Below are 57,671 nucleotides of genomic sequence, written 5' to 3' on the forward strand. Positions count from 1 at the left end.
CCCCGGGAGCGGTGTGCAGTACGGCTGGATTTCCCGGAGGCGATGCTACGCATCTGTCCGGGCTACCGGCCCGTAGACAACGCTGAACCCGTAGCCCGGGCAAGGCGCTTTGCGCCGCCCCCGGGAGCGGTGTGCAGTACGGCAGCATTTCCCGGAGGCGATGCTGCGCATCTGTCCGGGCTACCGGCCCGTAGACAACGCTGAACCCGTAGCCCGGGCAAGGCGCTTTGCGCCGCCCCCGGGAGCGGTGTGCAGTACGGCTGGATTTCCCGGAGGCGATGCTGCGTATCTGTCCGGGCTACCGGCCCGCAGACAACGCTGACCCCGTAGCCCGGGCAAGGCGCTTTGCGCCGCCCCCGGGAGCGGTGTGCAGTACGGCTGGATTTCCCGGAAACGATGCTGCATATCAGTAAGGACGACAGAAACAAAAAAGCCTGCTCGTTGAGCAGGCTTTTCGAATTTGGTCGGTGATAGAGGATAACTCGCCACTACGTGACTCGCCCTGCGGGCCGTTGCTGTCGCAACGTTCTCTCGCTCCGCTCGAGTCGAACCTCTACCCCCGGAGGTTCTCATCCTCACAAACCTCAGATGCAAAAAAGCCTGCTCGTTGAGCAGGCTTTTCGAATTTGGTCGGTGATAGAGGATTCGAACCTCCGACCCCTTCGTCCCGAACGAAGTGCGCTACCAGGCTGCGCCAATCACCGAATGCGGGCGCATCTTACTGCTGCGATACACACCCGTCAATGCCTTATTATGAAAAAGTCGCTCAAGCGGCGAGAAACTCGCCACTCTGCTACTCCTTCTTCGCCGCAGCGTCAGGAACGTGGCACCAGTTGTTATATTGGTTAATCCCGCCGTCCGGCGAAGTATAGCCAAGACAGCCCATAATGGTGTCATACAGCTCTACGTGACGACGCGGTACCTTCATGGCCGCCTGCTGCTTCAGGTGCGCAAAAGAAGCTGCGTGGTCGGGCGACGCCAGATACTTATCCGACATCCACACCAGCATCGGCACGCGGAACTGCTCCGGCGGCGCCATCTTGCGCGGCGTACCGTGCAGGTGTTCGCGCTCGTTGATAGACTCGCCGTGGTCGGCCGCATAGAAAACAATCGCCTTCTTGTCCCGCAGCTGATCCAGCACGCTGACGATAAAGTGATCGACGTAGGTCACGCTGTTATCGTACGAGTTAATCAGCTCAGCCTTCGAGCATTTATTATCGACGCCGACGCACTCCGGCTTCCACTGCGCAAAGCTGCGCGGATAGCGCTGGGTATAGTTAAAGTGCGATCCTTTGGTATGCAGAATAATCAGGTGCTTACCATTGGGATTCTTCGCCAGACCGCGCTTCATTTCATCCACCAGCAGCATGTCGTCAACGCTCTTGCCGCGGTTACTCGGCTCAGCGCCAATCTGCTCGCGATAGGCGATATTGTTCGCCATCGTGTTGCTGTAGAACCACATCTCGCTCTGCATGGCGTACAGGTTGCCGCTAAAGCCGAGCTGGTGCAGGACGGCAAAGACGTTCTGTTCTTTCAGCGTCCGCTGCGGGTTATCATCCGCCCCGCCCTGACGAACGAACATACAGCGCAGCGACAGCTTCGTGGCGGTATCGCAGGAGTATCCGCGGAAAGCGACCAGGTTTTTCTCCTGCGCCAGCTTAGGCGTGGTATTGCGGCTATAGCCCAGGATGCCCATATGGTCCCAGCGGGTGGTTTCGCCGATGATAAACACCACGTAAGTATCATCCAGCCCTTGCGGCTCAACGTAGGTGAATTTTTTCGCCGGATTGATCAGGGATTTATTATCGGAAGACTCGTCCACCTGCGCCCACGCGTAAAGCCCCAGCGCTGATAGCCAGTTAGACGGCAGATAGGAGTTAGCCACCACCCCGCCATAGCTTGGCAGATCGACTTCGGAACTGCGCTCAAAGTTCTTCTGACGAACCTCCAGCAAGCGAATAGGGCCCCAGACCATCAGGCCAGCCAGCAGCACGATAGTAATATTCTTCATCCGCTGGCCGGGCGTACGAATTTGACGCAGCAGGGTGAAGCGACAGCGGTTGCTCCAGATAAGCACCAGCGGCAGCGCGCTCATCAGCACCAGCCAGAGAATCAGGTGCCAGCCGATAACCTCTCTGGACAAGTCGATGTCAGTGGTCATCACCGAGGCAATAATCCCGTAGCCGATCACCACGTTCAGGAAGGTCATGTAATAGCTGGCGGCGGCGGAGAAGAGTACGACGATGGTCGCGAGAATACGCCAGACCCGGCGGCCAAACAGCGACAAAATACGCAGCAGAAAGAAGGTGACCAGAAAGGTCCCTATCAGCTCAACTGCACCTGAGAGTCCTTTCCAGATGGTAAACTCCTGAGCGTACCCCTCGAAGCGGCGGAAGAATACGGCGGCGTTCATAAACCAGCCGATGTACAGCGCCAGCCAGATACTGAGCTTCAGCTGCGTCATCGTTTTAATGTATTTCATGCAAAAAACCTGGAAAACGAAGAGATAAAACCGCCCGACTTAAGCGATATAAGTAAGCAGGTTAATAAAGTGCGTTTAGCTTGGTTATAAGAAACCTCTACAAAGCGCGATAAGTAGACCACAGCGGAAGGAAAAAGTATCAGGAGGGAATGTGATCCAACCAAACATTTACAAAACATTTGGTTGGATTGGCACTATTAGCTTAGGGAATTAATCATCGGGGCCGGGATAACACCCGGTTTCAGGCGTGAGCCTGGTGGTAAATTTCACTTTTCGGCTGACGAATCGTTGTCGAAAGCGCCAGAGAGAGAATCAGCAGCGCAAAGATGACGCAGAAGGTCACGTAGAAACCGCCGAACAGGGAAGCAATCAGCGAACCGCAGATGCTGCCGATACCAAAGCCGAGATAAATCACGCCGTAGTTTTTCGCCAGGTTATTGAGACCAAAGAACTCGCTGACCAGCGACGGGAAGACGGTAATCGTACCGCCGAAGTTAAAGGCCACGCAGGCGATAGCGGCGAAGAACGTCATGGCGTTCAGCGGAGCGAACAACAGCGCCGCCATACCGATAAGCGAGACAACCTGTCCGATGGTAATCACCCGGATGCGGGACATTTTATCGGACAGAATGCCCAGAACCAGGCGCCCGCTCAGGTTAGCGATAGAGATCACCGTCACCGCGTTGGCGGCCGTCGCAACATCGAGGTGCACCATCCCCTGGGCGATATCTTTCGCCACGCCAATCACGTACAGGCCGCTCATGCAGGCGGTCAGGAACATCACCGCCAGCATCCAGTACTGAGGTTTACGCATCGATTCGGCGAGGGTGAAGTCATTTTCGACGACGCCGTTGTTGGCGGTAGCGGTGTGGTTCGGCGCGTCTGTCATCAGCGTCGCGCCAAAAACGATCATCACCAGCACAATAGCGCCCCAGATAATAAAGGTTTTTTCCAGGCCGACCGTCGCCAGCAGATGGGAGTCAATAAATTTAAAACCCAGGCTGCCAAGCCCGTAAGCACCGATGGAAAAAGCCGAAATCAGTCCCTTACGTTCCGGGAACCATTTGACGCAGTTCGACAGCGTCAGCAAATAGCCGGCACCGTCGGCCAGCCCAACCAGCAGACCCGCGCTCAGCCACAGCATCATCAGGCTGTTTGAATGCGCGGTAAGCAAGAATCCGAGGCCCAGCAGGACGCCGGAAGCCATGGTGACGCGTTTAACGCCGAAACGTTCCTGTAATTTACCTGCCACGGATGAAGAGAGCGCCAGGCCGAGGCTTAACAGGCCGAATGAAAACGCCACCTGGCTTACCGGTTCGTCCAGCTTGGCGGAAAGCGAACTATTGAACAAACTCCATGTATAAACCGATCCCAGCGCAAATTGCGTAATGATAGTGCCGAGCAGCGTAAGCCAGCGGGTGTATTGACGGTTTGCAGCGTTCATAGCAGTTGTCCTGAATAATTAACTGCCGCCACCATAACGAAGTCCCCTGTAAGTCTGGGGAAAAAAGGCATGAGCTGCCGCTACCGCGGAATGAAATGCATTAAAGGCGGAATGAATGACATTGCAAAACATTCACGCCTTAACGATTTATCGAAAAGTTAGTGCCCGCTACCGCTGGAAGATGCGTCATTACTGTAATGATAAAGTAAATTAAACGTATCAACTATGCTACATATTTAGCCTGAATAACTCGAGTGGCAAATGGCGGCATGCCGCAGCCCCATCCGGGTGAGGCTCAGGGATGAGCCGAATCACAAGCGCCGCCAGCGTATCCGCAATAAATTAAAAATTGGCGCTCACGCCCATTAAATAGAGATAGTTTGCCCCGGTGGGTAAATTGTCCGCCTGGGATAGCGCCGCCCAGGCGGCAAGATGAGAGTTGAGCGACATATCTGCGCCCAGCGTCACGTCCCGCCAGGCACCGTCCTGCGCGCGGTTCGCCCCGCCGAAATCCGTCGTCAACTCCTGGTTATAGCTCACCTGAGCCCACGGATGTACGCCCCATAGCTTCTGATAATCGACCCGCCAGCCCAGCGTATTCACATAGCCGGTTCCGGCCGCATTGCGGGTAAGCGGCGGCGACGTCAGATCGGAATGTAAACTGGCGACCGGGCCGGACGTCATCCCCTCGGTCAGAGAGAAATTCCAGCCGACGCTCATACCGCGTGCGCTATCCACCGGAGAGACCGCCTGATTAAACGCCAGTCCGGAAGGATCGTCGGACGCATTTATCCGCTCCGCGAGAATATCTTCATAGCGCGGTTGGTGATCGCTGTCCCATGTATAGCGTTCCGCAGTATTACTTTTTGTATCGATAGCGATATATTCCTGTTGCCAGGCATTCGCCCCGGCAACACACGACGCCCAGACGGATACGCACGCCGGGACCAGGAATACCCGGAGGCCATTGCATTTCTTTATTATCATTAATGCGACTCCAAAAAGAGCCGAAACGGCAAGGTTGCTGTGTTTTTTTTATGGGTGTCCTATCCCTGCTTGGGGAATAATAACCCTGTATTAACTATTATCTTTATCTTTCAGCCGTCAAGTTGAACGACTGAGTTTTTATCACAAAAGGGAGAGACAGATGCAACGTTGCGGATGGGTCAGTCAGGATCCTTTATACATTGAGTACCACGATAAGGAGTGGGGCGTTGCTGAAAAGAATCCCCGCAAGCTGTTTGAGATGATTTGTCTCGAAGGCCAGCAGGCCGGACTGTCGTGGATCACCGTGCTGAAAAAGCGTGAAAACTACCGCCGCGCTTTTCACCAGTTTGATCCGGTTCGCGTCGCGGCAATGGACGAAGAAGACATTGAACGTCTGGTTCTCGACGCCGGTATTATTCGCCATCGCGGTAAAATTCAGGCCATCATCGGCAACGCCCGCGCCTTCCTGGCGATGGAAAAAAATGGCGAACCTTTCGCAGATTTCGTCTGGTCATTCGTCGATAATCACCCCCAGGTGACGGCCGCCGCCACGCTGGCGGAGATCCCGACAACCACCCCGGCTTCTGACGCATTGTCGAAAGCGCTGAAAAAACGGGGCTTTAAGTTTGTCGGCTCCACTATCTGCTACTCCTTTATGCAGGCCTGCGGTCTGGTCAACGACCACGTCATCGACTGTTTCTGTCGCTCAGGAGGCCAGGATGATTCGTAACTGGGACGCTAACGAAACCGGCCCGCTGCTCGAGCTGTGGCTTGAGAGTACGATCCACGCGCATCCGTTTATCGCCGAAAGCTACTGGCATGACAGCCTGGCGATAGTGCGCGACGTTTATCTGCCCTCCGCGCAAACCTGGGTATGGGAGCAGGACGGCGTGCTGAAGGGTTTTATCAGCGTGATGGATTCCCGCTTCATCGGCGCGCTGTTCGTCGCGCCGGATGCCGCCAGGCAGGGTATCGGCAGCGCGCTGATCGGCGAAGTCAAAAAACACTACGGTTGGCTAACCCTTGAGGTATACCAGAAAAACGTTCAGGCGGTGAATTTCTACCATGCGCAGGGCTTCCGCATTGAAGACTGCGCATGGCAGGATGAAACCCAGCATCCGACCTGGATTATGCATTGGTCGGCGGATCAAATGCCGTCAGCGTAAGCTCGGGCCCGGTATACTTTTCCAGCCAGGCCAGCGCCGTATTTCCGGCGCAGCCGTTACCCAGCCGCGATGTCGGAATATCTTTGGTCAGCACGTTCACCGCACCGTTTTTGCAGATCCCCGCCTGAGGGTCGAGATCGGGCCACGCCCCTTCATGCAAGCAGATAACCCCGGGACGAATGCCGTCGGTCACTACCGCGCCGGCCAGCACCTGGCCGCGTGAATTCCATACCCGCACCAGATCGCCATCGGCGATATTGCGCGCCTGCGCATCGCGCGGATGAAGGGTTAACGGTTCACGGCCCGCCACCGCGTACTGTTCGCGCAGCGACGTATGGTTGAGCTGGCTGTGGAGGCGGTGCGCCGGATGCGCTGACAGCACCTGGAGCTGGCCTTCCTGCGCATTGCCGTGCCATTCGTCCGGCTCCAGCCACATCGGGTGCGGCGGGCAATCCGGATAAGCAAACCCGGCGATGGTCGGCGAGTGAATTTCAATTTTACCGCTGGCGGTTTTCAGCGGATTCGCCTGCGGATCGGCCCTGAAGGCGGCAAAGCGGGCGAAGCGCGCGTTTTCAGGGTTCTCCGGCATTTCAATCAGCTGATTATCCTGCCAGAACCGGGCGAACGGCGGCAGCGTAACCTGCTGCGCCGCCCCGCGCTGGGCGGCAATCTGGTAAAACGTCTCCAGCCACTGCAGATCGTTTTTACCCTCGGTGAAGCGCTCCCGCCCGCCCGCTTCCCAGCGCTCGCTGAGGTCGGCGAAGACCTCGAAATCATCGCGCGCTTCATCGCGCGGCGCGACCACCCGCTTCATCGGCACCAGATGCTGGTTGCTGTAGTCGCCGGTCATGGTCATATCGTTGCGTTCAAATGAGGTCGTCGCGGGCAGCACGATATCGGCATGGCGCGCCGCGGCGGTCCAGAAGCATTCGGAAATGACGATAAGCTCCGGTTTTTGCCAGGCGCGGATCAGCCGGTTGGTATCCTGATGGTGGGTAAAGTTGGCGCCGCCCGCCCACCAGATAAAGCGGATATCCGGGAAGCGGCGTTCCATACCGTTATGTTGATAAGACGCTCCGGGATTTTCCAGCGCTTCAACGATACGCGCGACCGGGATTTTTTCCACTGCATCGGTCCCGCCCGCCACGCTGCCCTGCATTGAGGCCAGCACCGCCGCGCGGCGCGTAGGGTTGCCGCCGTTGGCAAAGTGATAGGAAAGGCCAAAGCCCCCGCCCTGGGTGCCTATCTGGCCGAGCATGGCGGCAAGGGTCACCAGCATCCAGTGTTTTTGTTCGCCAAACTGCTGGCGCTGCATTCCCCAGCCGGACATCAACATGGTGGTGTTTTCGTGGAAAAGTTGTGCCAGTTCGCGAATTTTCTCCGCGCTAATGCCGCAGATCGCCGCCGCCCATTCCGCCGTTTTTGCCGTTCCGTCGCTCTCCCCGGTCAGATAGCGGGCGAAAACGTCATAGCCGCTGGTGCAGCGGGCCAAAAACGCGTCATCCTGCCAGCCGTTTTCCACCAGCGTATGGGCGATACCGAGCATCAGCGCCACGTCGGTGCCCATATGCGGGGCGATCCACTCCGCCGCGTCGCCAAAGAATTCCGCCGTTTCCGATCGCATGGGATCGATGCAGATCACCCGCTTCCCACTCTGACGCAGACGATCGAACCACGGGATGCCCTGCTCATCGGAAGCGTTCCAGGCAATTTTTAGCGTATTTAATGGGTTAGCGCTCCACAGCACCACGACATCGCTATGTTCCAACACCATTGGCCAGCTGGTCTGCTGCTGATAAACCTCATTACCGCCAACCACGTACGGCATGATCGCCTGGGCCGCGCCGGTAGAATAATCGCCCAGATGCCCGGTATAGCCGCCCGCCAGGCTCATATAGCGCTGGAGCAGCGTCGCCGCTTTGTGCAACACGCCATTTGAGCGCCAGCCGTAGGAGCCCGCAAAAATCGACGCCGGGCCGTAGCTTTCGCGAATGCGCCGGTGCTGGGCGTGAATCAGATCCAGCGCCTGCTCCCAGCTCACCCGCACAAACTCATCCTGCCCGCGCACGCCTTGTGGGCTTTCTGGCGAGGCGAGAAATCCCTTACGCACCATCGGATAACGTACGCGGGTTTTGCTATGCACCTGATCGCGCACTGCGGTTTGCAGCGAGTTGGGGAAAGGGGTATCAAGCGCCCCGCGCGAAGAGATGACGTTCTCGCCATCGGTTTCGACCAGCATTGGCCCCCAATGGGCTGCGGTCAGGATAGTTTTGGTAGCAGATGAGGTTGGCAATGCGGGCTCCTGGTCAGCGATAGCAGGTGTGGTGACGGCACGTTATTCAGCCGTTCAATGTTATTTACAAATTGAGATGCTCCCTGCGGAATTTTCTCCGGTTTCGGGCGTCATAATCAACCGTCACGGTCGCTGTGGCAAAGAATAAAAAGGATTAAGGAAATAAGATGAAAAAACGCGTACTCATGATTGCGGCTGTCGTTAGCGGCGCACTGGCCATTTCTGGCTGTACCACCAATCCCTATACCGGGGAGCGCGAAGCGGGTAAATCCGGGATCGGCGCGGGCATTGGTTCGTTAGTCGGCGCAGGCGTTGGGGCGCTCTCCTCTTCCAAACATGACCGCGGCAAAGGCGCGCTGATCGGCGCGGCGGCCGGCGCGGCGCTGGGCGGCGGCATCGGTTACTATATGGACGTGCAGGAAGCGAAGCTGCGCGAGAAAATGCAGGGAACCGGCGTAAGCGTGACGCGAAACGGCGACAATATCGTGCTGAACATGCCGAACAATGTGACCTTCGACAGCAGCAGCGCCAACCTGAAACCCGCGGGCGCCAATACCCTCACCGGCGTGGCGATGGTGCTGAAAGAGTATGAGAAAACCGCCGTTAACGTAGTGGGTTATACCGACAGCACCGGCAGCCAGGATCTGAACATGCGCCTCTCTCAGCAGCGCGCGGAAAGCGTCGCCAGCGCGCTTATTACCCAGGGCGTGGCGGCTAATCGCATCCGCACAACCGGTATGGGCCCGGCGAACCCGATCGCCAGCAACAGCACGGCGGAAGGCAAAGCGCAGAACCGCCGCGTTGAAATTACCCTCAGCCCGCTGCAGTAATGCCCTCTTTGCCCGGCGACTCGCCGGGCAAAATGCTTGATATAGCGAATTTTCGCGCTAAGGTGTGTGCAGATTTCAGCAAAGGAAGCCACCATGGCGAAAGCGGCGCGAGCAACCATTAGCGATGTGGCGAAAGCCGCAAAGACCGGCAAAACCAGCATTTCACGCTATCTGAACGGCGAGAAGCATCTGCTTTCCGACGATCTGCTGGGGCGCATTGAAAAAGCCATTGCCGAGCTCGACTATCGTCCCAGCCTGATGGCCCGCGGCCTGAAGCATGGCCGCACCCGGCTGATCGGCCTGATCATCGCCGATATCACCAACCCCTACTCCGTCAACGTGCTCAGCGGCATTGAAGCCGCCTGTCGCGAAAAAGGATTTACCCTGCTGGTATGTAATACCAACAATGAGCTGGACCAGGAGCTGCACTATCTCGACCTGCTGCGCAGCTATCAGGTGGAGGGGATCGTGGTCAACGCGGTCGGGATGCGCGAGGACGGCCTCAACCGCCTGCAGCAGTCGGCGCTGCCGATGGTGCTTATCGACCGCAAAATTCCGGAATTCGCCTGCGATGTCGTCGGCCTCGATAATACCCAGGCCGCCACCACCGCCACCGAACACCTGGTGGAAAAGGGCTTCGAAGCCCTGCTGTTCCTTAGCGAACCCCTCGGCTCGGTCAATACCCGCCGCGAGCGCCTGAGCGCGTTTCGCCAGACCCTCCTGCGCCATACCGGTATTGTCGCGGAAAACGCCGAAGTACCGTTGAACGATGGCGCGATGCTGGATAACGTCCTGCGTCACTTCCACTCCCACCATCGCGGCATGCGCAAGGCGGTGATTTCCGCCAACGGCGCGCTGACCCTGCAAGTGGCACGCTCCCTTAAACGCGTTGGCCTGATTTGGGGCAGCGATATCGGCCTGCTGGGCTTCGATGAACTGGAGTGGGCCGAGCTGGCGGGCGTGGGGATCACCACGCTCAAACAGCCGACCTGGCAGATTGGCTTCGCCGCCGTCGAGCAGGTGGTGCGTCGGATTGAAGGCAGCAACGACCCGGTCTGCGAACGGGTGTTTTCCGGCGAGCTGATCGTCAGAGGCTCCACCTCCCGCTAACGATCCTTCGTGATGGCGATCATAAATTAGACATCCTGGCCTTTGCTTTGGAACCGATACCATCTAGCGTAATAAACAACGCATCAGATTATCGTCGGGAGTATTGGGATGGCCAGAAAGATTATTGTCGTTACCGCCGCGTACGGGAATGACCATGTTAAAGCGCTGGGCGGGCAGTCCGCCGTCCTGCCATTTATCGCCGGCTCCGGCGCCGACGGCGTAGAGATCCGCCGGGAACTGTTCAGCGCGGATGAGCTGAACCACCTGCCGGAACTGGCCGCCGATATTGAGCGCCGCGGCCTGCTGGTTTGCTATTCCGCGCCGGAAGCCCTGTTTACCGCAGACGGCTCGCTCAACCCGCGCCTCGCCGACTTTTTGCAGGAAGCGCAAACCCTTAACGCGCTGTGGCTGAAGCTCTCGCTGGGCCGCTTTACCCACCAAAACGATCTGGACACCCTGCGCGATATCCTGCGCGAGAGCGGCATGGCGCTGGTGGTGGAAAACGATCAAACCGACTGCGGCCAGCTGGCGCCGATGCAGCGCTTCAAGGCCGCCTGTCGGGTTAACCAGCTGCCGATCACCCTCACCTTTGATATGGGCAACTGGCTGTGGGTTGGCGACTCGCCGGAAGAGGCCGCGCGCCACCTGGCGCCTGCCGTCAGCTATATTCATGTAAAGGCGGCTGAGCCGCACCATTCGCAGTTTCGCGCCGTGCCGCCGGATGAAGCGTCCGGGCGCTGGCTGGCGCTGCTCGACAATCTGCCCGCAGACGCCCCGCGCGGGATCGAATTTCCGCTGACTGGCCATGACCTGACGGCCGTGACCCGCCGCTACGTCAACCTGTTACGCGAGGATTAAGTTATGCAAAAAGCGTTAGATGTCATCACGATAGGCGAAGCCATGGCGATGTTTGTCGCCACCGAAACCGGCGAACTGGCTGAAGTAGAACATTTTATGAAGCGCGTGGCGGGCGCGGAACTGAACGTCGCGACCGGGCTGGCCCGCCTCGGCTTAAGCGTCGGCTGGGTAAGCCGCGTCGGCGCGGACAGCTTTGGCCGCTTCGTCCTCACGGCGCTGGCGAAAGAGGGGATCGACGCCCGCGGCGTGAGCACCGATGGCCGCTACGCTACCGGCTTTCAGCTGAAATCTAAAGTCGAAAATGGAACCGATCCCATCGTAGAATATTTTCGCAAAGGCTCTGCCGCCAGCCATCTGTCGCCGGATGATTTTAACGAATCATACTTCGCCAGCGCCCGTCACCTGCACTTAAGCGGCGTGGCCGCCGCGCTGTCGGAAAGCTCATACGCCCTGCTGGACCGCGCGGCGCGCACCATGAAAGCGCAGGGAAAAACGATTTCGTTCGACCCCAACCTGCGGCCCACGCTGTGGAAAAGCGAAGCCGAGATGGTCGAGAAGCTTAACCGCCTTGCGTTTCAGGCCGACTGGGTTCTGCCGGGGTTGAAAGAAGGCATGATTCTGACCGGCCAGCAAACGCCGGAAGCCATTGCGGACTTTTATCTCAGCCACGGCGTTCGCGCGGTCATCATAAAAACCGGCTCCGACGGCGCCTGGTATAAAACCGCCGACGGCGAACAGGGGGCCGTTGCGGCGATAAAAGTGGATAACGTCGTCGATACCGTTGGCGCCGGCGATGGCTTTGCCGTCGGGGTGATTAGCGCCCTGCTGGAAGGAAAACCGCTGCCGCAGGCGGTGAAACGCGGAAACAAAATCGGCTCACTGGCCATTCAGGTCCAGGGCGATAGCGAAGGCTTACCCACGCGTGAGGCGCTGGGCGAGTAAGCAGATTCAGCACAACGTCAGGCCGTTCTGTACCCTACATGCAGCGCGGCGTAACGGATCTTTTCTATGATGAGCGTCACCTCACTCACAGAGGCAAACCTATGAATAGTTCGACGAATGCAACAAAACGCTGGTGGTACATCATGCCTATCGTGTTTATCACGTATAGCCTGGCATATCTCGACCGCGCTAACTTCAGCTTCGCTTCGGCGGCCGGTATTACTGAAGATCTGGGGATCACCAAAGGTATCTCCTCCCTGCTGGGGGCGCTGTTCTTCCTCGGCTACTTCTTCTTTCAGATCCCCGGCGCGATTTACGCCGAACGCCGCAGCGTACGCAAACTCATTTTTATCTGCCTGATCCTGTGGGGCGCCTGCGCCTCGCTGACCGGGATGGTGCACAATATTCCCGCGCTGGCGGCGATTCGCTTTATTCTCGGCGTCGTCGAGGCCGCGGTCATGCCGGCGATGCTGATTTACATCAGCAACTGGTTTACTAAATCTGAACGCTCTCGCGCCAATACCTTCCTGATCCTCGGCAACCCGGTGACGGTGCTGTGGATGTCGGTGGTGTCCGGTTACCTGATTCAGGCCTTCGGCTGGCGGGAAATGTTTATTATCGAAGGCGTTCCGGCGGTGATTTGGGCCTTCTGCTGGTGGGTGCTGGTAAAAGACAAACCTTCGCAGGTCAACTGGCTGGCGGAAAGCGAAAAAGCCGCGTTGCAGGAGCAGCTGGAGCGTGAACAGCAGGGAATCAAACCGGTGCGCAACTACGGCGAAGCCTTCCGCTCGCGCAACGTTGTCCTGCTGTGCATGCAGTATTTCGCCTGGAGCATCGGGGTTTATGGTTTCGTTCTGTGGCTGCCGTCAATTATCCGCAGCGGCGGCGAGAATATGGGCATGGTCGAGGTCGGCTGGCTCTCATCCGTCCCCTATCTGGCGGCGACCATCGCGATGATCGTGGTCTCCTGGGCCTCCGATAAAATGCAGAACCGCAAGCTGTTTGTCTGGCCGCTGCTGCTGATTGCCGCCTTCGCCTTTATTGGTTCCTGGGCCGTTGGCGCCAACCATTTCTGGGTCTCTTATACCCTGCTGGTGATTGCCGGCGCGGCGATGTACGCCCCCTACGGACCGTTCTTCGCCATCATTCCTGAGATGCTGCCGCGCAACGTCGCCGGAGGCGCCATGGCCCTGATTAACAGCATGGGCGCGCTGGGTTCGTTCTTCGGCTCATGGTTTGTCGGTTACCTGAACGGCACCACCGGCAGCCCCGCAGCCTCGTACATTTTCATGGGAGTGGCGCTTTTCGTCTCGGTATGGCTTACTTTGATTGTTAAGCCTGCTAATAATCAAAAACTTCCGCTCGGCGCACGTCACGCCTGAAACCTTAACGCAACGGAGAACCGCATGAAGCCGTCAGTCATTCTCTACAAAACGCTTCCCGACGACCTGCAACAGCGTCTGGAACAACACTTTACCGTCACCCAGGTGAAAAACCTGCGTCCGGAGACCGTTTCACAGCACGCCGACGCGTTCGCTGAAGCGGTAGGTCTGCTGGGTTCCAGCGAAAAAGTCGATACCGCGTTACTGGAGAAAATGCCCAAGCTTCGTGCGACCTCGACCATCTCCGTCGGCTATGACAACTTCGACGTCGATGCGCTGAATGCGCGTAAAGTGCTGCTGATGCACACCCCGACGGTACTGACCGAGACCGTCGCCGATACCGTGATGGCGCTGGTATTGAGCACCGCGCGTCGGGTGGTTGAGGTGGCTAACCGCGTGAAGGCCGGCGAGTGGACCAAAAGCATCGGTCCGGACTGGTTTGGCAACGATGTGCACCATAAAACCCTCGGTATCGTCGGTATGGGGCGTATCGGGATGGCGCTTGCCCAGCGCGCCCACGCGGGCTTTGGTATGCCGATCCTCTACAACGCCCGCCGCCAGCACCCTCAGGCAGAGGAGCGCTTTAACGCCCGCTACTGCGATCTCGATACCCTGCTGGAGGAAGCGGATTTTGTCTGTCTGATCCTGCCGCTGACCGATGAGACTCATCATCTGTTCGGCAAAGCGCAGTTTGCCAAAATGAAGCCCTCGGCCATCTTTATTAACGCCGGGCGCGGCCCGGTGGTGGATGAGAAAGCGCTGATTGCCGCACTGCAGGAAGGTGAAATTCATGCCGCCGGCCTCGACGTTTTCGAACAAGAGCCGCTGGCGAAAGACTCCCCGCTGCTGAATATGCCAAACGTGGTCGCCGTGCCGCATATTGGCTCGGCCACGCATGAAACCCGCTATAACATGGCGGCCTGCGCGGTGGATAATCTGATTGATGCCCTGAACGGCAACGTTGAGAAGAACTGCGTGAATCCGCAGGTGAAGTGAGAAGTGAAAAAAGAAAACCCGGGCTAAGGTGAAGCCTTGCCCGGGCTGTCAGAGCCGTTAACGCGTCGCGTTAACTGCCGCGGTCCACGCCTGATTAAAGGCCTGGTGCTGAGCGGCCAGCGGCCCAATCAGCGTATTGTACTGACTGGCCTGCTGCGAAGTCGGGAACTGAATACCGTTTGCCACAAAGCTGACCTGGGTTTCTTGCTGAGCGATAAAATCACCCACCTGCACCAGCTGTTGGGTAAATACCTGCGCTGCCGGAATTAACGGCTGTAGCGCATTCGCCGGCGCCGTCACGACTTTGTTATAGACCTGGTCGAAGACCGGCTTGAGATCGTCGCCCTGTTTCAGCGCGCCGTGGGCGGCATCCGCCTGTATTTTTGCGTTCTCCAGCTGCTGGCTCAGTACGCCCAAAGCGCCGTTTGCCTGACGCAGCGGTTCGCGCTGGGTAACATAATCCTGCGGTACGCGGATCGCGTTCACGCTATCAACCACCGGACGCAAACCCGCATCCATCGCCTGGCTTACCTGCTGTGAATAGCCGTAAATCACCGCGTAATCGGAAACGAAAGGCCCGAACTGTTTTTTCTGATCGGCGGTCAGCGTCGGCAGACGTTCGCCGCTACGCATTGCCGTATTTTGCAGGAAGTCGATAAACGCTTTGCGCTGATCGCCTTCTTTATCAAAACACCCACTCAGGCTAACCACCATTAACAGGGCCGCAATAGCCGCAAACCAGCGAGAGCAGGACTTTCCTGTCGCCATTTTTTTACTCCTTTCAGCCAAAAAAAGCGCAAACAGACACACACGTGCCAGACGCTGACAAGGATAGTCCAGGTCGGCCTTGCAGGATACCTTTTCCTGACAATCTTCCTCCCTGAAAGCCGGTTTTTTAGCGTTTTAGCGACCAGTCGCGTCGGCTGTTAAGTCCATCACAATTACCGCTATCATCCGGCATTCGGCTGAAACGCTTAACAAATTGATTTTGTTATTATTAATCTATTCTCTCTTCTGCACGGGTCGCAAAGTGGACGATAATCGCACGCTTCCCTTTTCGCCTGCATTGCCTGAACCGCCGTTCGATGATTTTATTAAATGAGCGATTAACGGCTTTTTGTTCGATAATCGCACAAACAACATCAACGACCGCGAGGGAGATAACAATAATCTATCTCTGTCCCCCGCTCTGCCTGCCAGGAATGCCGCATGAAGAAAACAACCATCGATATTCAGGCTTTTATCAATGAACATCCCTTCACGAAATACCAGTGGATGATTCTGGCCTTATGTTTTATCACCGTCGCGATGGACGGATTCGATACCGCGATAATCGGCTTTATCGCCTCTGACCTGGTGCAGGAATGGGGCGTCGAAAAATCGGCGTTAGGCCCGGTTATGAGCGCCGCCTTAGTCGGGCTCGCGGTCGGTGCGCTGACCGCCGGACCGCTCGCCGACCGCGTTGGGCGGAAAAAAGTTCTGATTATGTCCATCGTGGTTTTCGGTGGCTTCAGCCTGCTGACCGCCTTTGCTACCAGCCTTACCCAGCTGACGCTGCTGCGTTTTCTTACCGGCCTTGGGCTGGGCGCCGCCATGCCGAACGCCGCGACGCTGATGAGCGAATACGCCCCAGAGCGGCGTAGGGCGCTGATGGTTAACCTGATGTTCGTCGGCTTTCCGATGGGCTCCTCGCTGGGCGGCTTCCTCTCCGCCTGGATGATCCCCCATTACGGCTGGCAAAGCGTGCTGGTGCTTGGCGGCGTGATGCCGCTGCTGCTGGCGGTAGTGCTGATCTTTCTTCTGCCGGAATCCGCGCGCTATATGGTGGTCAAACGCCAGCCTGCCCAGCGTATCGCCGCGATCCTGCGCCGCATCGCGCCTGTTCCCGAGCAGGCGGAATTTGAACTACGCGAAGCGGGCCAGGTAAAGGAGAAATCGTCCATCGGCGTGATTTTCTCACCGCGCTACGCCGTCGGCACCGTCATGCTGTGCCTGACCTACTTTATGGGCCTGCTGATCTTCTATTTGCTGACCAGCTGGCTGCCGCTGCTCATCCGCGAAACCGGCGCGACGATGAGCCAGGCCTCTATTATCACCGCGCTGTTCCCGCTGGGTGGCGGGATTGGTGTGCTTATCCTCGGCGCGCTGATGGATAAGCTCAACCCAAACAAAGTGGTGGCCGTGGGCTGGCTGCTGACCGGCGTGTTCGTTTGTCTGGTTGGTTTCTCGACCCATAACCTGCTGCTGATGGGGATAATGGTATTTATCGCCGGCAGCATTATGAACGGCGCGCAATCATCAATGCCTGCGCTGGCCGCCGGTTTCTATCCCACCCAGGGACGCGCGACCGGCGTGGCCTGGATGTTAGGGATTGGTCGATTTGGTGGCATTCTCGGCGCCTTTAGCGGTGCGTTCCTGATGCAGGCCCAGCTCTCTTTCGAAACAATTTTCTCCTTGCTGGCAATCCCGGCCTTCCTGTCGGCCACCGCGCTGCTGGTCAAATATAAGCTTGGCCAACGGCAACCTCCGGCGGCCCAGGGTGAAGTGGAGAAGCTCCAAAAGGCGTAACTCACCGGCCAGCGGGCGCGCGCTGGCCTTTTCCGCTTTTCTTCTTATCTGTTTACAATAATTTGCTTATCGGCTCTCTCTATTACTTTTCAGCATGTTATATCGCCCGACGCGGCGCGAAAGAACCTCGGGTGATAAATAATTACCAGGGTAAGCATTCCTGGCCTTTTTTTCCGACTATTCTTAAGAGGCTCTACATAATTCACCCTCCGCCGTATGAAAGAGAGGAGTTCTCAATGGAATATAAAGATCCTGCATTTGAACTGCTGAGCAACCTTGAACAAATTATTTTTAAAGATCAGGCTCAGGCGGCCTCGCTGACGCGTAAGCCCGCCGCATGCATTGAATTTGACCAGCTACGCAAAGGTACCGGGCTGAAAATAGATGATTTTGCCAACGCCATGGGCGTCAGCGTAGCAATGGTACAAGAGTGGGAATCGAGACGCGTAAGGCCTTCTCCCACAGAGCTTAAGCTGATGCGCCTGATCCAGGCGAATCCGCAGCTTTCAAGACAGCTTATTGATTCATAATTTTAGCGTTTATGGGTTTCGGCTAGCGGTCCTGCCAAAGGACCGTTTTCATGCCAACGAAAAAAAAGTTTGCTATCACAACGTGAACATGCGTTAATGCTCGCAGGTTTGAAGTAAAGACCACAGAGCATTCGAATAGAGCAGTCCTTCAAAGGTTATCCGTTGATACCCCGGTAGTGAACTTTCCCTTTATCGCTTTAAATCTGTAGTCCAGACCGTAACGCCGCAAGGCTCATTTATTTTTTTAAAGGTAATTCACTATGTCCGGTAAAATGACTGGTATCGTAAAATGGTTCAACGCTGACAAAGGCTTTGGCTTCATCACTCCTGACGATGGTTCTAAAGACGTGTTCGTACACTTCTCTGCTATCCAGAACGAAGGCTACAAATCTCTGGACGAAGGTCAGAAAGTTTCCTTCACCATCGAAAGCGGCGCTAAAGGCCCGGCAGCTGGCAACGTAACCAGCCTGTAAGCTTAAAAAGCTCAAAATTATTAAGTCCCTGCCAAACGGCGGGGATTTTTTTATTTGCGCCTTAAGTCACCGCCATCCATCGATGGCGGTTTTTTGCATTTATAGCCTCTCAACGCTCCAGCCCTCTTCCCGCCATGCCAGGCAATGGGTCAGCTTCAGCGCCCGTAAAAAAGCTTCATCATGCGACACCACCAGCATCGCGCCGGGAAACTGTGCCAGCGCTTTTTCAATCGCCAGAGTGGACGCCAGGTCCAGATGGTTAGTGGGCTCATCCAACAGCAGCAGCTGCGTAGCCTCCCGTCGCCAGAGCACGCAGGCCAGCGCCGCTTTTAATCTTTCGCCTCCGCTCAGAACCGATAGCGGTAGATGGACTTTGTCCGCCCCCAGCTGTATCTGCGCCAGCTGGCTGCGCAGCACACCTTCTTCTAAGGGCGTATCACCGAGATTCAGGTGCGCCATGACGGACAATGACAGGTCCAGCTGGCTCAGATGCTGATCCAGATACGCCGCGTTGACCGATAAGCGGCAGCTTCCTGAGAGCGGCGGCTGCAGGCCCAGCAGCGTTTTAAGCAACGTTGTTTTACCGCAGCCGTTAGGGCCGCGCAGCGCCACGCGCATCGGCCCATCTATACGCCAGTCCAGCGCTGCCATCGGTGAATGGGTCAGCCGCAACGCGTCCAGCTCCAGCACCTGCTTTCCCGCAGCGACCTGGCTACCGGGCAGAGTAAACATCACCGGGTTGTCTTCCTCTACCCGCTCACGCGCCTGTTCTATCGCATCGTTGAGGATGCCGCTTTGTTCACGATGCTGGCGCTTAAGGGTGCCGGGACGCGCTTTTGCCGCCCCTTTCCAGGCAACACGCTCAAATGAAGCGATATTTAGCGTGTCGATAGTGCGCAACGTCTGCGCCGAGCGGCGCCGGCAGTCATCGTGCTCTTTTTGCATCCGCGCCCGGGTTCGTCGCCGTTCAGTAACCGCATGCTCCAGCGCGGCGCGAGCCGCCTGCTGCTCCAGCTCACGCTGCTGCTGATAATCCGCATAATTGCCGCCGTAGCTGCGCAAAGCCGCGGATGCCAGCTCGAGGATGCGCGGCATTTGGGTCAGTAGCTCCCGATCGTGGCTGGCGATCAACGCCCCTCCGCGCCATTGCTCAAGCTGCTGATATAGCCACGCGCGGCCTTGTCGGTCGAGATGGTTGGTGGGTTCGTCAAGCAGGAGGAAATCCGCGCCAGACAGGAATGCTACACACAGCTGCGCCTTCACTCTTTCCCCGCCGCTCAGCGAAGAGGCGAGCCGTCCGGGGCAAAATTCTCCTAAGCCAGCGGCCTGGAATCCTGCATTCAGGCGCTCCGGGAGATCCCAAAAGCCATCAAGACGTTCAAGATCGTCGGCTCGCCCTTCGCCCCGTTCAAGACGAGCCAGAGCAGAAAAAACGAATTCGACGCCAAGCCATTCCGCCAGCGTCGTATCAGGAAACATGACATGCTGCTGAGCAACGTAGCTCACCGAAGCCACACGTTCGATATGGCCGCTCGACGGCGAGTCCAGGCCCGCCAGCAAACGCAATAATCGGGTTTTACCGACGCCATTGCGCCCGACAAGCCCCCAGAGGGTGCCTTCCAGCGATAAATTCAGCGGACCAAAAAGCGTATCTCCCGTCGCTAACTGACAGGTGACCTGATGCAAAAGAAAAGAGGGGGACCGGGCACAATGAGCCATAAGCACTCCTGAATGAAATCAATACCTCCCCTGCTCGCAAATAGCGCGAAGCAAGGCGTGAAATTCATCAGTCGTGTTTGTTCATTTGGCGCGTGCTCTCCGGTGAGACGAGGGATTCGTCGGGCCATAGGATAGACATACCCCGGTATACATTTCAAGCCTGTTTTTTCGACAGGCCGTGAATCCGGAAAAAAAGCCTCCTGGTTTCAGGAGGCGAAATAATGATTTCATGAAAAAAACAGGGTGCTATAAGAATGCTTAACGCCGTAAGAATGGCGGAGATCGCTCTCCGCCACCGTCTCTTACGTTTTAATCCCACAGGCTAAGAACGCCACCAGCTCAATATTCCCCTGCCTGAGCTGTAATTCACACAGCGAATCACACACCATCCAGGTAAATAATAAAATAGTGAAGCAAATCACTATTAAGCTAAACAACAGATACTTTTGCGGCATTCCTCGCCTCCCGTGTTGATTTTCAACAGGTAAGAGGCTACTCTTATGGTGTTCATGCATAGGGGAGCCTCACTTTGATTTATCATCAGGTGGGGCTTTTCTCTGTTTATCTCCCGCTGAACGCCTGAGACAAACAGTCTCAAGCACCCGTCAGCATTCTACCGTAAATATCTGACCAGACTACGTTGGCATATTCCTAAAATAATTCCCGGCAATCAATGAAAATAACGAAAATATCAATCAGCGAATTATTAATGGTTCACTTACTTATATTTTTAGTATAAAAAAACCTGCCCGCAGGCAGGTTTTTTATTATTACCCATTCACTTACTGCAGCAGGGAAATATCCGCTACCTGCAGGAACAGATCGCGCAGCTTGGACAGCAGCGTCAGTCGGTTTACGCGCACATCCTGGTCTTCTGCGTTCACCATCACGTTCTCGAAGAACTCATCCACCGGCTCGCGCAGGGACGCCAGCTCAATCAGCGCATCCTGGTAACGCCCTTCGGCGAAGTACGGCTGCAGCTTATCGCGCAGCACGACTAAATTGCCTGCCAGCTTGATTTCAGCCGCTTCTTTCAGTACGGAGGCGTGAACGATATCGTTCAGCGTCACGTCTGATTTCGCCAGAATGTTGGATACACGCTTGTTCGCCGCCGCCAGGGCGGAGGACTCTTCGAGGGTACGGAAGTGGGAAACCGCCTTCATACGCGCATCGAAGTCTGCCGGACGGGTTGGACGACGCGCCAGTACCGCCTGAATCGTGTCGACGGTATAGCCTTCATCCTGATACCAGGCGCGGAAGCGTCCCAGCATGAAGTCGATAACATCGTCGACCACGTTACCATTCGTCAGCTTGTCGCCGTACAGACGCACCGCTTCTTCAGTCAGCGTTTGCAGATCCAGATTCAGGTTCTTCTCAACGATGATACGCAGCACGCCCAGCGCGGCACGACGCAGCGCAAACGGGTCTTTATCGCCTTTCGGGTGCTGGCCGATACCGAAGATACCCGCCAGGGTGTCCATCTTATCGGCAATCGCCACGGCGCAGGCCACCGGGTTAGACGGCAGGTCATCGCCGGCAAAGCGCGGCTGATACTGCTCGTTCAGGGCAACGGCAACGTCTTCCGCTTCGCCATCATGGCGCGCGTAGTGCATCCCCATCACGCCCTGCGTGTCGGTGAACTCGAAGACCATGTTGGTCATCAGATCGCACTTGGAGAGCAGGCCCGCGCGGGTAGCGTGATTGACGTCCGCGCCAATCTGCTCAGCGATCCAGCCGGCCAGCGCCTGAATACGATCGGTCTTATCGCGCAGCGTACCCAGCTGCTGCTGGAACAGCACGGTTTGCAGACGCGGAAGGTTATCTTCCAGACGTTTTTTACGGTCGGTATTGAAGAAGAACTCAGCGTCCGCCAGACGCGGACGCACCACTTTTTCGTTACCGGAAATAATCTGGGTCGGATCTTTCGATTCGATGTTGGCGACGAAGATAAAATTCGGCAGCAGCTTGCCCGCGTTGTCGTAAACCGGGAAGTACTTCTGGTCCCCTTTCATGGTGTAAACCAGCGCTTCGGCAGGCACCGCAAGGAATTTTTCTTCGAACTTCGCGGTGAGGACCACCGGCCATTCAACCAGTGAAGTCACCTCTTCCAGCAGGCTTTCGCTCAGATCGGCGTTGCCGCCAATTTTACGCGCCGCTTCTTCCGCATCGGCTTTAATTTTGGCTTTACGCTGTTCGTAATCGGCGATGACTTTACCGCGCTCCAGCAGGATCTGCGGATACTGATCGGCATTGTCGATAGTGAACTCCGCCTCACCCATAAAGCGGTGGCCGCGAATAACGCGATCGGACTGCACGCCCAGAATGGTGGCCGGGATCACTTTGTCGCCCAGCAGCAGGGTCACGGTATGAACCGGACGCACGAAGTGGACGTCGGACGCGCCCCAACGCATCAGTTTCGGGATCGGCAGCTTCGCCAGCGAGGTCGCGATCATGTTCGGCAGCAGCGCTTCGGTGCTCTCGCCTTTCACGTGGGCACGATACAGCAGCCATTCGCCTTTATCGGTCGTCAGACGTTCAGCCTGATCGACGGTGATACCGCAGCCGCGCGCCCAGCCTTCGGCCGCTTTGCTCGGGTGGCCGCTGGCGTCAAACGCCTGGGCAATCGCCGGGCCGCGTTTTTCAACTTCACGGTCTGCCTGCGCAGCCGCCAGATTCGCCACTTTCAGCGCCAGACGGCGCGGTGCGGCAAACCATTCAACTTTACCGTGCGCGAGGCCAGCGTTATCCAGCTCTGCGGTCACGTTCGCAGCAAAGGATTCAGCCAGGCTGCGCAGTGCTTTTGGTGGCAGCTCTTCAGTGCCGATTTCCACCAGGAAAGTTTTCTCAGACATGGCCGCCTCTTATTTATTCTTGTTGCACATCGGGAAGCCCAGGGCTTCACGGGAAGCATAGTAAGCTTCAGCCACTGCTTTGGTCAGGGTGCGAATGCGCAGGATATAGCGCTGACGCTCGGTGACGGAGATGGCTTTACGCGCGTCCAGCAGGTTAAAGCTATGGGCGGCTTTCAGAATGCGCTCGTAGGCAGGCAGCGGCAGCGGGTTTTCCAGCGCCAGCAGCTGCTGGGCTTCTTTCTCATACTGCTCGAAGCAGGAGAACAGGAAGTCCACGTCGGCATATTCGAAGTTATAGGTGGATTGCTCCACTTCGTTCTGATGGAACACGTCGCCGTAGGTCGTTTTACCCAGCGGGCCATCGCTCCAGACCAGATCGTAAACGCTGTCGACACCCTGGATATACATCGCCAGACGTTCCAGACCGTAGGTGATCTCGCCGGTGACCGGCTTACACTCCAGACCGCCAACCTGCTGGAAGTAGGTGAACTGCGTGACTTCCATACCGTTCAGCCACACTTCCCAACCCAGACCCCAGGCGCCCAGCGTCGGGTTTTCCCAGTTGTCTTCGACGAAGCGAATGTCGTGGATGGTCGGATCCATACCCAGCTCTTTCAGAGACCCAAGGTACAGCTCCTGGATATTATCCGGAGAGGGTTTTATCACCACCTGGAACTGATAGTAGTGCTGTAAACGGTTCGGGTTTTCACCGTAGCGACCATCGGTCGGACGGCGGGAAGGCTGCACGTAGGCGGTCGCCATCGGCTCGGGACCCAATGCGCGTAAGCAGGTCATCGGGTGAGAGGTGCCTGCGCCGACTTCCATGTCCAGTGGTTGAACAATGGTGCAGCCCTGGCGAGCCCAGTAATCCTGTAAGGTCAGGATCAGGCCCTGGAAGGTCCTGGTATCAAACTTTTGCATATGATTTCGTGCTGGATACGTGTGGATTTAAAGGAAGGAGCCAGTATACCCGCTGGCTGCGAGATATACAGTATGAAACGGGATTGTTTAGGGAAAATTGCGGAAATAAGCGCCACCGTGGGCGCGTTTAGCGCATGGAAAGATGCAAAAACTGTCCGTCCGGGTCAAAAGAACAGATAAAACGTTCATTCCGCGCAGTCTTGCCCGAAAGCTCGTAGCTCCCCTGAAACTGCTCGAAATGGCTGATGTCAACCTGGCGCACGCCTGTACTATAACGAACGGCGGCATTATCCTTGCAAAGCTGCGCCATATTGAGGGTAGCCTGCGGCGTTATCCGTGCTTTCTGCGCCTTCTGCACTGGCGGAGACGGCGTCGCGCTACAGCCCGCCAGCAGGCACAGCAGTAGTCCAGAAAACACATATTTCATCACCATTTTTTCTCGACCGCCTTGTTAGTAAATTGTTATCGTGCAGGTTACGTTAAATAATCGGCACATTGTGCGAATTGGGCCACACCTCGACAAGTCTATGCCGAAAAACTCGGATTATTCCACTGCGATACCAGCGTATAAGGGCGGTCAGACCCTTTCTGAGAAGGAGAAACAGAGGCACTGATGCAGGAAAAAATTCACTGGATTACCCATTTGCGCGGCATTGCCTGCATGATGGTGGTCATGATTCATAGTACCACCTGGTATATCACGCATCCGCACACCATCAGCCTGCTGGAGTGGGATCTCGCCAATATCCTCAACTCGGCATCTCGCGTCAGCGTCCCCCTGTTTTTCATGATTTCAGGCTATCTGTTTTTCGGCGAGCGCAGCGCCCAGCCCCGCCATTTTCGGCGTATCGCGCTGTGCATTCTCTTTTATAGTGCGCTGTCGCTGCTTTATATCACCTTGTTTACCCACATCAACGTTGAACTGTCGCTGAGAAATTTGCTGCAGAAACCGGTGTTCTACCATCTGTGGTTCTTCTTCGCTATCGTGGTCATTTACCTGCTTTCTCCGCTGGTGCAGGTTAAGCAGGTGAGCGGCAGGATGCTGCTGGCGCTGATGCTGGTGCTGGGTATTCTGGCAAACCCCAATATGGTCCCAGTGAAAGCCGCAGGCGTTGAATGGCTGCCGCTCAATCTCTATATCAACGGCGATACGTTCTACTACGTGATGTACGGCGTATTAGGGCGGGCAATCGGCACGCTGGATACCGATAAAAAATGGCTGACTGCGCTCTGCGCTGGGCTATTCATCACGGGAGTATGGGTAATATCACGCGGCACGCTGCACGAACTGCGCTGGCGCGGCGATTTTGGTGATACCTGGTATTTATACTGCGGCCCCGCGGTTTTTGTCTGCGCGCTCGCCCTGCTGACGCTGGTAAAAAATACGCTCAATACGCGTCAGCTGCCGTTTATTGCGCTTATTGCGCGCCATTCGTTAGGCATTTACGGATTTCATGCGCTGATTATTCACGCGCTGCGCGCCAGCGGACTGGAGCTGACCCGCTGGCCAATGTTGGATATTGCCTGGATATTCAGCGCTGCGCTGCTGGGTAGCCTGGCGCTATCAATGTTGGTACAGCGCATTGACAGCCGACGACTGGTGAGCTGAAAAACGGCGCCTGCGGTTCAACGCCGGCGCCGTCGTTTACTCAGCGGGCTCTTCCGTGACTGCGCCGACCTCGCTTAGAGAAGAACGATCCCAGACATCACGTATATTCTTCTGCACCGCCACGGCGCCGAAAAGGCTTAAAAAGAACGCCAGGCCATAAAAGCCTTTCTCACTGAGCATCAGCGTTGCGTTCCACAATCCCACCGCCAGCAGACCCACAGCAATCGCAAAGGCGATCAGGCAGGACAAGTAATACATCGTAGTGGTTGGGATCTTTTCGTATTTATCACGCACCGTCTTTTGATAAGAGGCGGCGGAAAAAAGCCCCAGAACCAGTACGGCAAAATAGTAGCCCTTTTCATTGAGCTCCATCTGCGCGTTCCACAGGCCAATCAGATACGTCAGTATGCCGCCAACCAGCGCAATCCATGAGATCAGATGAAACGCGGGTGAATATGTCGTCGCTTTCGTTTCCATTTGTAACTACCTCTCTTCGCTGTCCGCTGACAGCTTATTCCACTGAGTTATTGCGAGCTTTATCCGTGACTTTAGCGGGATAAGGCGTTGCCGACGCACCGTACATACAGACAAACCACGCCATCACGTAAATACTTTTTTCACGCCACGGAGCCGGGACAAACCAGGCGCCGACCAGCAGCAATCCCGCCGACAGCAGCACCACCAGCCGGCACAGCGAGATAAAATCGCCGTCTCGCTGTGCTTCCTGCGCCGTTCGCTGATGCGTGAGCACAGCAAACATCCCCATGACCAGAACGCCCAAAAAATAGCCTTTACCGCTAAATAATGGGCAGGTTCGCCAGATTCCCACCAGATAAACCAGTGCGCCAACAGACATCAACAGCCTTGCAATAAGATTGTTTTTCATGGTGCCTCCCTGGCATAAGACAGGCCCCATTGTGGACTGGCAGGATGCGTTTATCCGTACTTTTCGTCCCTGAAACGACAAATTCGGAATATATAAATACACTCGATAACTACATGAATTTAAAAACATTCAAGAGATGAATTCGCCCCATCGACAGGGGCGAAAGAATCAGGACATCAGCGGTAAAAGCTGCTGATAAATCTGGCGGAAGGTTTCCCGGCGAGGGGCGTAACGAGCAAAGCGCTCGGCATCAGGACGATGAGCCTGTTCCAGCGGGAGCTGAGGAAGTAGATCGGAAAACGCGATATTTTGATGCAACGCCAGCTGGGCCAGCCGCGCCGCGCCAAGCGCCGGGCCGACATCACCGCCGGTGCGGAAATCCAGCTGCTGGCCGCTAATATCCGCCAGCATTTGCCGCCAGTAGGCGCTGCGCGCGCCGCCGCCGATAAGCGTGACGCTCTCCGGCTTCACGCCGCAGGCGTGAACCACATCCATACCGTCCGCCAGCGCATAACCGACGCCCTCCAGCACCGCCCGCGCCAGTTCCGCCGGACCATGTTGATGAGTCAGGCCGAAAAAGACGCCTTTGGCCTGCGGATTATTGTGCGGCGTACGTTCACCGGAGAGGTAGGGCAGGAACCAGACCGGATCGGCATCGTCGTTCGCCGCTTCCGCCGCCGCAATCAGCGCCGGAACCGTGCCGAGGCCGGTTAATGTCGCCGCCCAATCGAGGCAGGAAGCTGCGCTCAGCATGACCGACATCAGATGCCAGCGCCCGGGCAGCGCGTGGCAGAAACTGTGTACGGCGCTTTCCGGCTTGCTAAGAAAGCCGTCGCTGACGGCAAAGTAGACGCCGGAGGTCCCCAGCGACAGCATCGCCTGGCCCGCATCCGCCATGCCAACACCCACCGCCCCCGCCGCGTTGTCGCCGCCGCCGGCTACCACCAGCGCTTCCGGCATATTCCACGACTGCGCGACGGCCGGGCGCAGCGAACCCGTCACTTCACATCCTTCGAACAGCGCCGGCATGTTATCGCGGCTCAGACCGCAGGCGGCGAGCATCTCATCGCTCCAGTCGCGGCGCGCCACGTCCATCCACATCGTTCCGGCGGCATCGGACATATCGCTGGCAAACTCACCGGTCATGCGCAAACGTAAATAATCTTTTGGCAGCAGGACCTTATCGACCTGTTTGAAGATCTCAGGCTCGTGACGTTGTACCCACAGCAGCTTCGGCGCGGTAAATCCCGGCATCATCAGGTTGCCGGTTATCTGCCGCGAACGACTGACGTTCGCTTCCAGCAGCGCGCACTCTTCACCGCAGCGGCCATCATTCCATAAAATTGCCGGGCGCAGGACGCGCTGTTGCTTATCCAGCAGCGTCGCGCCGTGCATCTGGCCCGCAATACCTAACGCTTTGACTTCGCGCAGCGAGTGCTGCGCGCCCAGCGCTTTCATCGCGCGGTCCGTCGCCAGCCACCAGTGCTCAGGATCTTGTTCAGACCATAAAGGGTGCGGACGCGACACGTTGAGCTTTTCGGTATGCGAAGCCACGACCTCGCCCTGCTCGTTGAGCAGAATAGCCTTGACGCCCGAGGTGCCCAGATCAATCCCGATATACATACAGCCTCTCCTTACTGACGCGCCACGGCTAAGCGTGGCGCGAATAAAGCATCGGTTATCGCCAATGCCCGGGCTCGCCGGGCATCATCGCCCTCATTAGCGATCAAAGAGGTAACGGTTAACCACGTTTTCCAGCAGTTCCTGATGGCCGCTCTGGTGCTCCGGCGCCAGGTTATGCTGAGTGGCATACTGGGCAATGTCCGCCAGGTTCATCTGGCCTTTCAGGATCTGCTGACCCAGCTCGCCGTTCCAGCCGGCATAGCGCCTGGCGACGCGTTTATCCAGCTCGCCGTCTTCAATCATACGAGCAGCGACTTTTAACGCCAGCGCCATGGTGTCCATCGCGCCAATGTGGCCGTAGAACAGGTCGTATTTGTCGGTGCTCTGACGACGCACTTTAGCATCAAAGTTCAGGCCGCCGGTGGTGAAGCCGCCCGCTTTCAGGATTTCGTACATCACCAGCGCATTCTCTTCAACGCTGTTCGGGAACTGGTCGGTATCCCAGCCCAGCTGCGGGTCGCCGCGGTTAGCATCAACGGAACCAAACAGGCCCAGAGCAATGGCGGTCGCAATTTCGTGGTGGAAAGTGTGGCCAGCCAGCGTCGCGTGGTTCGCTTCGATGTTCAGTTTGATCTCTTTTTCCAGGCCGAACTGTTTCAGGAAGCCATAGACGGTAGACGCGTCGTAATCGTACTGATGCTTGGTTGGCTCCTGCGGTTTAGGTTCAATCAGCAGCGTGCCCTGGAAGCCGATTTTATGTTTATGCTCCACGACCAGCTGCATAAAGCGGCCAATCTGCTCACGCTCCTGGCGCAGGTCGGTATTGAGCAGAGTTTCATAGCCTTCGCGGCCGCCCCACAGGACGTAGTTTTCCCCGCCGAGTTTGTGGGTCGCATCCATCGCGGTCACCACCTGAGTGGCCGCCCAGCTGAACACTTCCGGATCCGGGTTGGTTGCCGCACCGGCACCGTAACGCGGGTTCGTAAAGCAGTTTGCCGTACCCCACAGCAGCTTGACGCCGCTCTGCTGCTGTTTTTCCGCCAGCACATCCACCATCTGCGCGAAGTTATTGGCATACTCTTTCAACGACGCCCCTTCCGGAGAAACGTCAACGTCGTGGAAGCAGTAGTACGGTACGTTCAGTTTGTGGAAAAACTCAAACGCGACATCGGCTTTGCGTTTCGCCATTTCCAGCGCTTCGCCCGGCTGCTGCCACGGGCGGTTAAAGGAGCCCACGCCGAACATATCAGCGCCGTTCCAGCAGAAGGTGTGCCAGTAGCAGGCCGCAAAGCGCAGGTGCTCTTCCATCCGTTTGCCCAGGACCAGCTCATCCGGATTGTAATGACGGAAAGCCAGTGGGTTAGCGGATTTCGGGCCTTCATAACGAACGCGATCGAGCTGATCAAAATAGGTCTGCATAATGAACTCCATATTCAGGGATGCGGCGAGTAATAAGTCATAAGCCAATATAGAATTCTCTTTTTAGTTTCCTCAATTACGTTATTTCACACTGTGATTGAGAGAATCCACAAACGTGCGCCAGGTCGCAAAAACAATAGAACAACGCCCTCACTTCGCTGCTTACGCCACGAGAGATCAATGAAATACGATGAGAACTAATTATTAAAGTACGATCGCGGTCATAAATTAACAAATAAACAAAATTTCATAACGGCAAAATAAGCATAGATAATTGCCAGCGCTCCTTTCCGCGTTAAAAATCTGCTACGTATCAGGCCGTTTATTTTTATCGTTCGTCTTATCCTGCACTTTACAAAAAAGGTGTTATTATTATGAAGATAAAGAACCTTTGCCTAACGCTCTGTGCTTCACTCCTCCTCACCAGCCTGTCGGGCATTGCGAAAGAAGTCAAAATTGGCATGGCGATTGACGACCTGCGCCTTGAGCGCTGGCAAAAAGATCGCGATATTTTTGTCAATAAAGCTGAATCATTAGGTGCAAAAGTATTCGTCCAGTCAGCCAATGGCAACGAAGAAACGCAAATGTCGCAAATCGAAAATATGATTAATCGCGGCGTCGACGTTCTGGTTATTATTCCCTATAACGGTCAGGTGCTGAGTAATGTGATAAAAGAGGCTAAACAGGAGGGAATTAAAGTTCTCGCCTACGATCGTCTCATCAATAATGCCGACATTGATTTCTATATTTCGTTTAATAATGAGAAAGTTGGCGAAATGCAGGCGCAAAGCCTGGTCAATAAAGTGCCTCAGGGCAACTATTTCTTAATGGGCGGCTCGCCGGTAGACAATAACGCCAAGCTTTTCCGCGCCGGCCAAATGAAAGTTCTTAAGCCCTATATTGATGAAGGAAAAATTAAGGTCGTCGGCGATCAGTGGGTCGACGGATGGCTACCAGAAAATGCGTTGAAGATTATGGAAAACGCCCTGACCGCCAATAATAACAAAATTGATGCGGTCGTCGCCTCTAACGATGCCACCGCCGGCGGCGCCATTCAGGCGTTAAGCGCCCAGGGGCTCGCAGGCAAAGTGGCGATTTCCGGCCAGGATGCCGACCTCGCCGGCGTGAAGCGCATTATCGCTGGCACTCAGACGATGACCGTTTACAAACCGATCGCTGACCTTGCCACCACCGCAGCAGAGATCGCCGTCGAACTGGGCAACGATAAGCAGCCGAAGGCCGACGCCACGCTCAACAACGGCCTCAAAGATGTGCCGTCCCGGCTGCTGACGCCCATTGAGGTCAATAAAGACAACATTGACCAGACGGTGATCAAAGACAGTTTCCACAAAAAAAGCGAGCTGTAATCTCTGACGCCCTCTCCCGGGGGCGTTGCCCCATCCAGCCGGATATCGCTTACGTGGAGTCTCTATGTCCTGGTTACTCGAAATGAAAAACATTACTAAAACCTTCGGTACGGTGAAGGCGATTGATAATGTCAGTCTGCGGCTTAACGCCGGAGAAGTGGTCTCGCTGTGCGGCGAAAACGGCTCCGGTAAATCCACGCTCATGAAGGTCCTTTGCGGAATATATCCGCACGGTAGCTATGAGGGAGAGATTATTTTTTCCGGGGAAACGTTGCGGCCGGGCCATATACGCGATACCGAGCGCAAAGGGATTGCCATCATTCATCAGGAGCTGGCGCTGGTAAAACATCTGACCGTTCTGGAGAATATTTTTCTCGGCGCGGAGATCTCCCGCCACGGTCTGCTGGATTACGAAACCATGACCTTACGCTGCGAAAAGCTGCTGGCCCAGGTCAATTTAGCCATATCACCCGATACCCGCGTCGGCGATTTGGGCCTTGGCCAGCAGCAGCTGGTCGAAATAGCAAAAGCGCTGAATAAACAGGTACGGTTGTTAATTCTCGACGAACCCACCGCCTCGTTAACGGAGCAGGAGACGGCAATTCTGCTGAATATTATTCGCGATCTGCAAAATCACGGTATTGCCTGTATTTACATTTCCCACAAGCTCAATGAAGTCAAAGCCATCTCCGACACCATCTGCGTGATCCGCGATGGGCAGCATATCGGTACCCGTAACGCTGACGGCATGAACGAAGATGACATTATCACCATGATGGTCGGCCGCGAGCTTACCGCCCTCTATCCAAGCGAAGCCCACAGCTGCGGCGAGGAAATCCTGCGGGTGGAAAACCTGACGGCCTGGCACCCGGTGAATCGCCATATTAAGCGGGTCAATGACGTCTCCTTTTCGCTGCGGCGCGGTGAAATACTGGGGATCGCCGGGCTGGTCGGCGCGGGCCGTACCGAAGCGGTCCAGTGCCTGTTCGGCGTCTGGCCGGGCCGCTGGCAGGGAAAAATCTTTATTGATGGCCAGCAGGTGACGATTCACAGCTGCCAGCAGGCTATTGCGCAGGGCATCGCCATGGTACCGGAAGACAGAAAGAAAGACGGTATTGTGCCGGTCATGGCAGTGGGTAAAAACATCACCCTCGCCGCGTTAAACCAGTTTACCGGTCCGCTGAGCAGCCTTGACGATGCCGGAGAGCAGCACTGTATTCAGCAATCCATCCAGCGTTTGAAGATCAAAACCTCATCGCCGGAGCTGGCGATCGGTCGCCTGAGCGGCGGCAATCAGCAAAAGGCGATCCTCGCCCGCTGCCTGCTGCTGAACCCGCGCATTCTGATACTCGATGAGCCCACCCGCGGCATCGACATCGGCGCCAAGTACGAAATCTACAAGCTGATTAATCAGCTGGTGCAGCAGGGGATCGCCGTCATTGTCATTTCATCCGAACTACCCGAAGTGCTGGGGCTAAGCGACCGGGTGCTGGTGATGCATGAAGGTAAATTGAAGGCTAATTTGATCAACCAGGGCCTGACCCAGGAACAGGTGATGGAAGCCGCACTGAGGAGCGAACGCCATGTCGAAGAACACGTCGTCTGAAATGAAACTCACCCCGCCTGCCGCTGGCGCGTTATCGGGGCTGAAGGGGATGAACCTCCAGGTATTCGTGATGATCGCCGCTATCGTGGCCATTATGCTGTTTTTCACCTGGACCACCGAAGGCGCTTATCTGAGCGCGCGTAATATCTCCAACCTGCTGCGCCAGACCGCCATTACCGGCATTCTCGCGGTCGGCATGGTGTTTGTGATTATTTCCGCCGAGATCGATCTCTCCGTCGGCTCAATGATGGGGCTGCTCGGCGGCGCAGCGGCAATATTTGATGTCTGGCTGGGCTGGCCGCTACCGCTGACCATTGTGGTCACCCTGGCGCTTGGCCTGCTGCTGGGGGCCTGGAACGGTTGGTGGGTTGCCTATCGTAAAGTCCCCTCGTTTATCGTGACGCTCGCCGGCATGCTGGCATTTCGCGGTATTTTGATAGGCATTACCAACGGGACCACCGTCTCTCCCACCAGCCCGGCGATGTCGCAAATCGGCCAGAGCTATCTGCCTGATGGCATTGGCTTTGGTATCGGCGTGGCGGGCATGGCGGCCTTTATCATCTGGCAGTGGCGCGGCCGTATGCGACGTCAGGCTCTCGGCCTCTCCACGCCCGCCTCCGCTTCAGCCGTTGGCCGCCAGACGATTACCGCCGTTATTGTACTGGGCGCCATCTGGCTGTTAAACGACTATCGCGGCGTCCCGACGCCGGTACTGATTCTCGCCGCGCTGCTGCTGGCGGGCATGTTTATGGCCACCCGTACCGCGTTTGGGCGCCGCATCTACGCCATCGGCGGCAACCTGGAGGCCGCGCGTCTATCCGGCATTAGCGTGGAACGCACCAAGCTGGCGGTGTTCGCCATTAATGGCCTGATGGTGGCGATTGCCGGGGTGATTCTCAGCTCGCGTCTTGGCGCCGGTTCCCCTTCCGCCGGCAACATCGCCGAACTGGACGCCATCGCCGCCTGCGTAATCGGCGGTACCAGCCTCGCCGGCGGCGTCGGCAGCGTCGCGGGCGCGGTCATGGGCGCTTTTATCATGTCCGCGCTGGACAACGGCATGAGCATGATGGACGTCGCCACCTTCTGGCAGTACATCGTTAAAGGGGTCATTTTATTGCTCGCTGTATGGATGGATTCCGCCACGAAACGCCGAAGCTGAGGGCTGTGAAAAAAAATGCCCGAATTATTTGCGCTACCGCCAAACTTAGGCACAAGTAGCTTGAAAAAATCCGGGCATTGGCCGGTATTGTATGGCCTGCAAGAGAGACCAGGAACAACACTATGTTTGAAAAGCGTCACCGTATTACGCTGTTATTCAATGCCAACAAAGCCTACGATCGCCAGGTCGTTGAGGGCGTCGGCGAATATTTACAAGCATCGCAACTGGAATGGGATATCTTCATTGAGGAAGATTTTCGGGCACGAATTGAAAACATCAAAGAGTGGTTAGGCGACGGCGTTATTGCCGATTACGACGACCCGGAAATTGAAAACCTGCTGATCGACGTGAATGTTCCGATTGTCGGCGTCGGCGGCTCCTTCCACCGCCCGGAGTGCTATCCGCCGGTTCACTATATCGCCACCGACAACGCCGCGCTGGTTGAGAGCGCCTTCCTGCATCTGAAGGAAAAAGGCATTAACCGCTTTGCCTTTTACGGCCTGCCCGCTTCCAGCTGTAAAGGCTGGGCCGCCGAGCGCGAACACGCGTTTTGCCAGCTGGTCGCCAGAGAGAAATATCGCGGCGTGGTCTATCAGGGGCTCGAGACGGCGCCGGAAAACTGGCAGCACGCGCAAAACCGCCTCGCCGACTGGCTGCAAACCCTACCGCCGCAAACCGGCATCATCGCCGTTACCGACGCCCGCGCGCGCCACGTATTACAGGCCTGCGAGCGGCTGCATATCCCCGTCCCGGAAAAGCTGTGCGTTATCGGCATAGATAACGAAGAGCTTACCCGCTACCTGTCGCGCGTGGCGCTCTCCTCCGTTGCGCAGGGCACCCGTCAGATGGGCTACCAGGCGGCAAAGCTGCTGCATCGCCTGCTGGAGAATGAAGAGCTGCCGCTTCAGCGTCAGCTTATCCCGCCGATGCGCGTTGTAGAACGCCGCTCCACCGACTACCGTTCGCTCACTGATCCTTCGGTCATTCAGGCGATGCACTATATCCGTAACCACGCCTGTAAAGGAATTAAAGTTGAGCAGGTGCTGGACGCCGTGGGGATTTCCCGCTCGAATCTGGAAAAGCGCTTCAAAGAGGAAGTCGGCGAAACCATTCATACGGTGATCCACAGCGAGAAGCTGGAAAAAGCGCGCAGTCTGCTGGTATCAACCACCCTATCGATTAACGAAATCTCCCAGATGTGCGGCTATCCATCGCTGCAGTATTTCTATTCGGTGTTTAAGAAAGAGTACGACGTGACGCCGAAGGAGTACCGCGACCGGCACAGCGAAGTCATGATGTAGCGCGCAAAGAAAAATGCCCGGGCTTACGCACCGGGCATCAATGATGACATGTAAGAGCAATTACATGTGCGCGGCTATCAACCGCTGGTTATCCTGATACATCGCGAAGAGATAGTTGTTATAGCTCGACCCTTTGGTCGAATAGCCCTTCAGCTTATGAATCATCGTGCTGGCGGTCACTTCCTGATCGGCTTTACGCAGCTGCGCACGCGATTTACGGAACGACGAGTAGGCCGGATGCGTATTCAGATTTCGGACATAGGCCTGAACGGACTCTTCCACCGAATCAAACTGGGAGTAGCCCTTCACCGCACCGCGGCAGTTTCCACCGCCACACTTCATACCAAATAAATTGTTGTTCACCCGCGCCAGCTTTGACGTTCCCCAGCCGCTTTCCGCCGCTGCCATGGTAGCGACCATGCTATTCGGGATAATGTCGACGCGCTCAAGCAGCGAGTTCCATGGAATATGGCGAGTATTGCCGGACCACTTCACTTTATAGCGAGAGGCGATCTCTTTCAGCCGCGTACGCTCGCTCGGCGACCAGCGCGCATCGTACTGCTTGGAAACAAGCCAGTTACGATCGGCGGTAATCACCTGATTCTGTTTCGTAATGTAAGGCATTACCGTCCGGAGAAACGCTTTTTTCCTTGGTGTCCCGGAAGGGTATTTTCGCAAATCAGGAAGTGAACTGCTCTTTACACTATTGCGAGAATACTCTTGTTTACTGCTTACCTTGCTTACTTTAACGGTGTTTTTCTTCTTAACTATTGGGGCTTTATGACTCGTTGTTGCTGTGTGTGTTGTTGCCAGCACACTACCTGAAAATATGCAGGTAAGTAACATGAGTATCGCGGCCCCATATCGTCGAATGGGAGTCGATATCATTAGGTCTCCTGGTCGGATGCAATCATTCCAACGCCTTGTTTTTCACAAAAAATCGATAGTTGAATCGCGAATAGTATCAAAAATACCCAGATGACGCACCCACAGAAATAGTCCAATTCCGAAAAGCTGTCATCTGAAATCGGTTTCCGCCCCATGACAACAGTACAAAAATGCGACAACCCTCGCATTTTTTGCTTGTTTTTTGAACGCGATCACTCACCCTTTTTCATCCTCCCTGGAAAAGCGCCGGTGGGATGAGTTCATTAGACAGCCAGACGCGCAAACTGAACAAAAAACCGCACACAGGACTCCGGAATGAAACTCGCTGCGCTTGCGTCGCTGCTGTTGCCTGGGATGGCCTTCGCCGCCTGGACTACCGCAGATTTCCCCGCCTTTACCGAAGAAGGCACCGGCAGATTTATCAGTCAAAACGAGGTAGCAAAGGGTACGCGCCCTCTGCGGATTAATTTTGACCAACAGTGCTGGCAGCCTGCCGGTGCGATCAAGCTCAACCAGATGCTGTCTATGGAACCTTGCCGCGATCCGGCGCCGCAGTGGCGCGTATTCCGCGATGGCCGCTATACCCTGGAAGTCGATACCCGTTCAGGTACGCCAACCATGATGGTCTCTCTGGAGGAGAAACAGACCGCCGCCGCCGCGCCGCAGATGAAGCAGTGTCCGAAATGGGATGGCAAGCCGCTTACCATTGACGTCAGCAAATCCTTCGCCGAAGGCAGTAAAGTTCGCGATTTCTACAGCGGTAATATCGCGACCGTCAGCGGCGGTAAAGTTACCCTCCAGCCGGCGTTTAACAGCAATGGTCTGCTGCTGCTTGAACGCGCGGAAACGGAAGCCGCCGCGCCGTTCAACTGGCATAACGCCACCGTCTATTTCGTGCTGACCGATCGCTTTGTCAACGGCAACCCGGCCAACGACAATAGCTATGGCCGCCACAAAGACGGCATGCAGGAAATTGGCACCTTCCACGGCGGCGACCTGCAGGGCCTGACCAGCAAACTGGATTACATCCAGCAGCTCGGCGTTAACGCGCTCTGGATCAGTTCGCCGCTGGAACAAATCCACGGCTGGGTCGGCGGCGGTACGAAAGGCGATTTCCCGCACTACGCCTATCACGGCTATTACACCCAGGACTGGACGAAGCTGGATGCCAATATGGGAACGGAAGACGATCTGCGCCGCCTCGTCGATGAGGCCCACAAGCGCGGGATCCGCATTCTGTTCGACGTGGTGATGAACCATACCGGCTACGCGACCCTGGCCGATATGCAGGAGTTTCAGTTTGGCTCGCTGTACATCCAGGGCGATGAGCTGAAAAAGACCCTCGGAGAACGCTGGACCGACTGGAAGCCCCGCGCGGGACAAAGCTGGCACAGTTTTAACGACTACATTAACTTCAGCGACAAAGCCGGTTGGGAAAAATGGTGGGGTAAAAAGTGGATCCGCACCGATATTGGCGATTACGACAACCCCGGATTTGATGACCTGACGATGTCGCTGGCCTTCCTGCCGGATCTGAAAACCGAATCCACGGCGCCATCCGGCCTGCCAAACTTCTATCGCCATAAGCCGGATACCGCGGCCAAAGCGATCCCCGGCTATACGCCGCGCGATTATCTGACCCACTGGCTGAGCCAATGGGTGCGCGACTACGGCATCGACGGCTTCCGCGTCGATACCGCCAAGCACGTCGAGCAGGCCGCCTGGCTACAGTTAAAAACCCAGGCCACTGAAGCGCTGGCGGAATGGAAAAAAGCCAATCCGGATAAAGCGCTGGATAACGCGCCGTTCTGGATGACCGGCGAGGCCTGGGGCCACGGCGTGATGCAGAGCGACTACTATCGCCACGGTTTTGACGCAATGCTGAATTTTGATTATCAGGATCAGGCGGCGAAAGCGACAAGCTGCCTGGCGAATATCGACCTGACCTGGCAACATATGGCAGAGAAGCTTCAGGATTTCAATGTGTTAAGCTATCTCTCCTCGCACGATACCAGCCTGTTCCGCGAAGGCGGCAGCACGGCGGCGGAACTGCTGCTGCTCGCGCCTGGCGCAGTGCAGATCTTCTACGGCGATGAATCCTCACGACCGTTCGGTCCGACCGGCTCCGATCCGCTTCAGGGGACGCGTTCAGATATGAACTGGCAGGACGTCAGCGGCAAAGCCGCGCGCAGCGTGACCCACTGGGAGAAACTGGGCCAGTTCCGCGCCCGTCATCCGGCGATTGGCATGGGTAAACAAACCACCCTATCGATGGCGAAAGGCTACGGCTTTATTCGCGAGACCGGCGATGACAAAGTGATGGTGGTATGGGCAGGTCAGCAGTAGCCTTCTGACCCAAGGCTCCCCTGACACTCGGGGGAGCTGCTTCAGAACAAAAATCCAAAATATCTTCCTTTAGCAGCATAAAAACAAAATATCTCACTGATACCTCGATTTGCACCCTGTCTGCGCTGGCGTTATGGTTACCCACTTTCCTGGAATACCGACAGACTAATCGCGATGACATTTTCACTTTTTGGCGACAAATTTACCCGTCATTCGGGCATCACCCGCTTGATGGAAGACCTCAATGACGGCCTGCGTACCCCGGGCGCCATCATGCTGGGCGGCGGCAATCCCGCGCAGATTCCGGAAATGAATGATTACTTCCATAGCCTGCTGGCCGACATGCTGAACAGCGGCAAAGCCCTTGATGCGCTTTGTAATTATGACGGTCCGCAGGGTAAAAGCGAGCTGCTGGCCCTGCTGGCGCAGATGCTGCGTGATGAACTGGGTTGGGAGATCGAACCACAGAATATTGCACTGACAAACGGCAGTCAGAGCGCGTTTTTCTACTTGTTTAACCTCTTCGCAGGCCGTCGCGCGGATGGAACCACCCGTAAAGTGCTGTTTCCGTTGACGCCCGAGTACATCGGCTACGCCGATGCCGGCCTCGAAGAAGATCTGTTTGTCGCCACCCGCCCGAACATTGAACTACTGCCGGAAGGCCAGTTTAAATACCACGTGGATTTCGAACATTTGCAGGTCACGGACGAGACGGGAATGATCTGCGTTTCCCGCCCCACCAACCCAACGGGCAACGTGATCACCGACGATGAGCTGATCAAGCTGGATGCGCTGGCCAACCAGCACGGCATCCCGTTGGTGATTGATAACGCCTACGGCGTTCCGTTCCCGGGAATTATTTTCAGCGACGCCAGGCCGCTGTGGAATCCGAATATCGTGCTGTGCATGAGCCTCTCCAAGCTGGGTCTGCCGGGTAGCCGCTGCGGGATTATCATCGCTAACGAAAAAATCATCACCGCCATCAGCAATATGAACGGCATTATCAGCCTCGCCCCCGGCGGAATGGGGCCGGCCATGATGTGCGAGATGATTAAACGCAACGATCTTCTGCGCCTGTCGGAAACGGTGATTAAGCCGTTCTACTACCAGCGCGTTCAGGAGACTATTGCCATTATTCGCCGCTATTTGCCGGAAGATCGCTGCCTGATTCATAAACCGGAAGGCGCGATTTTTCTCTGGCTATGGTTTAAGGATCTGCCGATTTCTACCGAGCTGCTGTACCAGCGCCTGAAAAAGCGCGGCGTCCTGATGGTGCCGGGCGACTATTTCTTCCCTGGCCTGGATAAGCCATGGCCGCACACGCACCAGTGCATGCGCATGAACTATGTACCGGACCCGGAGAAGATTGAAGCAGGCGTGAAGATTCTCGCCGAAGAAGTTGAACGCGCATGGGGTGAACAGGGCGCGTAAACGAGCGCCAGGATCCTGAATAATCCAGATATATTCCCGGCTCGCGCTGCGCTCAGCCGGGCTACAGGCTTCCAGCGTTCTGCGGACAGACAGCCCGGACAAGGCGCGCCAGCGCCGCCTCCGGGAACACGCCGTAAGAAGGCATCATCGCTACATCGCCAGCGCCATCCGCTGGCGACGTTCAGCGGCTATTCTCTCCAGTTCCATCGGTTCCATGCAGCGCAGCGCCTGCGTCGGGCATGCCGCCACGCAGGCCGGGCCTTCTTCCCGATGGCTGCACAAATCGCACTTCAGCGCCTGTACGCCCTCCTCCACCCGCATCACCGTCATCGCGCCATAGGGGCACGCCACCATGCAGCTTTTGCAGCCGATGCAGCGGCGCTGATCCACGCGCCAGACCGAATTTTCCCGGCGGATAGCGCCCTCGGGGCAGACGTTGGCGCAGGGCGCATCTTCACACTGGCGGCAAAGCGTCGCCGTCGAGAGTTCGTCATTTTTCACCACGCGGATCCGCGGCGCAAAGCGCATGGCGGAAACGCCAGAACAGTCCTGGTCCCGCTGATGGGATACCACGCAGGCGACTTCACAGGTACGGCAGCCGATGCACTTTTGCGCATCCGCGATAATAAACCGGTTCATCCTTGCTCCACTGGGGATAAAAACGCAGAGTGCCAGAAAAAACCGCTTCCGCGCCTTGATCCTGAATGGAGTCAGCGGCGTTTTCTCTCAGATGCCCGGGACAATTTGGTCATCTGCCTTACCCTTCCCGCACGGAAAAGCCCAGTTCGCGGGAAATCGCCTCTGCCGTATCGCGCAGCGGCTTGAGTAAATTCTTCTCTCCTACCTGCTTGAGGCGCGATGTTGATAAGGAGATAGAAATGGCATAAGGCACGCGTCCATGAATATCGAAAACCGGGACCGCCAGGCAGGACACGCCCAACTCGTTCTCTTCCCTGTCCATCGCCATATTACGCTCGCGGATCTGCGCCAGCTCATCATGCATCGCAGGTAAGCCGGTAATGGTATTCCGGGTCAGCGGCTGAATAATATCCTGGTGTGAATTCCAGTAGCTCTCAACGTAGTCAGGATGGCCAAACGCCATATAAATCTTGCCCATTGCCGAGCAGTACAGCGGCATATGCTGGCCAATATAGGCGCGCGTACGCAGCATGCCGGTGGTCGGCTCCAGCTTATAAATCAGGATAGCGTGGTCATCTTCACGGCTGGAGAAGTTCACCGTCTCGCCGGTGGCCAGGTTGAGCGCCTCAAGATGCGGCGCCGCGACGTGGATGATGTTGAGCGACGACAAAGCCTTTTGGCCAACGGCGATAAACTTTGTCGTCAGACGATAGCTCCCCGCCGCCGGGGCTGGCGTCACGTAGCCGCAGGATTGCAGCCCCTGCAATAAGCGATGAACGGTGCTTTTGTTCAGGCCCGCCAGTTCCGACAGATGCGCCAGCGGGCATCCGTTTGGGTAATTACTCAGGATCTCAATCAGCATCAACCCACGAAAAAGGCTCTGGCTTCCGGCAGGCCTCTCTTTGTCTTGCGTTACATCGCTCTCTTTTGTGCCCATCGTTTCCGCTCCCCGTTTTTGTCGCGTTCAGATGGTAGCGCAAAGTGTGTTTCAGTTCACGATCTGAACCGAAAAAACACAACTTTATGATTTTTATGATTTTTAAAAATAACTCTGCCCGTTGATCTGATAAAAATTGATCGCTATATTTGAAATCAGATTTCGCATAGTGAAATTTAGAGATAAAAAAGCGATCAACTATGACCAGGGAAACAGGAATGAAAGTAACGTTTGAGCAGTTAAAAGAGGCATTCAATCGAGTACTGCTGGCGCGGGGTATCGCCGCAGAAACCGCCGATGCCTGCGCAGAAATGTTTGCCCGCACCACCGAATCCGGCGTCTATTCTCACGGCGTGAACCGCTTTCCTCGCTTCATCCAGCAGCTGGACAACGGCGACATCATCCCCGAGGCTAAACCGCAGCGGGTGACCAGCCTCGGCGCCATCGAGCAGTGGGATGCCCAGCGCTCCATCGGCAACCTGACGGCGAAAAAGATGATGGACCGGGTCATCGAACTGGCTTCCGATCACGGTATCGGCCTGGTGGCGTTACGTAACGCCAACCACTGGATGCGCGGCGGCAGCTATGGCTGGCAGGCGGCGGAAAAAGGCTACATCGGCATCTGCTGGACCAACTCTATCGCCGTTATGCCGCCGTGGGGCGCTAAGGAGTGCCGTATCGGCACCAATCCGCTGATCGTCGCCATTCCGTCGACGCCGATCACCATGGTGGATATGTCGATGTCGATGTTCTCCTACGGCATGCTGGAAGTTAACCGCCTTGCCGGCCGCGAGCTGCCCGTGGACGGCGGATTCGACGATGAAGGTCATTTGACCAAAGAACCGGGGGTTATCGAGAAAAACCGCCGTATTTTGCCGATGGGCTACTGGAAAGGTTCCGGCCTGTCGATCGTGCTGGATATGATTGCCACCCTGCTTTCCAACGGCTCTTCCGTTGCCGAAGTGACTCAGGAAAACAGCGATGAATATGGCGTTTCGCAGATCTTCATCGCCATAGAAGTGGATAAGCTGATCGATGGCGCAACCCGCGACGCCAAACTGCAGCGAATTATGGATTTCATCACCACCGCCGAACGCGCCGATGAAAATGTGGCGGTCCGCCTGCCCGGCCATGAATTTACCCGACTGCTGGATGAAAACCGCCGCAACGGTATTACCGTCGATGACAGCGTATGGGCCAAAATTCAGGCGCTGTAAGGAGCTCACCCATGATTTTTGGCCATATTGCTCAACCGAATCCGTGTCGTCTGCCCGCGGCCATTGAACAGGCGCTTGATTTCCTGCGCACGACGGATTTTCACGCGCTGGAACCCGGCGTCGTGGAAATCGACGGCAAGAACATCTTCGCGCAGGTTATTGACTTAACCACCCGCGATGCCGCTGACAATCGTCCGGAGGTTCACCGTCGCTATCTGGATATCCAGTTTCTGGCGTGGGGTGAAGAAAAAATCGGTATCGCCATTGATACCGGCAATAATCAAATCAGCGAATCGTTGTTAGAACAGCGCGATATTATTTTCTATCACGACAGCCAACATGAATCGTTCTTTGAAATGACGCCAGGCAACTATGCGATATTTTTCCCGCAAGATGTACATCGTCCTGGATGTAATAAAACTGTAGCCACCCCGATCCGCAAAATAGTCGTTAAGGTCGCTATCTCAGTTTTATAATAAGGAGCACAAAATGAATTCGAATAATACCGGTTACATTATCGGTGCGTACCCCTGTGCACCCTCATTTCACCAAAAGAGTGAAGAGGAAGAGACGGAATTCTGGCGGCAGCTCTCCGACACCCCGGATATTCGCGGGCTGGAGCAACCCTGCCTTGAACATCTTCATCCGCTCGGCGACGAGTGGTTATTGCGCCATACCCCGGGACACTGGCAGATTGTCGTTACCGCCATCATGGAAACCATGCGCCGCCGCGGTGAAAACGGCGGCTTTGGGCTGGCATCCAGCGACGAAGAGCAGCGCAAAGCCTGCGTGGAGTACTATCGTCACCTGCAGCAGAAGATCGCTAAAATCAATGGTAAGACCGCCGGAAAGGTCATTGCCCTTGAGCTTCACGCCGCCCCGCTGGCGGGCAATGCCAACGTGGATCAGGCTACCGATGCCTTTGCCCGTTCATTAAAAGAGATTACCCGCTGGGACTGGTCCTGCGAGCTGGTGCTGGAGCACTGCGACGCGATGACCGGCACCGCGCCGCGCAAAGGATTTTTGCCGTTAGAAAACGTGCTGGAAGCCATTGCCGACTACGACATCAGCATCTGTATCAACTGGGCGCGCTCTGCCATTGAAGGGCGGAATACCGTTCTACCGCTCACCCATACGCAGCAGGCAAAACGGGCAGGGAAGCTCGGCGCGCTGATGTTTTCCGGCACGACGCAAACCGGCGAGTACGGCGAATGGCAGGATTTACACGCGCCGTTCGCGCCTTTCTGCCCGCAGAGCCTGATGACCACCGACCACGCTCGTGAATTATTTGCCTGCGCAGGAGACGATCCCCTGCAATTCTCAGGTATCAAATTACTGGAAATCACTGCCAGCGCAAACGTTGACCATCGCATCGCGATATTACGCGACGGCATCTCAGCGCTAAAACAAGCACAATAATAATAGCCACCTTCATCGCCAGAATATTTTTTAATATTACGAGACTATAAAGATGAATATAACCTCTAACTCTACACCCAAAGATATACCGCGCCAGCGCTGGTTAAGAATTATTCCCCCAATACTGATCACCTGTATTATTTCTTATATGGACCGGGTCAATATTGCCTTTGCCATGCCCGGCGGCATGGATGCCGACTTAGGTATTTCCGCCACCATGGCGGGGCTGGCGGGCGGTATTTTCTTTATCGGTTATCTATTTTTACAGGTTCCCGGCGGGAAAATTGCCGTTCACGGCAGCGGTAAGAAATTTATCGGCTGGTCGCTGGTCGCCTGGGCGGTTATCTCCGTGCTGACGGGGTTAATTACCAATCAGTACCAGCTTCTGGCCCTGCGCTTCTTACTAGGCGTGGCGGAAGGCGGCATGCTGCCGGTCGTTCTCACCATGATCAGTAACTGGTTCCCTGATGCGGAACGCGGTCGCGCCAACGCGATTGTCATTATGTTCGTGCCGATTGCCGGGATTATCACCGCCCCGCTCTCAGGCTGGATTATCACGGTTCTCGACTGGCGCTGGCTGTTTATTATCGAAGGTTTGCTCTCGCTGGTTGTTTTGGTTCTGTGGACCTACACCATCTATGACCGGCCGCAGGAAGCGCGCTGGATCTCTAAAGCAGAGCAGAACTATCTGGTCGAGACGCTGGCCGCAGAGCAACGGGCCATTGCCGGCACCGAGGTGAAAAACGCCTCTCTGAGCGCCGTTCTCTCCGACAAAACCATGTGGCAGCTTATCGCCCTGAACTTCTTCTACCAGACCGGCATTTACGGCTACACCCTGTGGCTGCCCACCATTCTGAAAGAATTAACCCACAGCAGCATGGGGCAGGTCGGGATGCTCGCCATTCTGCCGTACGTCGGCGCCATTGCCGGGATGTTCCTGTTCTCTTCTCTTTCAGACCGAACCGGTAAACGCAAGCTGTTCGTCTGCCTGCCGCTGATTGGCTTCGCTCTGTGCATGTTCCTGTCGGTGGCGCTGAAAAATCAAATATGGCTCTCCTATGCCGCGCTGGTCGGCTGCGGATTCTTCCTGCAATCGGCGGCTGGCGTGTTCTGGACCATCCCGGCACGTCTGTTCAGCGCTGAAATGGCGGGCGGCGCGCGCGGGGTTATCAACGCGCTTGGCAACCTCGGCGGATTTTGTGGCCCTTATGCGGTCGGGGTTCTGATCACGCTGTACAGCAAAGACGCCGGCGTTTATTGCCTGGCGATCTCCCTGGCGCTGGCCGCGCTGATGGCGCTACTGCTGCCGGCGAAATGCGATGCCGGTGCTGCGCCGGTAAAGACGATAAACCCACATAAACGCACTGCGTAAAATCGAGCCCGGCGGCGCTGCGCCTGCCGGGTCTGCGAAATATGCCGGGTCCTCCCGGCAAGAATGAGATGCGAAAGATGAGCAAGAAACAGGCCTTCTGGCTGGGTATTGATTGTGGCGGCACGTATCTGAAAGCCGGTTTATATGATGCCGAAGGTCATGAACATGGCATTGTGCGGCAAGCGCTACAGACGATGTCGCCCCTGCCGGGTTACGCCGAACGCGACATGCATCAGCTCTGGCAACACTGCGCGGCAACCATTGCCGGACTATTACAACGGGCAGGGGTATCCGGTGAACAGATTAAAGGCGTGGGCATCTCCGCTCAGGGTAAGGGCCTCTTCCTCCTCGATAAGCAGGATCGGCCGCTGGGTAACGCCATCCTCTCCTCCGATCGTCGGGCGCTGAATATCGTTCAGCGCTGGCAGCGGGACCGTATTCCCGAACGGCTCTATCCCGTTACCCGCCAGACGCTATGGACCGGGCATCCGGCTTCTCTGCTGCGCTGGGTCAAAGAGAATGACCCCCAGCGCTACGCGCAAATTGGCTGCGTGATGATGGGGCATGACTATCTGCGCTGGTGCTTAACCGGCGTGAAAGGCTGCGAGGAGAGCAACATCTCCGAGTCCAACCTCTACAACATGTCCACGGGCCAGTACGACCCGTGTCTGACCCAATGGCTGGGGATCGGCGAAGTGGATAGCGCGCTGCCCCCCGTTGTAGGGTCAGCCGAAATATGCGGGGAGATCACCGCTCAGGCAGCCGCTTTAACCGGTCTGGCGGCGGGTACTCCCGTCGTTGGCGGCCTGTTTGACGTGGTCTCCACCGCCCTTTGCGCCGGGATTGAGGATGAGTCGACCCTCAATGCGGTGATGGGGACCTGGGCCGTCACCAGCGGTATCGCTCACGGTCTGCGCGAACATGAGGCCCACCCTTACGTCTATGGCCGCTACGTCAATGACGGCCAGTATATCGTTCACGAAGCCAGCCCGACCTCATCCGGCAACCTCGAGTGGTTTACCGCCCAGTGGGGCGATCTCTCGTTTGATGAGATCAATCAGGCCGTAGCCAGTTTGCCGAAAGCCGGGAGCGAGCTGTTTTTTCTGCCGTTTCTCTACGGCAGCAACGCCGGGCTGGAGATGACCTGCGGCTTTTACGGCATGCAGGCGCTGCATACCCGCGCGCACCTGCTGCAGGCGGTTTATGAAGGCGTGGTATTCAGCCATATGACCCATCTCAACCGTATGCGCGAACGCTTTACAAGCGTTCAGGCCCTGCGCGTCACCGGCGGCCCGGCGCACTCCGACGTCTGGATGCAAATGCTGGCGGACGTCAGCGGCTTACGCGTTGAACTGCCGCAGGTGGAAGAGACCGGCTGCTTTGGCGCTGCCCTCGCGGCGCGCGTCGGCACCGACGTATACCGCAGCTTTAGCGAAGCCCGGCGCGCCCGGCAGCACCCGGTACGCACGCTGCTGCCCGATATGACCGCCCACGCGCGCTATCAGCGCAAATACCGCCACTACCAGGATTTGATTGAGGCACTACAGGGCTATCACGCCCGTATTAAGGAGCACGCATTATGAGCCGACCATTACTGCAGCTGGCGCTGGACCACACCAGCCTTCAGGCTGCGCAGCGCGATGTCGCCCTGCTACAGGATCACGTTGATATCGTGGAGGCGGGGACCATCCTCTGTTTGACCGAGGGGCTTAACGCAGTTACAGCCCTGCGCACCCAGTGTCCGCAGAAGATCATCGTCGCCGACTGGAAAGTCGCCGACGCCGGTGAAACCCTGGCGCAGCAGGCCTTTGGCGCTGGCGCCAACTGGATGACCATCATCTGCGCCGCGCCGCTCGCCACGGTCGAGAAAGGCCACGCCGTGGCCCAGGCCTGCGGCGGTGAAATTCAGATGGAGCTGTTCGGCAACTGGACGCTGGATGACGCCCGCGCCTGGTACCGTACCGGCGTCCATCAGGCGATTTACCATCGCGGACGCGATGCCCAGGCCAGCGGGCAGCAGTGGGGGGAGGCGGATCTGGCGCGCATGAAAGCGCTCTCCGACATTGGCCTTGAGCTATCGATCACCGGCGGGATTACCCCGGCCGATCTGCCGCTGTTCAAGGATATCAACGTCAAAGCGTTTATTGCCGGGCGCGCGCTGGCAGGCGCTGCCCATCCGGCACGGGTTGCCGCCGAATTCCACGCGCAAATCGACGCTATCTGGGGAGAACAGCATGCGTAACCACCCGTTAGGTATTTATGAAAAAGCGCTGGCGAAGGATCTCAGCTGGCCTGAACGGCTGGTGCTGGCCAAAAGCTGCGGTTTTGATTTTGTCGAAATGTCGGTGGACGAGACCGACGAACGCCTTTCGCGCCTGGAGTGGACATCGGCCCAGCGGGCATCGCTGGTGAGCGCGATGCTGGAAACCGGCGTCGCTATTCCCTCAATGTGCCTGTCCGCCCATCGCCGTTTCCCCTTTGGCAGCCGCGACGAGGCGGTACGCGAGCGGGCGCGGGAGATTATGACTAAAGCCATCCGCCTGGCGCGCGATCTGGGGATTCGTACTATTCAGCTGGCGGGTTACGACGTCTATTACGAAGAGCACGATGAAGGCACCCGGCAGCGTTTTGCCGAAGGGCTGGCCTGGGCGGTAGAACAGGCCGCCGCCGCGCAGGTGATGCTGGCGGTGGAGATCATGGACACCGCCTTTATGAACTCCATCAGCAAATGGAAAAAGTGGGACGAGAGGCTTTCGTCACCGTGGTTTACCGTCTATCCGGACGTCGGCAACCTCAGCGCCTGGGGGAACGACGTCACCGCCGAGCTGAAACTGGGTATCGATCGTATCGCCGCCATCCACCTGAAGGACACGCTGCCCGTGACCGACGATAGCCCGGGCCAGTTCCGCGACGTGCCGTTCGGTGAAGGATGCGTTGATTTTGTCGGCATCTTTAAGACGCTGCATGAGCTGAACTACCGCGGTTCGTTTCTGATTGAGATGTGGACGGAGAAGGCCAGCGAACCGGTGCTGGAGATTATCCAGGCCCGGCGCTGGATTGAATCACGGATGCAGGAAGGAGGTTTCACATGTTAGAGCAACTGAAAGCCGAGGTGCTGGCGGCAAACCTGGCGCTCCCGGCGCACCGGCTGGTCACCTTTACCTGGGGCAACGTCAGCGCGGTGGATGAAATGCGCCGTCTGATGGTCATTAAGCCCTCCGGCGTCGAATATGAGGTGATGACCGCCGACGATATGGTGGTCGTAGAGATCGCCAGCGGTAAGATCGTTGAAGGCGCTAAAAAACCCTCTTCGGATACGCCAACGCATCTGGCGCTTTATCGTCGCTATCCGCAGATCGGCGGGATCGTGCATACCCACTCCCGCCATGCGACGATCTGGTCGCAGGCCGGTCTCGATCTCCCCGCCTGGGGCACCACCCACGCCGACTATTTTTATGGCGCCATCCCCTGCACCCGGCCGATGACCGTTGAGGAGATTAACGGGGAGTATGAGTATCAGACCGGCGAAGTGATTATCAAAACCTTTGAACAGCGCGGTCTGGATCCGGCGCAAATCCCGGCGGTATTAGTCCATTCGCACGGCCCGTTTGCCTGGGGTAAAGATGCGGCCGACGCCGTACATAACGCCGTGGTACTTGAAGAGTGCGCCTATATGGGCCTGTTCTCGCGCCAGCTGGCGCCACAGCTGCCGGATATGCAGTCTGAACTGCTCGATAAACACTATCTGCGTAAACACGGCGCGAATGCCTATTACGGGCAAAACTAACACCGCGGGACTCCCGGATGGCGGCTAACGCCTTATCCGGGCTACGCGTCCCCGGCGGTCTGCGGTCCCGTAGCCCGGGCAGGCGCTTTGCGCCGCCCCCGGGGGAAGCGTGCAGGATGTTGCAGAATTTTCCCGGAGGCGATGCTGCGCATCTGTCCGGGCTACGCGTCCCCGGCGGTCTGCGGTCCCGTAGCCCGGGCAAGGCGCTTTGCGCCGCCCCCGGGGGAAACGTGCAGGATGTTGCAGAATTTTCCCGGAGGCGATGCTGCGCATCTTTCCGGGCTACGCATCCCCGGCGGTCTGCGGTCCCGTAGCCCGGGCAAGGCGCTTTGCGCCGCCCCCGGGGGAAGCGTGCAGGATGTTGCAGAATTTTCCCGGCGGCGATGCTGCGCATCTGTCCGCGCTGCTCGACCCCGGCGGGAAAAACCCATCAACCCTACGCCGAATTAATATGTTCCTTGCAGTAACGACGCTTCCACGCCGCGGGCGTCAGGCTGGTATGCTTACGGAAAATCTTGCGAAAATAGCCGACATCGTTAAATCCGCATTTCATCGCCACCTCGGTGAGCGACAGGGAATCGCTGATAAGCAGCTTTTCCGCCGCCCTCACCCGCTGACGGTGCAGCGCTTCGGTTAAGGTCAGCCGGAAAACATGGCGATAAATCCGCCCCAGATAATCGGCGTTGCAGTGCAGCTCCTGCGCCAGCGTGGATGCGGAAAGGGGCAAATGAAACCGGGTACGAATGATTTGCTGCGCTCTCCACGCCAGCGCGTTGCCGGGGCTGTCGGCGGGCTGTTCGCCCGCTGCCGCCGAAACTTGCTGCAGAATCAGCAGCAGGATCAGCTCCAGCGCCACGCTACGATGAATATTTTCCTGCTCGCGTAAGAATTGGCGGAACAACGAAATAATATACTGCGGCTCGCTGACGCGCGTGTGCTGCGGAATCGACAGCAGCGCCTCAGGCTGCGAAACGTTTTCACCTGAGGTCACTTCAAAATGCAGCCAGTAGAATTTTAAATCTGCCGGAAATTGCCCGATTCCGACGTGTAAACGCCGCGGCCAGAGCAATAAACTTTCCCCGGCATTGACGCTAAAAATCTCGTTGTTTTCGCGGATCGTTAATGTTCCTTTTTCCACAAAGATTATTTCCCAGGAGTGAAGCTGACGAGCCGGATGGCTGCCGATGCCTCGGGAAATAAACAATCCACCATTTTGCACCTTAATCGGAAGTGACATGGACAATTCAAGCATAGACATTCAATATTCCGCTTTTAATAGCACCAATAACCCCTGTTATCTTTGATTATTCACGATAAAACAGCCGCCCGCTGGATCGAAATCACATTTTTACCATCAGGTCGGAATCGTCCTCTTTTTATACTTTTTCCTTCCCTTGTTGCCCTCAACATTTAGTGCAGAATAAATAACGTAATTTGCAAATAACACAATTAAAGCCCGCACTTCAGCGGGATATTATTCGCACATCATCTCCGGGAGTTATTTATGACTTCGGCTCCGATTACCACAACTGATTTGGCACAGCGTGCCCAGGACGACAAATTATCCCTTCGGGAAAAAATAGGCTACGGATTGGGCGACGCGGGCGGGACGGTGATTACCTGCCTGATCATGAACTTTTTAACTTTTTTCTATACCGATGTCTTCGGCCTGACGCCCGCGCTGGTCGGGACCCTGTTTCTGGCCCTGCGCGTTTTCGACGCCGTTTCCGACCCGATTATGGGCGTGCTGGCCGACCGTACCCAGAGCCGCTGGGGACGCTTTCGTCCCTGGCAGCTGTGGATTGCCGTGCCGATCGGCGTTATCGGCGTCCTGACGTTTACCGTGCCCGACGCCAGCATGGGGGTAAAAATCGCCTGGGCGTTCGGCACCTATCTGCTGCTGTCGGTGAGCTACACCGCGATAAACGTCCCCTACTGCGCGCTGATCAACACGATGACCACGCGTCATAGCGAGGTTATCTCGTGCCAGGCATGGCGTTTTGTCCTGTGCGGCGTGGCGGGATTCTTAGTCTCCGTTGGGCTGCCGTGGATGGTAAAATCGCTCGGCCAGGGCGATACCGCACAGGGGTATCAGTACGGCGTCGGCGTACTCTGCGCCATCGCGGTGGCGATGTTCCTGTGCTGCTTCTTCTGGGTTCGCGAACGCGTCTCGCTGGATGTCATGGGGAAATTTACCCTGCGCGAGCACATCGCCGGGCTGCGTAAAAACGACCAGCTGCTGCTGATGCTGGTGATGTCATTTCTGCTCATCAACGTCTTCAATATCCGCGGCGGCGGCTACATGTACTTCATCACCTACGTGCTGGGCGGCTCCACCGGCTACACCTCGCTATTCTTCACCATGGTAACCTTCGCCTCGATTGCGGGCTCCGTCATCATCAACCTGCTCTCGCGCCGCTTTGATACCGTCAAACTTTACTACTACACCAACCTGGTGCTGGCCGCGCTGGCCGTGGCGATGTGGTTTTTGCCAACCGGGCAGGCGTACCAGACCCTGTGGCTGGTCGTCATCCTCGGCAACGGCATTATTCTCGGCTTTACCCTGCCGCTGCACTTTTCGCTGATGGCCTTCTCCGACGACTACGGCGAATGGAAAACCGGCGTGCGTTCTTCCGGGATGAACTTCGCCTTTAACCTGTTCTTTATCAAGCTGGCGTGGGCCTCCAGCGCCGGCATTATCAGCCTCGTGTTTATCTACGTGGCCTATCAGCCGGGCGTGGAAAACCAAACGGCATCATCACTGGCGGGTATCGCCTCCATGGAGACCCTGCTGCCCGCCCTGTTCCATCTGCTGCTGGCCCTTTCCATTCGCGCCTGCAAGCTCAACAATCCGATGATGGCGCGCATCGCCAGCGATCTGCGTACGCGTCATGTTCAGCCTTAAGGAGTCCGCCATGTCTGTTATGGAAGTCGATCTGCACAAACTGAAAATCAACGACCCGTTCCTCGGCCAGTACCAGCAGCTGGTGCGCGATGTGGTGATCCCTTATCAGTGGGATGCGCTTAACGACCGTATCGAGGAGGCGGACCCGAGCCATGCGATAGAGAACTTCCGCATCGCCGCCGGGCGACAGGAGGGTGAATTCTACGGCATGGTCTTTCAGGACAGCGACGTGGCGAAATGGCTGGAGGCGGTGGCCTGGTCGCTGTGTCAGAAGCCGGACCCCGGGCTGGAAAAAACCGCCGATGAGGTGATTGAACTGGTCGCGGCCGCCCAGTGTGAAGATGGCTATCTGAATACATATTTCACGGTCAAAGCGCCAGAGGAGCGCTGGACCAACCTCGCCGAATGCCACGAACTGTACTGCGCCGGGCACATGATTGAAGCGGGTGTCGCCTTCTTCCAGGCCACAGGCAAACGTCGTCTGCTGGATGTCGTCTGCCGCCTCGCCGACCACATCGATAGCGTGTTTGGCCCCGGAGATAACCAGCTGCACGGCTACCCTGGCCATCCGGAAATCGAGCTGGCGTTAATGCGCCTGTATGACGTCACTCAGGAGCCGCGCTATATCGCGCTGGTGAAGTACTTCGTTGAGGCGCGCGGAACGCAGCCGCATTTTTACGATATCGAATATGAGAAGCGCGGCAAAACCTCCTACTGGAACACCTACGGTCCGGCGTGGATGGTGATGGATAAACCCTACAGCCAGGCGCATCAGCTGATTTCCGAACAACCGGTCGCCATCGGCCACGCGGTGCGTTTCGTCTATCTGATGACCGGCGTTGCCCACCTCGCCCGTTTAAGTCAGGACGAGGGCAAGCGCCGGGATTGCCTGCGCCTGTGGAAAAATATGGCCCGGCGTCAGCTGTATATCACCGGCGGAATCGGTTCGCAGAGCAGCGGGGAGGCCTTCAGCAGCGACTATGACCTGCCAAACGACACGGTCTATGCCGAAAGCTGTGCTTCCATTGGCCTGATGATGTTTGCCCGCCGGATGCTGGAGATGGAAGCCGACAGCCAATATGCCGACGTGATGGAGCGCGCGCTGTATAACACCGTGCTGGGTGGAATGGCGCTCGACGGCAAGCACTTCTTCTACGTCAATCCGCTGGAAGTGCATCCAAAATCCTTAAAATTCAACCATATTTACGATCACGTTAAGCCCGTCCGTCAGCGCTGGTTCGGCTGCGCCTGCTGTCCGCCGAATATCGCACGGGTGCTCACCTCGCTGGGGCACTATATCTACACGCCGCACGACGACGCCCTGTACATCAACCTGTATATCGGCAACAGCGTGGAGATCCCGGTGGGCAATGAGGCGCTACGCCTGCGCATCAGCGGCAACTATCCGTGGCAGGAACAGGTGAAGATAGTCATCGATTCATCTTCACCGGTTAATCATACCCTGGCGCTGCGTCTGCCGGACTGGTGCGATAAGCCGCAGGTCACGCTCAACGGCGCGCCGGTTACGCAGGACGTGCGCAAAGGGTATCTGCACATCAGCCATCTCTGGCAGGAGGGCGACACGCTACAGTTAACCCTGCCGATGCCGGTGCGCCGCATTTACGGTAACCCGCTGGTGCGCCACCAAGCAGGCCAGGTCGCCGTCCAGCGCGGTCCGCTGGTTTATTGCCTGGAGCAGGCGGATAACGGCGAGCAATTGCATAACCTGCAGCTGCCGCGCGATGCCCGGTTTAGCACTGTCGAAGGCAAAGGGATTTTTGCCCGCAAGATACTTCTCCAGGCGCCGGGCTATAAGCAAACGGCGGAAGATGCCGAAAACCAGGCCCTATGGCACTATGACCGCGCGCCGTCCTCCCGTCAGCCGCAAGTATTAACCTTTATTCCGTGGTTTAGCTGGGCCAACCGCGGCGAAGGCGAGATGCGCATCTGGGTGAACGAGACGGAAGCGTAAGTGTGAACATTCCCCGGTGGCGCTGCGCTTACCGGGGCTACAAGGTTTGTGCGTTATCGTAGCCCGGGTAAGGCGTTCACGCCGCGACCCGGGACTACCTGCTTATGCTAAAGGAACAATGCCTTATCGCGCAGAATATGATCGTTGCCGCGACGGCGGGTAAAACCGATGCGGTCGAAATATTCGAGGATCTGAATCGCCAGCTTGCGCCCGACGTTCAGCGTATCGCGGAAATCCGCCGCGCAGGTTGAGCCCCTTTCCAGATCCAGATCGCGGATCATTTTGGCAAACGCCACAATCCGATCGTTGCGATAGTAGCGATCTTTCACGATCGCGGTAATCATCCCCTGCTGCGCCGCCTGGCGTAATACCGCCCGCATTAACGACTCTTCTACGTTGGCTTCCCGCGCCAGATCGCGCACCCACCATGGCTCATCGGCAAACAGCCCGGCAACCCGCTGCCAGATGGCCTGCTGCTCGTCGGTAAAGCCCGCTTTATGCTCCGGCAGATGCAGCCAGCCGTGGTGGCTGTGAACAATGCCGCTTTCGCGCATCTGCTCAATCAACAGCAGCACCAGCGCTTCATCTTCCATCGGCAGCGCAATACGCCGCAGGCGTTCGCGGCCCGGTCCTGGCTCATCGCGATGCTGATCGTGATAGCGCGCCAGGGCATCGAGCAGCTTCCGCTGCCAGCGCGCGGCGAGCGGGGCGCTCAGCAGGCTATTTCCCGCCTGCAGATAGTCAGGGCGGTGAATCAGCGCGTTGAGGCCCTCGCGGCTGAGCTGACGCGCCCAGGCGAAATCATCGAGGCGCACCGCATCGCGCTGAAGGTGAATATCCAGCGCCTGGACGTCATCGCCCTGCGCGGCGGCCAGCGCGTGCAGCCACTGTAAATACTCCGGCTTACGCTTGCCCCGGCGCGGCGGATTGAGGGTCACCACTCGCGCACCGGCCAGCGTCAGGCGCGCGGAAATATCGCGCAGCACCAGACGGTCGTTATCCGCCAGCCGCAGCGGCGTATCGAGAACCAGCTCCGCCAGCGCGCCTTCGAGCAGCGACACGCGGCCGGTAATGTGGCTGGCGGCGTGGTGGATATGCAGCGGCTGCCACTGGCTAAGCGGCGTATGGCACTGCAGTTCAACGATGACCCGCTCAGAGGCTTCCGGCGGCGGTACCGCCAGCAGCCAGTCGCCGCGGTTGAGCTCCTCTTTTTGCGCATCGCCGGCAATATTCAGGGCAATGCGCTGGCCGGCCCAGGCCTGCTCAACCGGCTGATTCTGCGCGTGCAGACCGCGCACGCGCATCGGTTTATCCACGCCGGTCAGCCACAGCGTATCGCCAACGTTGACCTCGCCGGATAACGCGGTCCCGGTAACCACCAGCCCCGCGCCTTTGACGGTAAATGCCCGGTCGATGGCCAGGCGAAAGCGCTGATGCTGCGGGTGCGCACGCGCGGAGAGCTGCAGGAGATGCTCGCGCAGCTCGGCGATGCCCCGTCCTTCCGTCGCCGCGACGGCAAACAGGGTCGCGCCGGTAAAGCCGAACTCCGCCAGCACCGCGTCGATTTCCGCCTCCACCTCCTCAATCCGCGCCGCTTCTACGCGGTCCGCTTTGGTCAGCGCCACGGTTAGCGTTGGCTGCCCGGTAAGCTGGAGGATCGCCAGATGTTCGCGGGTTTGCGCCATCACGCCATCATCGCAGGCCACCACCAGCAGCGCGTGATCGATACCGCCGACGCCGGCCAGCATATTGGACAAAAACTTTTCGTGGCCGGGAACGTCGATAAAACCCAGCACCCGCCCGTCGGGCTGCGGCCAGTAGGCGTAGCCGAGGTCGATAGTCATCCCGCGCGCTTTCTCTTCCGGCAGGCGATCGGCGTTGATACCGGTAATCGCCTGCAGCAGCGTGGTTTTGCCGTGGTCAACGTGTCCGGCGGTGGCAATAATCATCTCAATAACATCTCCATAAACCGGGATTCATCCTCAAGACAGCGCAGGTCCAGCCACAGGCGGCCATCGTAGATCCTGCCAATAACCGGCACGGGCAACTGACGCCAGCGTGCCGCCAGAGCTTCCAGCCGACTGCCGCGCCCATCGCGCGGAGTCAACGTCAACGCCGCGCTGGGCAAGCGGTCCACCGGCAGCGAGCCGCTGCCGATCTGCGACAGGCATGGCTCGACCCGCAGGTCAAAATCAGCATAATGTGCAGCCAGCGCGGCCCGCATGCGCTCGCCCTGCAGGCGGATCTCGTCCGCCTGGCGAGTCAGCAGACGCAGGGTCGGTAGTTCAGCGGCCAGCTTTTCCGGATGCAGATAGAGGCGCAGCGTGGCCTCCAGCGCCGCGAGGGTCATTTTATCCGCCCGCAGGGCGCGCTTAAGCGGATGGCTCTGCAAACGCGCGATCAGCGCTTTTTTACCGACGATAATTCCCGCCTGCGGGCCGCCCAGCAGTTTATCGCCGGAGAAGCTCACCAGGCTGACGCCGGCGGCAATCATCTCCTGCGGCATCGGCTCTTTCGGCAGGCCGTACTGGCTTAAATCCACCAGCGAGCCGCTGCCGAGATCGGCCACCACCGGGATATTGAGTTCGCGGCCAATCTCCGCCAGCGCCGCTTCATCGACCGCTTTAGTAAAGCCCTCAATACTGTAGTTGCTGGTGTGCACCTTCATCAGCAGGCCGGTATTGTCATTCACCGCCTGACGATAATCTTTCGCGTGGGTGCGGTTGGTGGTCCCGACTTCATGCAGAACGCAGCCCGCCTGGCGCATCACGTCGGGAATACGAAACGCGCCGCCGATCTCCACCAGCTCGCCGCGCGACACCACCACCTCACTGCCGCCGGCGGTTGCCGCCAGCATCAGCAGCACCGCCGCCGCGTTATTGTTGACGATACAGGCGTCTTCCGCGCCGGTGATCTGGCAAAGCAGGTCGGCCAGCGCGCGATCGCGGTGGCCGCGTCCGGCATCGTCAAGATCGTATTCCAGCGTCACCGGCGCGCGCATCGCCTGGGTCACCGCCTCAACCGCCGCTTCCGCCTGAATCGCCCGCCCAAGGTTGGTGTGCAGCACGGTACCGGTCAGGTTGAACACCGGGCGCAGCGCGCTCTGCTGTCGCTGCGTCAAACGACGCGAGGTCTCCATTAGCCATGCTTCGCACCAGTCCGGCAGCGCCTGGTTCAGGCGGATGTATTCCCGCGCCTCGTCCAGCATCTGACGCAGCTGCGCCACCGTCTGGGCGTGACCGTATTGCATCAACAGCGGTGAAAATGCGGGGTCGCGGAGTAAACGGTCGATGGCCGGAAGCCGGGTATAAAGCGCACGAATTTCGCTAGTCATGAATGAACCTATTTTCCCCCCTCCCGACGGGAGAGGGAGTCAACAAATGAGCGGCAATTGTAATGCCTCCGCGCAAAAACTGTTACCTGTCTGGGTCAACTCACCGGCGGTTCAGTGCGCGCAAAGCTGGCGCGCTGAAAGAGGGAATCCACCAGGCGCACCAGCTTCGGTCGGGTGGCGCACCAGCCCGGAGCGACACGGCGGAAATTGAGATAAGCAATGGCGCAGGCTGCGGAAATGGTTGCCAGATTAACCTCATCAGGACGTAATGTCCCGTCACTGGCATACCCTTCCAGCGCATCAAGCCCGCGCGCAATTTTTTCACGCTGGCGCAGCAGTTCGCTTTCCGACTGCTGGGCCGCCGGGCGCGTTTTCTCCCGTACCAGCGTTTGCGCAGCCTCCATCACGCCATCAGCCAGCGCTTCAATTTGACGCAATTTCAGCGCAGCCTTCGGCGCCGCAGGCAGCATATCCGGCGCGATGCCGAGCAGCTCCAGATATTGCGCAATAATGGGCGAGTCGTACCAGCATTCACCGTCGTCGGTGGCCAGCGCGGGGACTTTTCCCAGCGGATTGTAGTGCGCCACGCCGTTGGTCTCGTGGTACGGGAATTCGTTGACGAACTCGAAGGGAATCGCTTTTTCCAGCAGTATGACGGAAATTTTGCGCACAAAGGGACTGGTGTAGCTGCCGATCAGTTTCATTGCCTGCTCCTTTCGCCAACAAAGTAGTAAGTATGGCGCAGGCGCAGGCAAATAGCAGAGAGAGAAATCATCTCATGCCGGACCGACCCCGCTAATGGTCCAGATAGAGATAGTGCATCCAGCTGGTCATCCGCAGAAGCACCTTGCGCATCACCGAAACGTGGGTGAAATGATCGGAGTAGACCGCCACCTGGGCG

The 57,671-nt window shown here is 57.1% G+C and carries 50 protein-coding genes, 1 tRNA gene and 1 other RNA gene (1 of these 52 running past the window's edge); 28 read left to right on the forward strand and 24 right to left on the reverse strand.

The window, feature by feature from the left end:
• Positions 1-461 precede the first annotated feature (461 nt).
• The 5 genes from CDA56_RS00005 to CDA56_RS00030 all read right to left on the reverse strand — a co-directional run bounded on the left by CDA56_RS00005 (position 462) and on the right by CDA56_RS00030 (position 4,913).
• A non-coding RNA gene (locus CDA56_RS00005) (RtT sRNA) lies at positions 462-593 on the reverse strand.
• Positions 594-627: 34 nt separating this feature from the next.
• Positions 628-704 (reverse strand) — tRNA-Pro (locus CDA56_RS00010).
• A gap of 89 nt (positions 705-793) precedes the next feature.
• Positions 794-2,482 carry a kdo(2)-lipid A phosphoethanolamine 7''-transferase gene (gene eptB / locus CDA56_RS00015; protein WP_014227190.1) on the reverse strand — a complete coding sequence of 563 codons (1,689 nt, stop codon included), beginning with the start codon at positions 2,480-2,482 and terminating at the stop codon, positions 794-796.
• A 241-nt stretch (positions 2,483-2,723) separates the two neighbouring features.
• Positions 2,724-3,926 (reverse strand): L-lactate MFS transporter, encoded by a 1,203-nt coding sequence (locus CDA56_RS00020; RefSeq protein WP_064357663.1) that lies wholly within the window; start codon positions 3,924-3,926, stop codon positions 2,724-2,726.
• A gap of 342 nt (positions 3,927-4,268) precedes the next feature.
• Positions 4,269-4,913 carry a lipase gene (locus tag CDA56_RS00030; RefSeq protein ID WP_014227192.1) on the reverse strand — a complete coding sequence of 215 codons (645 nt, stop codon included), beginning with the start codon at positions 4,911-4,913 and terminating at the stop codon, positions 4,269-4,271.
• Between the two features lie 160 nt (positions 4,914-5,073).
• Here CDA56_RS00030 and tag point away from each other — a divergent pair, with 160 nt between their 5' ends.
• A complete protein-coding gene (gene tag / locus CDA56_RS00035) occupies positions 5,074-5,643 on the forward strand; it encodes a DNA-3-methyladenine glycosylase I (protein ID WP_025106795.1) in 570 nt (189 codons plus the stop codon).
• A complete protein-coding gene (locus CDA56_RS00040; protein ID WP_025106794.1) occupies positions 5,633-6,079 on the forward strand; it encodes an N-acetyltransferase in 447 nt (148 codons plus the stop codon). Before tag ends, CDA56_RS00040 begins: the two co-directional genes overlap by 11 nt.
• Here the strand turns inward: CDA56_RS00040 and CDA56_RS00045 are convergent.
• Positions 6,042-8,372 (reverse strand): molybdopterin guanine dinucleotide-containing S/N-oxide reductase, encoded by a 2,331-nt coding sequence (locus tag CDA56_RS00045; protein ID WP_049079176.1) that lies wholly within the window; start codon positions 8,370-8,372, stop codon positions 6,042-6,044. The genes CDA56_RS00040 and CDA56_RS00045 overlap by 38 nt on opposite strands.
• A 167-nt stretch (positions 8,373-8,539) precedes the next feature.
• Between CDA56_RS00045 and CDA56_RS00050 the strand changes: the two genes are divergently transcribed.
• The 6 genes from CDA56_RS00050 to ghrB all read left to right on the forward strand — a co-directional run bounded on the left by CDA56_RS00050 (position 8,540) and on the right by ghrB (position 14,490).
• Positions 8,540-9,202 carry an OmpA family lipoprotein gene (locus CDA56_RS00050; protein ID WP_004855336.1) on the forward strand — a complete coding sequence of 221 codons (663 nt, stop codon included), beginning with the start codon at positions 8,540-8,542 and terminating at the stop codon, positions 9,200-9,202.
• Between the two features lie 93 nt (positions 9,203-9,295).
• Entirely contained in the window at positions 9,296-10,312 is a 1,017-nt protein-coding gene (locus tag CDA56_RS00055; protein ID WP_004855337.1) for a LacI family DNA-binding transcriptional regulator, read from the forward strand.
• Positions 10,313-10,420: 108 nt separating this feature from the next.
• Complete coding sequence (locus tag CDA56_RS00060) at positions 10,421-11,170, forward strand: sugar phosphate isomerase/epimerase family protein (RefSeq protein WP_038423829.1); 750 nt, start codon at positions 10,421-10,423, stop codon at positions 11,168-11,170.
• 3 nt (positions 11,171-11,173) lie between these two features.
• On the forward strand, positions 11,174-12,112 hold the full coding sequence (locus tag CDA56_RS00065) for a sugar kinase (protein ID WP_004855344.1): 939 nt from the start codon (positions 11,174-11,176) through the stop codon (positions 12,110-12,112).
• 101 nt (positions 12,113-12,213) lie between these two features.
• Positions 12,214-13,494 carry an MFS transporter gene (locus tag CDA56_RS00070; protein WP_004855346.1) on the forward strand — a complete coding sequence of 427 codons (1,281 nt, stop codon included), beginning with the start codon at positions 12,214-12,216 and terminating at the stop codon, positions 13,492-13,494.
• 24 nt (positions 13,495-13,518) lie between these two features.
• Positions 13,519-14,490, forward strand: a complete 972-nt coding sequence (ghrB, locus tag CDA56_RS00075; protein WP_009652700.1) for a glyoxylate/hydroxypyruvate reductase GhrB — start codon at positions 13,519-13,521, stop codon at positions 14,488-14,490.
• Positions 14,491-14,547: 57 nt separating this feature from the next.
• Here the strand turns inward: ghrB and CDA56_RS00080 are convergent, their stop codons facing one another.
• On the reverse strand, positions 14,548-15,258 hold the full coding sequence (locus tag CDA56_RS00080; RefSeq protein WP_004126443.1) for a DUF3053 domain-containing protein: 711 nt from the start codon (positions 15,256-15,258) through the stop codon (positions 14,548-14,550).
• A gap of 441 nt (positions 15,259-15,699) precedes the next feature.
• On the opposite strand from CDA56_RS00080, the gene CDA56_RS00085 reads away from it, so the two are divergent.
• The 3 genes from CDA56_RS00085 (at position 15,700) to cspE (ending at position 18,061) form a co-directional block, all read left to right on the forward strand.
• Positions 15,700-17,058, forward strand: a complete 1,359-nt coding sequence (locus tag CDA56_RS00085) for an MFS transporter (protein WP_102803676.1) — start codon at positions 15,700-15,702, stop codon at positions 17,056-17,058.
• A gap of 236 nt (positions 17,059-17,294) precedes the next feature.
• Positions 17,295-17,588, forward strand: coding sequence for an HTH-type transcriptional regulator (locus CDA56_RS00090; protein WP_004106774.1), 294 nt, complete (start codon positions 17,295-17,297; stop codon positions 17,586-17,588).
• Between the two features lie 260 nt (positions 17,589-17,848).
• Positions 17,849-18,061, forward strand: coding sequence for a transcription antiterminator/RNA stability regulator CspE (gene cspE / locus CDA56_RS00095; protein ID WP_004126446.1), 213 nt, complete (start codon positions 17,849-17,851; stop codon positions 18,059-18,061).
• 99 nt (positions 18,062-18,160) lie between these two features.
• Here cspE and CDA56_RS00100 read toward each other — a convergent pair whose 3' ends face one another.
• From CDA56_RS00100 to CDA56_RS00120, 5 genes are all read right to left on the reverse strand, one after another.
• A complete protein-coding gene (locus tag CDA56_RS00100) occupies positions 18,161-19,780 on the reverse strand; it encodes an ATP-binding cassette domain-containing protein (RefSeq protein ID WP_103815544.1) in 1,620 nt (539 codons plus the stop codon).
• A 302-nt stretch (positions 19,781-20,082) separates the two neighbouring features.
• On the reverse strand, positions 20,083-20,235 hold the full coding sequence (gene hokA / locus CDA56_RS00105) for a type I toxin-antitoxin system toxin HokA (protein ID WP_103815542.1): 153 nt from the start codon (positions 20,233-20,235) through the stop codon (positions 20,083-20,085).
• A 327-nt stretch (positions 20,236-20,562) separates the two neighbouring features.
• On the reverse strand, positions 20,563-22,632 hold the full coding sequence (glyS, locus tag CDA56_RS00110; RefSeq protein ID WP_025106788.1) for a glycine--tRNA ligase subunit beta: 2,070 nt from the start codon (positions 22,630-22,632) through the stop codon (positions 20,563-20,565).
• Positions 22,633-22,641: 9 nt separating this feature from the next.
• Complete coding sequence (glyQ, locus tag CDA56_RS00115) at positions 22,642-23,553, reverse strand: glycine--tRNA ligase subunit alpha (protein WP_004126458.1); 912 nt, start codon at positions 23,551-23,553, stop codon at positions 22,642-22,644.
• A gap of 127 nt (positions 23,554-23,680) precedes the next feature.
• Positions 23,681-23,986, reverse strand: coding sequence for a YsaB family lipoprotein (locus CDA56_RS00120; RefSeq protein WP_014227200.1), 306 nt, complete (start codon positions 23,984-23,986; stop codon positions 23,681-23,683).
• A 180-nt stretch (positions 23,987-24,166) separates the two neighbouring features.
• Between CDA56_RS00120 and CDA56_RS00125 the strand changes: the two genes are divergently transcribed.
• Positions 24,167-25,162 (forward strand): acyltransferase, encoded by a 996-nt coding sequence (locus CDA56_RS00125; RefSeq protein ID WP_025106787.1) that lies wholly within the window; start codon positions 24,167-24,169, stop codon positions 25,160-25,162.
• 36 nt (positions 25,163-25,198) lie between these two features.
• Here the strand turns inward: CDA56_RS00125 and yiaA are convergent, their stop codons facing one another.
• The 4 genes from yiaA to xylA all read right to left on the reverse strand — a co-directional run bounded on the left by yiaA (position 25,199) and on the right by xylA (position 29,090).
• Entirely contained in the window at positions 25,199-25,639 is a 441-nt protein-coding gene (gene yiaA / locus CDA56_RS00130; RefSeq protein ID WP_032751661.1) for an inner membrane protein YiaA, read from the reverse strand.
• Positions 25,640-25,673: 34 nt separating this feature from the next.
• Positions 25,674-26,048 carry an inner membrane protein YiaB gene (yiaB, locus tag CDA56_RS00135; protein WP_064357655.1) on the reverse strand — a complete coding sequence of 125 codons (375 nt, stop codon included), beginning with the start codon at positions 26,046-26,048 and terminating at the stop codon, positions 25,674-25,676.
• Between the two features lie 168 nt (positions 26,049-26,216).
• Entirely contained in the window at positions 26,217-27,671 is a 1,455-nt protein-coding gene (gene xylB, locus CDA56_RS00140; RefSeq protein WP_025106784.1) for a xylulokinase, read from the reverse strand.
• A gap of 96 nt (positions 27,672-27,767) precedes the next feature.
• Positions 27,768-29,090 carry a xylose isomerase gene (gene xylA, locus CDA56_RS00145; protein WP_025106783.1) on the reverse strand — a complete coding sequence of 441 codons (1,323 nt, stop codon included), beginning with the start codon at positions 29,088-29,090 and terminating at the stop codon, positions 27,768-27,770.
• 374 nt (positions 29,091-29,464) lie between these two features.
• On the opposite strand from xylA, the gene xylF reads away from it, so the two are divergent.
• From xylF to xylR, 4 genes are all read left to right on the forward strand, one after another.
• Positions 29,465-30,457 carry a D-xylose ABC transporter substrate-binding protein gene (gene xylF / locus CDA56_RS00155; protein ID WP_102803679.1) on the forward strand — a complete coding sequence of 331 codons (993 nt, stop codon included), beginning with the start codon at positions 29,465-29,467 and terminating at the stop codon, positions 30,455-30,457.
• 64 nt (positions 30,458-30,521) lie between these two features.
• Complete coding sequence (locus CDA56_RS00160) at positions 30,522-32,063, forward strand: xylose ABC transporter ATP-binding protein (RefSeq protein ID WP_004855381.1); 1,542 nt, start codon at positions 30,522-30,524, stop codon at positions 32,061-32,063.
• Positions 32,041-33,222 (forward strand): xylose ABC transporter permease XylH, encoded by a 1,182-nt coding sequence (xylH, locus tag CDA56_RS00165; RefSeq protein ID WP_104011285.1) that lies wholly within the window; start codon positions 32,041-32,043, stop codon positions 33,220-33,222. The genes CDA56_RS00160 and xylH overlap by 23 nt, the downstream gene beginning before the upstream one ends.
• A gap of 122 nt (positions 33,223-33,344) precedes the next feature.
• Positions 33,345-34,523, forward strand: a complete 1,179-nt coding sequence (gene xylR / locus CDA56_RS00170; protein WP_004126484.1) for a D-xylose utilization transcriptional activator XylR — start codon at positions 33,345-33,347, stop codon at positions 34,521-34,523.
• A gap of 60 nt (positions 34,524-34,583) precedes the next feature.
• Here xylR and CDA56_RS00175 read toward each other — a convergent pair whose 3' ends face one another.
• Complete coding sequence (locus CDA56_RS00175; RefSeq protein WP_071998083.1) at positions 34,584-35,411, reverse strand: protein bax; 828 nt, start codon at positions 35,409-35,411, stop codon at positions 34,584-34,586.
• A 315-nt stretch (positions 35,412-35,726) separates the two neighbouring features.
• Here CDA56_RS00175 and CDA56_RS00185 point away from each other — a divergent pair, with 315 nt between their 5' ends.
• Positions 35,727-37,757 (forward strand): alpha-amylase, encoded by a 2,031-nt coding sequence (locus CDA56_RS00185; protein ID WP_064374925.1) that lies wholly within the window; start codon positions 35,727-35,729, stop codon positions 37,755-37,757.
• Between the two features lie 174 nt (positions 37,758-37,931).
• Positions 37,932-39,188, forward strand: a complete 1,257-nt coding sequence (gene avtA, locus CDA56_RS00190; RefSeq protein ID WP_025106780.1) for a valine--pyruvate transaminase — start codon at positions 37,932-37,934, stop codon at positions 39,186-39,188.
• A 150-nt stretch (positions 39,189-39,338) separates the two neighbouring features.
• Here avtA and CDA56_RS00195 read toward each other — a convergent pair whose 3' ends face one another.
• The gene (locus tag CDA56_RS00195; protein WP_014227212.1) at positions 39,339-39,827 is read right to left on the reverse strand and encodes a 4Fe-4S dicluster domain-containing protein; all 489 of its coding nucleotides are present in this window, start codon (positions 39,825-39,827) and stop codon (positions 39,339-39,341) included.
• Positions 39,828-39,945: 118 nt separating this feature from the next.
• Entirely contained in the window at positions 39,946-40,764 is an 819-nt protein-coding gene (gene yiaJ, locus CDA56_RS00200; RefSeq protein ID WP_014839765.1) for an IclR family transcriptional regulator YiaJ, read from the reverse strand.
• A gap of 218 nt (positions 40,765-40,982) precedes the next feature.
• Here yiaJ and yiaK point away from each other — a divergent pair, with 218 nt between their 5' ends.
• The 8 genes from yiaK (at position 40,983) to araD (ending at position 48,559) form a co-directional block, all read left to right on the forward strand.
• Positions 40,983-41,981 (forward strand): 3-dehydro-L-gulonate 2-dehydrogenase, encoded by a 999-nt coding sequence (gene yiaK, locus CDA56_RS00205; protein WP_103814481.1) that lies wholly within the window; start codon positions 40,983-40,985, stop codon positions 41,979-41,981.
• An 11-nt stretch (positions 41,982-41,992) separates the two neighbouring features.
• Positions 41,993-42,457: a YhcH/YjgK/YiaL family protein gene (locus CDA56_RS00210; protein WP_049069631.1), complete on the forward strand. Its 465-nt coding sequence runs from the start codon at positions 41,993-41,995 to the stop codon at positions 42,455-42,457.
• Positions 42,458-42,470: 13 nt separating this feature from the next.
• Positions 42,471-43,400 (forward strand): DUF4862 family protein, encoded by a 930-nt coding sequence (locus CDA56_RS00215; RefSeq protein WP_064357650.1) that lies wholly within the window; start codon positions 42,471-42,473, stop codon positions 43,398-43,400.
• 52 nt (positions 43,401-43,452) lie between these two features.
• Positions 43,453-44,772, forward strand: a complete 1,320-nt coding sequence (locus CDA56_RS00220) for an MFS transporter (RefSeq protein ID WP_014839769.1) — start codon at positions 43,453-43,455, stop codon at positions 44,770-44,772.
• 77 nt (positions 44,773-44,849) lie between these two features.
• Positions 44,850-46,355, forward strand: coding sequence for an FGGY-family carbohydrate kinase (locus tag CDA56_RS00225; protein WP_032751676.1), 1,506 nt, complete (start codon positions 44,850-44,852; stop codon positions 46,353-46,355).
• Positions 46,352-47,014, forward strand: a complete 663-nt coding sequence (gene ulaD, locus CDA56_RS00230) for a 3-keto-L-gulonate-6-phosphate decarboxylase UlaD (RefSeq protein ID WP_049082792.1) — start codon at positions 46,352-46,354, stop codon at positions 47,012-47,014. Before CDA56_RS00225 ends, ulaD begins: the two co-directional genes overlap by 4 nt.
• Entirely contained in the window at positions 47,007-47,867 is an 861-nt protein-coding gene (locus CDA56_RS00235) for an L-ribulose-5-phosphate 3-epimerase (protein WP_009653713.1), read from the forward strand. The genes ulaD and CDA56_RS00235 overlap by 8 nt, the downstream gene beginning before the upstream one ends.
• Positions 47,861-48,559 carry an L-ribulose-5-phosphate 4-epimerase gene (araD, locus tag CDA56_RS00240; RefSeq protein WP_103814479.1) on the forward strand — a complete coding sequence of 233 codons (699 nt, stop codon included), beginning with the start codon at positions 47,861-47,863 and terminating at the stop codon, positions 48,557-48,559. The genes CDA56_RS00235 and araD overlap by 7 nt, the downstream gene beginning before the upstream one ends.
• Positions 48,560-48,995: 436 nt before the next feature.
• Here araD and CDA56_RS00245 read toward each other — a convergent pair whose 3' ends face one another.
• Positions 48,996-49,811: a helix-turn-helix domain-containing protein gene (locus CDA56_RS00245; RefSeq protein WP_103814484.1), complete on the reverse strand. Its 816-nt coding sequence runs from the start codon at positions 49,809-49,811 to the stop codon at positions 48,996-48,998.
• Positions 49,812-50,063: 252 nt separating this feature from the next.
• Between CDA56_RS00245 and CDA56_RS00250 the strand changes: the two genes are divergently transcribed.
• Both CDA56_RS00250 and CDA56_RS00255 read left to right on the forward strand, forming a co-directional pair.
• The gene (locus tag CDA56_RS00250; RefSeq protein ID WP_103814477.1) at positions 50,064-51,464 is read left to right on the forward strand and encodes an MFS transporter; all 1,401 of its coding nucleotides are present in this window, start codon (positions 50,064-50,066) and stop codon (positions 51,462-51,464) included.
• 10 nt (positions 51,465-51,474) lie between these two features.
• Positions 51,475-53,436: a glycoside hydrolase family 127 protein gene (locus CDA56_RS00255; protein WP_103814475.1), complete on the forward strand. Its 1,962-nt coding sequence runs from the start codon at positions 51,475-51,477 to the stop codon at positions 53,434-53,436.
• A gap of 107 nt (positions 53,437-53,543) precedes the next feature.
• On the opposite strand, the gene selB is transcribed toward CDA56_RS00255, so the two are convergent.
• From selB to CDA56_RS00275, 4 genes are all read right to left on the reverse strand, one after another.
• Positions 53,544-55,385, reverse strand: coding sequence for a selenocysteine-specific translation elongation factor (gene selB, locus CDA56_RS00260; protein WP_049082797.1), 1,842 nt, complete (start codon positions 55,383-55,385; stop codon positions 53,544-53,546).
• Positions 55,382-56,770: an L-seryl-tRNA(Sec) selenium transferase gene (selA, locus tag CDA56_RS00265; RefSeq protein WP_049082798.1), complete on the reverse strand. Its 1,389-nt coding sequence runs from the start codon at positions 56,768-56,770 to the stop codon at positions 55,382-55,384. Before selA ends, selB begins: the two co-directional genes overlap by 4 nt.
• A 95-nt stretch (positions 56,771-56,865) precedes the next feature.
• Positions 56,866-57,474 (reverse strand): glutathione S-transferase, encoded by a 609-nt coding sequence (locus CDA56_RS00270; RefSeq protein ID WP_103814473.1) that lies wholly within the window; start codon positions 57,472-57,474, stop codon positions 56,866-56,868.
• A 91-nt stretch (positions 57,475-57,565) separates the two neighbouring features.
• Positions 57,566-57,671, reverse strand: the 3' portion of a protein-coding gene (locus CDA56_RS00275) for an HlyD family secretion protein (protein ID WP_004855442.1). Its footprint extends 1,031 nt past the window's final position; only the last 106 of its 1,137 coding nucleotides appear in the window; its start codon lies beyond the right edge, outside the window; it ends in the stop codon at positions 57,566-57,568.

It is taken from the genome of Klebsiella michiganensis (assembly GCF_002925905.1).
In the GTDB taxonomy this organism is placed as follows: Bacteria; Pseudomonadota; Gammaproteobacteria; order Enterobacterales; family Enterobacteriaceae; genus Klebsiella; species Klebsiella michiganensis.

Coding starts and splice junctions, on each gene's coding strand:
- eptB (WP_014227190.1), bottom strand. CDS start 2,482: ATGAAATACATTAAAACGATGACGCAGCTGAAGCTCAGTATCTGGCTG.
- CDA56_RS00020 (WP_064357663.1), bottom strand. CDS start 3,926: ATGAACGCTGCAAACCGTCAATACACCCGCTGGCTTACGCTGCTCGGC.
- CDA56_RS00030 (WP_014227192.1), bottom strand. CDS start 4,913: ATGATAATAAAGAAATGCAATGGCCTCCGGGTATTCCTGGTCCCGGCG.
- tag (WP_025106795.1), top strand. CDS start 5,074: ATGCAACGTTGCGGATGGGTCAGTCAGGATCCTTTATACATTGAGTAC.
- CDA56_RS00040 (WP_025106794.1), top strand. CDS start 5,633: ATGATTCGTAACTGGGACGCTAACGAAACCGGCCCGCTGCTCGAGCTG.
- CDA56_RS00050 (WP_004855336.1), top strand. CDS start 8,540: ATGAAAAAACGCGTACTCATGATTGCGGCTGTCGTTAGCGGCGCACTG.
- CDA56_RS00055 (WP_004855337.1), top strand. CDS start 9,296: ATGGCGAAAGCGGCGCGAGCAACCATTAGCGATGTGGCGAAAGCCGCA.
- CDA56_RS00060 (WP_038423829.1), top strand. CDS start 10,421: ATGGCCAGAAAGATTATTGTCGTTACCGCCGCGTACGGGAATGACCAT.
- CDA56_RS00065 (WP_004855344.1), top strand. CDS start 11,174: ATGCAAAAAGCGTTAGATGTCATCACGATAGGCGAAGCCATGGCGATG.
- CDA56_RS00070 (WP_004855346.1), top strand. CDS start 12,214: ATGAATAGTTCGACGAATGCAACAAAACGCTGGTGGTACATCATGCCT.
- ghrB (WP_009652700.1), top strand. CDS start 13,519: ATGAAGCCGTCAGTCATTCTCTACAAAACGCTTCCCGACGACCTGCAA.
- CDA56_RS00080 (WP_004126443.1), bottom strand. CDS start 15,258: ATGGCGACAGGAAAGTCCTGCTCTCGCTGGTTTGCGGCTATTGCGGCC.
- CDA56_RS00085 (WP_102803676.1), top strand. CDS start 15,700: ATGAAGAAAACAACCATCGATATTCAGGCTTTTATCAATGAACATCCC.
- CDA56_RS00090 (WP_004106774.1), top strand. CDS start 17,295: ATGGAATATAAAGATCCTGCATTTGAACTGCTGAGCAACCTTGAACAA.
- cspE (WP_004126446.1), top strand. CDS start 17,849: ATGTCCGGTAAAATGACTGGTATCGTAAAATGGTTCAACGCTGACAAA.
- CDA56_RS00100 (WP_103815544.1), bottom strand. CDS start 19,780: ATGGCTCATTGTGCCCGGTCCCCCTCTTTTCTTTTGCATCAGGTCACC.
- hokA (WP_103815542.1), bottom strand. CDS start 20,235: ATGCCGCAAAAGTATCTGTTGTTTAGCTTAATAGTGATTTGCTTCACT.
- glyS (WP_025106788.1), bottom strand. CDS start 22,632: ATGTCTGAGAAAACTTTCCTGGTGGAAATCGGCACTGAAGAGCTGCCA.
- glyQ (WP_004126458.1), bottom strand. CDS start 23,553: ATGCAAAAGTTTGATACCAGGACCTTCCAGGGCCTGATCCTGACCTTA.
- CDA56_RS00120 (WP_014227200.1), bottom strand. CDS start 23,986: ATGGTGATGAAATATGTGTTTTCTGGACTACTGCTGTGCCTGCTGGCG.
- CDA56_RS00125 (WP_025106787.1), top strand. CDS start 24,167: ATGCAGGAAAAAATTCACTGGATTACCCATTTGCGCGGCATTGCCTGC.
- yiaA (WP_032751661.1), bottom strand. CDS start 25,639: ATGGAAACGAAAGCGACGACATATTCACCCGCGTTTCATCTGATCTCA.
- yiaB (WP_064357655.1), bottom strand. CDS start 26,048: ATGAAAAACAATCTTATTGCAAGGCTGTTGATGTCTGTTGGCGCACTG.
- xylB (WP_025106784.1), bottom strand. CDS start 27,671: ATGTATATCGGGATTGATCTGGGCACCTCGGGCGTCAAGGCTATTCTG.
- xylA (WP_025106783.1), bottom strand. CDS start 29,090: ATGCAGACCTATTTTGATCAGCTCGATCGCGTTCGTTATGAAGGCCCG.
- xylF (WP_102803679.1), top strand. CDS start 29,465: ATGAAGATAAAGAACCTTTGCCTAACGCTCTGTGCTTCACTCCTCCTC.
- CDA56_RS00160 (WP_004855381.1), top strand. CDS start 30,522: ATGTCCTGGTTACTCGAAATGAAAAACATTACTAAAACCTTCGGTACG.
- xylH (WP_104011285.1), top strand. CDS start 32,041: ATGTCGAAGAACACGTCGTCTGAAATGAAACTCACCCCGCCTGCCGCT.
- xylR (WP_004126484.1), top strand. CDS start 33,345: ATGTTTGAAAAGCGTCACCGTATTACGCTGTTATTCAATGCCAACAAA.
- CDA56_RS00175 (WP_071998083.1), bottom strand. CDS start 35,411: ATGATATCGACTCCCATTCGACGATATGGGGCCGCGATACTCATGTTA.
- CDA56_RS00185 (WP_064374925.1), top strand. CDS start 35,727: ATGAAACTCGCTGCGCTTGCGTCGCTGCTGTTGCCTGGGATGGCCTTC.
- avtA (WP_025106780.1), top strand. CDS start 37,932: ATGACATTTTCACTTTTTGGCGACAAATTTACCCGTCATTCGGGCATC.
- CDA56_RS00195 (WP_014227212.1), bottom strand. CDS start 39,827: ATGAACCGGTTTATTATCGCGGATGCGCAAAAGTGCATCGGCTGCCGT.
- yiaJ (WP_014839765.1), bottom strand. CDS start 40,764: ATGGGCACAAAAGAGAGCGATGTAACGCAAGACAAAGAGAGGCCTGCC.
- yiaK (WP_103814481.1), top strand. CDS start 40,983: ATGAAAGTAACGTTTGAGCAGTTAAAAGAGGCATTCAATCGAGTACTG.
- CDA56_RS00210 (WP_049069631.1), top strand. CDS start 41,993: ATGATTTTTGGCCATATTGCTCAACCGAATCCGTGTCGTCTGCCCGCG.
- CDA56_RS00215 (WP_064357650.1), top strand. CDS start 42,471: ATGAATTCGAATAATACCGGTTACATTATCGGTGCGTACCCCTGTGCA.
- CDA56_RS00220 (WP_014839769.1), top strand. CDS start 43,453: ATGAATATAACCTCTAACTCTACACCCAAAGATATACCGCGCCAGCGC.
- CDA56_RS00225 (WP_032751676.1), top strand. CDS start 44,850: ATGAGCAAGAAACAGGCCTTCTGGCTGGGTATTGATTGTGGCGGCACG.
- ulaD (WP_049082792.1), top strand. CDS start 46,352: ATGAGCCGACCATTACTGCAGCTGGCGCTGGACCACACCAGCCTTCAG.
- CDA56_RS00235 (WP_009653713.1), top strand. CDS start 47,007: ATGCGTAACCACCCGTTAGGTATTTATGAAAAAGCGCTGGCGAAGGAT.
- araD (WP_103814479.1), top strand. CDS start 47,861: ATGTTAGAGCAACTGAAAGCCGAGGTGCTGGCGGCAAACCTGGCGCTC.
- CDA56_RS00245 (WP_103814484.1), bottom strand. CDS start 49,811: ATGCTTGAATTGTCCATGTCACTTCCGATTAAGGTGCAAAATGGTGGA.
- CDA56_RS00250 (WP_103814477.1), top strand. CDS start 50,064: ATGACTTCGGCTCCGATTACCACAACTGATTTGGCACAGCGTGCCCAG.
- CDA56_RS00255 (WP_103814475.1), top strand. CDS start 51,475: ATGTCTGTTATGGAAGTCGATCTGCACAAACTGAAAATCAACGACCCG.
- selB (WP_049082797.1), bottom strand. CDS start 55,385: ATGATTATTGCCACCGCCGGACACGTTGACCACGGCAAAACCACGCTG.
- selA (WP_049082798.1), bottom strand. CDS start 56,770: ATGACTAGCGAAATTCGTGCGCTTTATACCCGGCTTCCGGCCATCGAC.
- CDA56_RS00270 (WP_103814473.1), bottom strand. CDS start 57,474: ATGAAACTGATCGGCAGCTACACCAGTCCCTTTGTGCGCAAAATTTCC.